53 protein-coding genes and 1 pseudogene (2 of these 54 running past the window's edge) are annotated in these 56,900 nt (G+C 69.9%); 25 read left to right on the top strand and 29 right to left on the bottom strand.

Annotation, left to right across the window (positions count from 1 at the left end; all coding sequences use genetic code 11):
* From GP2_RS06770 to GP2_RS06740, 7 genes are all read right to left on the bottom strand, one after another.
* Positions 1-900, bottom strand: partial view of a uroporphyrinogen-III synthase gene (locus GP2_RS06770; RefSeq protein WP_051997176.1) — the 5' portion only. 291 nt of this gene lie to the left of the window's left edge; 900 of the gene's 1,191 nt are visible here — the first part of the coding sequence; its start codon is at positions 898-900; the stop codon falls past the left edge of the window.
* A gap of 8 nt (positions 901-908) precedes the next feature.
* Positions 909-1,316: a nitrite reductase small subunit NirD gene (gene nirD, locus GP2_RS06765; protein ID WP_040526565.1), complete on the bottom strand. Its 408-nt coding sequence runs from the start codon at positions 1,314-1,316 to the stop codon at positions 909-911.
* Entirely contained in the window at positions 1,313-3,910 is a 2,598-nt protein-coding gene (gene nirB, locus GP2_RS06760) for a nitrite reductase large subunit NirB (RefSeq protein WP_006899738.1), read from the bottom strand. Before nirB ends, nirD begins: the two co-directional genes overlap by 4 nt.
* A gap of 58 nt (positions 3,911-3,968) precedes the next feature.
* Positions 3,969-5,549 carry an MFS transporter gene (locus GP2_RS06755; RefSeq protein ID WP_006899737.1) on the bottom strand — a complete coding sequence of 527 codons (1,581 nt, stop codon included), beginning with the start codon at positions 5,547-5,549 and terminating at the stop codon, positions 3,969-3,971.
* A 244-nt stretch (positions 5,550-5,793) separates the two neighbouring features.
* The gene (locus GP2_RS06750) at positions 5,794-6,648 is read right to left on the bottom strand and encodes a TIGR02569 family protein (RefSeq protein ID WP_006899736.1); all 855 of its coding nucleotides are present in this window, start codon (positions 6,646-6,648) and stop codon (positions 5,794-5,796) included.
* A 65-nt stretch (positions 6,649-6,713) separates the two neighbouring features.
* The gene (gene moeZ / locus GP2_RS06745) at positions 6,714-7,892 is read right to left on the bottom strand and encodes an adenylyltransferase/sulfurtransferase MoeZ (protein ID WP_006899735.1); all 1,179 of its coding nucleotides are present in this window, start codon (positions 7,890-7,892) and stop codon (positions 6,714-6,716) included.
* A gap of 100 nt (positions 7,893-7,992) precedes the next feature.
* On the bottom strand, positions 7,993-9,036 hold the full coding sequence (locus GP2_RS06740) for a DUF3152 domain-containing protein (RefSeq protein WP_006899734.1): 1,044 nt from the start codon (positions 9,034-9,036) through the stop codon (positions 7,993-7,995).
* A 66-nt stretch (positions 9,037-9,102) separates the two neighbouring features.
* Between GP2_RS06740 and fasR the strand changes: the two genes are divergently transcribed.
* Positions 9,103-9,786, top strand: coding sequence for an HTH-type transcriptional activator FasR (fasR, locus tag GP2_RS06735; RefSeq protein ID WP_006899733.1), 684 nt, complete (start codon positions 9,103-9,105; stop codon positions 9,784-9,786).
* 120 nt (positions 9,787-9,906) lie between these two features.
* Here fasR and GP2_RS06730 read toward each other — a convergent pair whose 3' ends face one another.
* Together GP2_RS06730 and GP2_RS06725 are read right to left on the bottom strand one after the other, a co-directional pair.
* The gene (locus tag GP2_RS06730; protein WP_006899732.1) at positions 9,907-10,137 is read right to left on the bottom strand and encodes a DUF3107 domain-containing protein; all 231 of its coding nucleotides are present in this window, start codon (positions 10,135-10,137) and stop codon (positions 9,907-9,909) included.
* A 123-nt stretch (positions 10,138-10,260) separates the two neighbouring features.
* On the bottom strand, positions 10,261-10,953 hold the full coding sequence (locus GP2_RS06725) for a ferritin-like fold-containing protein (RefSeq protein WP_040526562.1): 693 nt from the start codon (positions 10,951-10,953) through the stop codon (positions 10,261-10,263).
* Between the two features lie 311 nt (positions 10,954-11,264).
* Between GP2_RS06725 and GP2_RS06720 the strand changes: the two genes are divergently transcribed.
* Both GP2_RS06720 and GP2_RS06715 read left to right on the top strand, forming a co-directional pair.
* Positions 11,265-12,923, top strand: coding sequence for a DEAD/DEAH box helicase (locus tag GP2_RS06720; RefSeq protein ID WP_040526560.1), 1,659 nt, complete (start codon positions 11,265-11,267; stop codon positions 12,921-12,923).
* A 12-nt stretch (positions 12,924-12,935) separates the two neighbouring features.
* Positions 12,936-14,210, top strand: a complete 1,275-nt coding sequence (locus tag GP2_RS06715; RefSeq protein ID WP_006899729.1) for an Rv3212 family protein — start codon at positions 12,936-12,938, stop codon at positions 14,208-14,210.
* Between the two features lie 63 nt (positions 14,211-14,273).
* Here GP2_RS06715 and GP2_RS06710 read toward each other — a convergent pair whose 3' ends face one another.
* Positions 14,274-15,077, bottom strand: a complete 804-nt coding sequence (locus GP2_RS06710; RefSeq protein ID WP_006899728.1) for a ParA family protein — start codon at positions 15,075-15,077, stop codon at positions 14,274-14,276.
* 83 nt (positions 15,078-15,160) lie between these two features.
* A complete protein-coding gene (locus GP2_RS06705; RefSeq protein ID WP_006899727.1) occupies positions 15,161-15,625 on the bottom strand; it encodes a hypothetical protein in 465 nt (154 codons plus the stop codon).
* Between the two features lie 129 nt (positions 15,626-15,754).
* On the opposite strand from GP2_RS06705, the gene GP2_RS06700 reads away from it, so the two are divergent.
* Entirely contained in the window at positions 15,755-16,690 is a 936-nt protein-coding gene (locus tag GP2_RS06700; RefSeq protein WP_006899726.1) for a diacylglycerol/lipid kinase family protein, read from the top strand.
* Here GP2_RS06700 and GP2_RS06695 read toward each other — a convergent pair.
* On the bottom strand, positions 16,609-17,811 hold the full coding sequence (locus GP2_RS06695; RefSeq protein ID WP_006899725.1) for an MFS transporter: 1,203 nt from the start codon (positions 17,809-17,811) through the stop codon (positions 16,609-16,611). The two genes, GP2_RS06700 and GP2_RS06695, sit on opposite strands and share 82 nt — an antisense overlap.
* A 510-nt stretch (positions 17,812-18,321) precedes the next feature.
* Between GP2_RS06695 and GP2_RS06690 the strand changes: the two genes are divergently transcribed.
* Positions 18,322-18,576 (top strand): WhiB family transcriptional regulator, encoded by a 255-nt coding sequence (locus tag GP2_RS06690; RefSeq protein WP_006899723.1) that lies wholly within the window; start codon positions 18,322-18,324, stop codon positions 18,574-18,576.
* Between the two features lie 144 nt (positions 18,577-18,720).
* Here GP2_RS06690 and GP2_RS06685 read toward each other — a convergent pair whose 3' ends face one another.
* Both GP2_RS06685 and GP2_RS06680 read right to left on the bottom strand, forming a co-directional pair.
* Positions 18,721-20,226, bottom strand: coding sequence for a sensor histidine kinase (locus GP2_RS06685; RefSeq protein ID WP_006899722.1), 1,506 nt, complete (start codon positions 20,224-20,226; stop codon positions 18,721-18,723).
* Positions 20,227-20,260: 34 nt separating this feature from the next.
* Positions 20,261-20,488: a biotin/lipoyl-binding carrier protein gene (locus tag GP2_RS06680; RefSeq protein WP_006899721.1), complete on the bottom strand. Its 228-nt coding sequence runs from the start codon at positions 20,486-20,488 to the stop codon at positions 20,261-20,263.
* Between the two features lie 154 nt (positions 20,489-20,642).
* On the opposite strand from GP2_RS06680, the gene GP2_RS22450 reads away from it, so the two are divergent.
* The gene (locus GP2_RS22450) at positions 20,643-20,717 is read left to right on the top strand and encodes a 50S ribosomal protein bL37 (RefSeq protein ID WP_109239415.1); all 75 of its coding nucleotides are present in this window, start codon (positions 20,643-20,645) and stop codon (positions 20,715-20,717) included.
* A 103-nt stretch (positions 20,718-20,820) separates the two neighbouring features.
* Here GP2_RS22450 and rsrA read toward each other — a convergent pair whose 3' ends face one another.
* Both rsrA and GP2_RS06670 read right to left on the bottom strand, forming a co-directional pair.
* Positions 20,821-21,117 (bottom strand): mycothiol system anti-sigma-R factor, encoded by a 297-nt coding sequence (gene rsrA, locus GP2_RS06675; protein ID WP_006899720.1) that lies wholly within the window; start codon positions 21,115-21,117, stop codon positions 20,821-20,823.
* Complete coding sequence (locus GP2_RS06670; protein WP_083900206.1) at positions 21,114-22,049, bottom strand: sigma-70 family RNA polymerase sigma factor; 936 nt, start codon at positions 22,047-22,049, stop codon at positions 21,114-21,116. Before GP2_RS06670 ends, rsrA begins: the two co-directional genes overlap by 4 nt.
* Before the next feature lie 202 nt (positions 22,050-22,251).
* On the opposite strand from GP2_RS06670, the gene ybaK reads away from it, so the two are divergent.
* Complete coding sequence (gene ybaK / locus GP2_RS06665) at positions 22,252-22,746, top strand: Cys-tRNA(Pro) deacylase (RefSeq protein ID WP_006899718.1); 495 nt, start codon at positions 22,252-22,254, stop codon at positions 22,744-22,746.
* A gap of 37 nt (positions 22,747-22,783) precedes the next feature.
* Entirely contained in the window at positions 22,784-23,539 is a 756-nt protein-coding gene (locus tag GP2_RS06660; protein WP_006899717.1) for an SOS response-associated peptidase, read from the top strand.
* Positions 23,540-23,628: 89 nt separating this feature from the next.
* Here GP2_RS06660 and GP2_RS06655 read toward each other — a convergent pair whose 3' ends face one another.
* On the bottom strand, positions 23,629-24,651 hold the full coding sequence (locus GP2_RS06655) for a zinc-binding alcohol dehydrogenase family protein (protein ID WP_006899716.1): 1,023 nt from the start codon (positions 24,649-24,651) through the stop codon (positions 23,629-23,631).
* Positions 24,652-24,788: 137 nt separating this feature from the next.
* On the opposite strand from GP2_RS06655, the gene GP2_RS06650 reads away from it, so the two are divergent.
* Genes GP2_RS06650 through GP2_RS06640 form a run of 3 tightly spaced genes read left to right on the top strand, consistent with a single transcriptional unit; the run spans position 24,789 to position 27,336 of the window.
* Positions 24,789-25,913, top strand: a complete 1,125-nt coding sequence (locus GP2_RS06650) for an ABC transporter permease (protein WP_006899715.1) — start codon at positions 24,789-24,791, stop codon at positions 25,911-25,913.
* Positions 25,910-26,581, top strand: coding sequence for an ABC transporter ATP-binding protein (locus tag GP2_RS06645; RefSeq protein WP_006899714.1), 672 nt, complete (start codon positions 25,910-25,912; stop codon positions 26,579-26,581). The genes GP2_RS06650 and GP2_RS06645 overlap by 4 nt, the downstream gene beginning before the upstream one ends.
* Positions 26,582-26,619: 38 nt before the next feature.
* Positions 26,620-27,336: a TetR/AcrR family transcriptional regulator gene (locus tag GP2_RS06640; RefSeq protein WP_006899713.1), complete on the top strand. Its 717-nt coding sequence runs from the start codon at positions 26,620-26,622 to the stop codon at positions 27,334-27,336.
* 25 nt (positions 27,337-27,361) lie between these two features.
* Here the strand turns inward: GP2_RS06640 and GP2_RS06635 are convergent, their stop codons facing one another.
* Both GP2_RS06635 and GP2_RS06630 read right to left on the bottom strand, forming a co-directional pair.
* Complete coding sequence (locus tag GP2_RS06635; RefSeq protein ID WP_006899712.1) at positions 27,362-28,897, bottom strand: flavin-containing monooxygenase; 1,536 nt, start codon at positions 28,895-28,897, stop codon at positions 27,362-27,364.
* 127 nt (positions 28,898-29,024) lie between these two features.
* Positions 29,025-30,215, bottom strand: coding sequence for an ATP-grasp domain-containing protein (locus GP2_RS06630; protein ID WP_040526580.1), 1,191 nt, complete (start codon positions 30,213-30,215; stop codon positions 29,025-29,027).
* Between the two features lie 130 nt (positions 30,216-30,345).
* Here GP2_RS06630 and GP2_RS06625 point away from each other — a divergent pair, with 130 nt between their 5' ends.
* Positions 30,346-31,560, top strand: a complete 1,215-nt coding sequence (locus GP2_RS06625; protein WP_006899710.1) for an MFS transporter — start codon at positions 30,346-30,348, stop codon at positions 31,558-31,560.
* Between the two features lie 4 nt (positions 31,561-31,564).
* Here GP2_RS06625 and malQ read toward each other — a convergent pair whose 3' ends face one another.
* From malQ to GP2_RS06580, 9 genes are all read right to left on the bottom strand, one after another.
* A complete protein-coding gene (gene malQ, locus GP2_RS06620; RefSeq protein WP_006899709.1) occupies positions 31,565-33,697 on the bottom strand; it encodes a 4-alpha-glucanotransferase in 2,133 nt (710 codons plus the stop codon).
* Between the two features lie 77 nt (positions 33,698-33,774).
* Positions 33,775-35,157, bottom strand: coding sequence for an FAD-binding oxidoreductase (locus GP2_RS06615; RefSeq protein WP_006899708.1), 1,383 nt, complete (start codon positions 35,155-35,157; stop codon positions 33,775-33,777).
* 4 nt (positions 35,158-35,161) lie between these two features.
* On the bottom strand, positions 35,162-35,815 hold the full coding sequence (locus GP2_RS06610) for an SDR family oxidoreductase (protein WP_006899707.1): 654 nt from the start codon (positions 35,813-35,815) through the stop codon (positions 35,162-35,164).
* Positions 35,816-35,973: 158 nt separating this feature from the next.
* Positions 35,974-36,246 (bottom strand): GlsB/YeaQ/YmgE family stress response membrane protein, encoded by a 273-nt coding sequence (locus GP2_RS06605; protein ID WP_006899706.1) that lies wholly within the window; start codon positions 36,244-36,246, stop codon positions 35,974-35,976.
* Positions 36,247-36,504: 258 nt separating this feature from the next.
* Positions 36,505-37,017: a lipoprotein LpqH gene (locus GP2_RS06600; protein WP_006899705.1), complete on the bottom strand. Its 513-nt coding sequence runs from the start codon at positions 37,015-37,017 to the stop codon at positions 36,505-36,507.
* 178 nt (positions 37,018-37,195) lie between these two features.
* Positions 37,196-38,062 carry a ParA family protein gene (locus GP2_RS06595; protein WP_006899704.1) on the bottom strand — a complete coding sequence of 289 codons (867 nt, stop codon included), beginning with the start codon at positions 38,060-38,062 and terminating at the stop codon, positions 37,196-37,198.
* A 160-nt stretch (positions 38,063-38,222) separates the two neighbouring features.
* Complete coding sequence (locus tag GP2_RS06590) at positions 38,223-39,596, bottom strand: oxygenase MpaB family protein (RefSeq protein ID WP_006899703.1); 1,374 nt, start codon at positions 39,594-39,596, stop codon at positions 38,223-38,225.
* Between the two features lie 101 nt (positions 39,597-39,697).
* Positions 39,698-39,898, bottom strand: a complete 201-nt coding sequence (locus GP2_RS06585; RefSeq protein ID WP_006899702.1) for a hypothetical protein — start codon at positions 39,896-39,898, stop codon at positions 39,698-39,700.
* Positions 39,899-39,986: 88 nt separating this feature from the next.
* Positions 39,987-40,460, bottom strand: a complete 474-nt coding sequence (locus GP2_RS06580) for an NUDIX hydrolase (RefSeq protein ID WP_040526551.1) — start codon at positions 40,458-40,460, stop codon at positions 39,987-39,989.
* 90 nt (positions 40,461-40,550) lie between these two features.
* On the opposite strand from GP2_RS06580, the gene GP2_RS06575 reads away from it, so the two are divergent.
* From GP2_RS06575 to GP2_RS06535, 9 genes and pseudogenes are all read left to right on the top strand, one after another.
* The gene (locus GP2_RS06575; RefSeq protein ID WP_040526549.1) at positions 40,551-41,744 is read left to right on the top strand and encodes a pyridoxal phosphate-dependent aminotransferase; all 1,194 of its coding nucleotides are present in this window, start codon (positions 40,551-40,553) and stop codon (positions 41,742-41,744) included.
* A gap of 70 nt (positions 41,745-41,814) precedes the next feature.
* On the top strand, positions 41,815-43,026 hold the full coding sequence (acmB, locus tag GP2_RS06570) for a methyl acetate hydrolase AcmB (RefSeq protein WP_006899699.1): 1,212 nt from the start codon (positions 41,815-41,817) through the stop codon (positions 43,024-43,026).
* Between the two features lie 142 nt (positions 43,027-43,168).
* Positions 43,169-44,539, top strand: a complete 1,371-nt coding sequence (locus GP2_RS06565; RefSeq protein WP_006899698.1) for an FAD-binding oxidoreductase — start codon at positions 43,169-43,171, stop codon at positions 44,537-44,539.
* Between the two features lie 51 nt (positions 44,540-44,590).
* A pseudogene (locus GP2_RS06560) lies at positions 44,591-45,743 on the top strand (helix-turn-helix transcriptional regulator).
* Between the two features lie 384 nt (positions 45,744-46,127).
* A complete protein-coding gene (locus GP2_RS06555; protein WP_006899696.1) occupies positions 46,128-47,903 on the top strand; it encodes an acyl-CoA dehydrogenase in 1,776 nt (591 codons plus the stop codon).
* Positions 47,904-47,966: 63 nt separating this feature from the next.
* Positions 47,967-48,728, top strand: coding sequence for an SDR family NAD(P)-dependent oxidoreductase (locus tag GP2_RS06550; RefSeq protein WP_006899695.1), 762 nt, complete (start codon positions 47,967-47,969; stop codon positions 48,726-48,728).
* 58 nt (positions 48,729-48,786) lie between these two features.
* A complete protein-coding gene (locus tag GP2_RS06545) occupies positions 48,787-49,320 on the top strand; it encodes a PH domain-containing protein (RefSeq protein WP_040526547.1) in 534 nt (177 codons plus the stop codon).
* Entirely contained in the window at positions 49,307-50,836 is a 1,530-nt protein-coding gene (locus GP2_RS06540) for a PH domain-containing protein (RefSeq protein WP_006899693.1), read from the top strand. Before GP2_RS06545 ends, GP2_RS06540 begins: the two co-directional genes overlap by 14 nt.
* 183 nt (positions 50,837-51,019) lie before the next feature.
* Positions 51,020-52,864 carry a hydroxysqualene dehydroxylase gene (locus GP2_RS06535; RefSeq protein ID WP_006899692.1) on the top strand — a complete coding sequence of 615 codons (1,845 nt, stop codon included), beginning with the start codon at positions 51,020-51,022 and terminating at the stop codon, positions 52,862-52,864.
* A 74-nt stretch (positions 52,865-52,938) separates the two neighbouring features.
* Here the strand turns inward: GP2_RS06535 and GP2_RS06530 are convergent, their stop codons facing one another.
* Positions 52,939-53,427: an NUDIX hydrolase gene (locus GP2_RS06530; protein WP_006899691.1), complete on the bottom strand. Its 489-nt coding sequence runs from the start codon at positions 53,425-53,427 to the stop codon at positions 52,939-52,941.
* 76 nt (positions 53,428-53,503) lie between these two features.
* Here GP2_RS06530 and GP2_RS06525 point away from each other — a divergent pair, with 76 nt between their 5' ends.
* The 4 genes from GP2_RS06525 to aroA all read left to right on the top strand — a co-directional run.
* Positions 53,504-55,201, top strand: a complete 1,698-nt coding sequence (locus GP2_RS06525) for a nucleobase:cation symporter-2 family protein (RefSeq protein WP_006899690.1) — start codon at positions 53,504-53,506, stop codon at positions 55,199-55,201.
* Between the two features lie 71 nt (positions 55,202-55,272).
* Complete coding sequence (locus GP2_RS06520; RefSeq protein WP_006899689.1) at positions 55,273-55,530, top strand: hypothetical protein; 258 nt, start codon at positions 55,273-55,275, stop codon at positions 55,528-55,530.
* Positions 55,530-55,913 (top strand): VOC family protein, encoded by a 384-nt coding sequence (locus GP2_RS06515; protein ID WP_006899688.1) that lies wholly within the window; start codon positions 55,530-55,532, stop codon positions 55,911-55,913. Before GP2_RS06520 ends, GP2_RS06515 begins: the two co-directional genes overlap by 1 nt.
* A gap of 52 nt (positions 55,914-55,965) precedes the next feature.
* Positions 55,966-56,900: the 5' portion of a 3-phosphoshikimate 1-carboxyvinyltransferase gene (gene aroA, locus GP2_RS06510; RefSeq protein WP_006899687.1), read on the top strand. The gene runs 331 nt beyond the window's last position; 935 of the gene's 1,266 nt are visible here — the first part of the coding sequence; the start codon lies at positions 55,966-55,968; its stop codon lies beyond the right edge, outside the window.

Below are 56,900 nucleotides of genomic sequence, written 5' to 3'. Positions count from 1 at the left end.
GGCCACCCGCAGCACGTGCGACCGGCGCGGCAGTTCGTCGGTGATCAGCCGCGCCAGTGCGCCGAGGCGGAAGCGGCGCGGGTACAGCGTCGGGATCTGCAGCGCCTCCAGGGGGCTCGCCGTCACCGAGCCGACACACATCACCGGGACCGTCGTGCGCAGCGCGTGGACGAACTGCTGCAACTTGCCCAGTTCCTTGGCGCGGGTCAGGATCGACGCCGCGGCCGGCGCGCTGGTGAACGTGATCGCGTCCAGGTCGCCGCGCAACACCGACGCGATCATCTTGTCGATCCGGGCGACGTCGGGATGCATGTTCCAGCGGTACACCGGGATCGGGACGACCTCGGCGCCGGCGGCGCGCAGGACCGTGCAGAAATCCGGCAGCGGCTCCCACTCGCTGGTGGCGCCGTGCAGCTGCACCGCGATCCGCACCCCCTCGACGCCCTCGGCGAGCAGGTGGTCGAGCACCTCCGAGGAGGACTCGCTCTCCGGCGACCACTCCTCGCGCAGGCCCGCCGCCCGGATCGCGCCCTTGGCCTTGGGCCCGCGGGCGATGAGCCGGCTCTGCGACAACGCCCCCAGGACGGCCTCGGCCCTGCCCCAGCCGTCCGCGGCCTCGATCCAGCCGCGGAAACCGATGCCGGTGGTGGCGACCATGATCTGCGGCGGCGACGCGATGATCTCCTCGGTGACCCGTTCGAGCTCGGTGTCGTCCACCAGCGGCAGGATGCGGATGGTCGGGGCGTGCACGACCGCCGCACCGCGTCGTTCGAGCAGCGCGGCGAACTCGTCCGCCCGCCGGGCCGCGGTCACGCCGATCGTGAACCCGGTGAGCGGAAGTGCGACGGGGGTGTCGGTGGCCTCGGAACCGGCGTCGGCGGGTTCGCCGGCCTGATCGATGTCGGTGTTCACGCGGGAACGAACACCTCGACGATCCGGTCGACGACGCGCACGCCGTAGCTCGGCACCGACACCGTCTCATCGTCGAGACAGACGCCGGTGCGCAGGGAGAACACCTGCTTGCCCAGCGGCGACGCCACGGTCGGTTCCCCGCCGTGGTCGCCGGCGAGGCCGCGGGAGAGGACCGCGGCCCGGCCGAACGGGTCGATGTTGCCGATCGCATACAGCCGACTGCGGCCGACCGCCTCCCGGTCGGTCTCGGCGGCGGGCATCCGGAACAGCGCGGCCTGCTCCCCGGCGGGCCCCAGGACCGCGACGCCGCGGCCGACGACGAGGTCGTCGAGCGGGCAGGCCCGCACCCAGGTGCCCGCGACCGGAGCCGGTGTCGGCATGGTCTCGTGTGGTGCGACCGTCATGTCGGCACTCCTTCCTTGACCGGCTCGTTCGCCGGACCGTCCGCCCCGGCCCGGGAGTCGCTCGGCGTCGACGCCCCCGGACGCACCTGCGGCAGGTCCAGCAGAACCGGGACCTTTCGTTCGTATTCGGCGAATCGGATCGTCGGGTCGACCACATCGGGTGCGTTCACGAACGACACGAACCGCTTGAGCTTCTCCTCGTCGTCGAGCACCGCCGCCCATTCGTCCTGGTAGCCGGCGACGTGGCGGTCCATCGCCTCCTCGAGATCGGCGGCGATGCCGAGGCTGTCCTCGCAGACGACCGCCTTCAGGTGATCCAACCCGCCGTCGAGGGACTCCAGCCACGGGGCCGTGCGCTGCAGTCGATCGGCGGTCCGGATGTAGAACATGAGATACCGATCAATGTAGGCGACCAGGGTTTCGTCATCCACCCCGCTGGCCAGCAGCTGCGCGTGCCTGGGGCTCTGACCTCCGTTGCCGCCGACGTACAGGTTCCAGCCGTGCTCGGTGGCGATGACGCCGACGTCCTTGCCGCGGGCCTCCGCGCACTCACGGGCACAGCCGGAGACGCCGAACTTCAGCTTGTGCGGCGAGCGCAGGCCGCGGTAGCGCTTCTCCAGGAAGACCGCCATGCCGACCGAGTCCTGCACGCCGTAACGGCACCACGTCGAGCCGACGCAGCTCTTCACCGTGCGCAGGCTCTTGCCGTACGCATGGCCCGACTCCATGCCCGCGTCGACGAGGCGGCGCCAGATCTCCGGCAGCTGGTCGACCCGGGCGCCGAACAGGTCGATGCGCTGGCCGCCGGTGATCTTGGTGTACAGGCCGAAGTCGCGGGCGATCTCGCCGATGACGATGAGCTGCTCGGGCGTGACCTCACCGCCGGGCATGCGCGGCACCACCGAATACGAGCCGTTCTTCTGCATGTTCGCCAGGAAGTGGTCGTTGGTGTCCTGCAGCGCCGCCTGCTCTCCGTCGAGGATGTGGTCGCTGGAGGTCGAGGCGAGGATCGACGCGACCGTGGGCTTGCAGATCTCGCAGCCGAGGCCGGTGCCGTAGCGCTCGATGAGCTCGGAGAAGGTGCGGATGCCGGTGGCCGCGACGATCTGGAAGAGCTCGGCGCGAGACTGGGCGAAGTGCTCGCACAGCGACTTGCTGAGCTCCACGCCGGAGGCCTCGAGCAGCTGCTTGATGCTCGGCACACAGCCACCGCAGGTGGTGCCGGCCGACGTGCAGCCCTTGATCGCGGCGATGTCGCAGGCGCCCTCGGCGATCGCCGAGCAGATGCTGCCCTTGGAGACGCCGTTGCACGAGCAGATCTCCGCGTCGTCGGGCAGCGCGTCCATGCCGACCCCGACGCCGCCCTCGGGTGCGATCAGCGCGGCCGGATCGCCCGGGATCTCCCGGCCGACCATCGGCTTGAGCATCGCGTAGGCCGACGCGTCGCCGACCAGGATGCCGCCGAGCAGCGTCTTGGCGTCGTCGCTGACGACGATCTTGGCGTATCTGCCGGCGACCGCGTCGTGGTAGGTGATCTCGAGCGCGTTCTCGGTGGTCGCGAAGGCGTCGCCGAAGCTGGCGACGTCGACGCCGAGGAGCTTGAGCTTGGTCGACAGGTCGGCGCCCGGGAAGGTCGACGATCCGCCGAGCAGGCGGTCTGCGACGACCTCGGCCGTCGAGTAGCCCGGGGCGACGAGTCCGTAGCAGCGGCCCTCGACCGCGGCCACCTCGCCGATGGCGTAAATGCTGTCGTCCTCGGTGACGCAGCTCGCGTCCACCAGCACACCGCCTCGCTCGGCGACCGGCAGGCCGGCGTCGCGGGCGAGCTGGTCGCGGGGCCGCACCCCCGCGGAGAACACGACCAGCGAGGCGTCGATGACCGATTCGTCCGACAGCGTGACCCGCAGGTTCCCGTTCTCGGCGTCGGCGATCTCGGACGTGCCGACGCCGGTGTGGACCTCGAGGCCGAGGTCGGTGACGAGGTTCTCGAGAATCGACCCGCCGCCGGAGTCGACCTGCATCGGCATCAGCCGCGGCGCGAACTCGACGACATGCGGCTTGAGGCCGAGCAGCTTGAGGGCGTTGGCGGCCTCGAGGCCGAGCAGACCGCCGCCGACCACGACACCCGAGGCCCCCGGTCCGGCGGCCTCGGCGGCCGCCCGGATCGCGTCGAGGTCGTCGAGCGTGCGGTAGACGAAGCACTTCTCGTTGTCGTGTCCGGGCACCGGCGGCACGAAGGCGTACGAACCGGTGGCGAGAACCAGTGCGTCGTAGGCGATCTCGCGGCCCGCCGAGGTGACGACCCGCTTGGCCGCGCGGTCGATGACGGTGACGGTCTCGCCCAGGTGGGTCACGACGAGCTCGTCACCGTCGTAGGTGTTGCCGTCCAGCGCCAGCGAATCCCGTTGCCACGAACCGACATAGGAGGACAGTCCCACCCGGTCGTAGGCCGGTTCGGCCTCCTCGCAGACGATCTCCACGCGCCAGGAGGCGTCGATGTCGCGCTTGCGCAACTCCTGGACGAAGCGGTGCCCGACCATGCCGTGGCCCACCACGACGACGGTGTTGCGGCCCGCGTTGGTTTCGTTGCTCACTTCTTCACTCCCTATGCCTTGCTGCGAGGGGTTTGTGCCCGGGTCCGTCCCCGGTCGGTCATGTGATCGCCGGTGCGGTCGTGCCGTCGACGATCGCGTCGCCCCCGACGGTGTTCACCGCGTCGCCCGCGACGGTGTTCACTGCGTCGCCCGCGACGGTGTTCACTGCGTCGCCCGCGACGGTGTTCACTGCGTCGCCCGCGACGGGGCTCGAGTCCGCCGCGTCCGCCAGGACCGGCAGGTCCGTGGTCTCCTTCTCGCCCAGGACGATCGGGCGTCGAGCGTAGAACCACCACGTGACCGCCGCGGCCACCACGTAGAAGACCAGGAAGACCCAGAAAGCCTGTGTCGCAGACTGATTCGACTTGTAGCTGCCCCGCAGGACCAGGTTGATACCGACACCGCCCAGGCCGCCGGCGGCACCCGCGATGCCGATCAGCGCGCCCGACATGCTGCGCGACCACGTGGACTTGCCGAAGGCGGTGAGACCGGTGCGCGACTGCGCCTTGTGCTCCCAGATGGTCGGGATGATCTTGTAGACCGAGCCGTTGGCGACACCCGAGAGCAGGAACAGCAGGATGAAGCCGGTGATGAAGGCGGCCAGCACGCCGCCGGTGATGACCTTGCCGTTGGAGTCCGCCGACATGCCCGCGACCACCAGGATCGACGCGGCCGCGGCCATCGCGACGAAGCAGTACAGGGTCACCTTGCCGCCGCCGATGCGGTCGGCGAGCTTGCCGCCGTAAGGGCGGGCGAGCGAGCCGAGCAACGGGCCGATCCAGGCGATCTGCGCGGCGGCCAGGGCGGGCTTGGACGCGCCGGCCGAGGTGAAGCTGATGTTGAGGACCTGGCTGAAAGCGAATCCGAAACCGATGAACGAACCGAAGGTGCCGACGTAGAGCAGGCAGATCAGCCAGGTGTCGCGGTACTTGAGACAGTCGACCATCGCCTTGCCGCTGGCCGTCTGGTGGTCGAGATTGTCCATGTAGAGCGCTGCGCCGACACCGGCGACGGCCAGTGCCACCAGGTAGATCGCGCACACGATCTCGGGCCGGTCGGCGAAGAGCCAGATCACCAGCAGGCCGATGACCTGGACCGCCGGGACGCCGATGTTGCCGCCGCCGGCATTGAGGCCGAGCGCCCAGCCCTTCAACCGCTGCGGGTAGAAGGCGTTGATATTGGTCATCGACGAGGCGAAGTTGCCGCCGCCGAACCCGGTGATCGCCGCGACCGCGAGGAACCAGCCGAAGCCGAACTCGCCGGGATTCATCATCAGCACCATCGTCATCACGGTCGGGACGACCAGCACGAAGGCGGAGAAGATGGCCCAGTTGCGCCCGCCGAACCGCGCGGTGGCCTGGGTGTAAGGGATGCGCAGGCACGAGCCGACGAGGGTCGCGGTCGCCGCGATGACGAATTTCTGGTCCTGGCTGATGCCGTATTGAGGGCCCATGAACAGGGCCATCACCGAGAACAGGGACCAGATCGAGAATCCGATGTGCTCGCAGATCACCGACCAGACGAGATTGCGCTTGGCGATCTCGGCGTTGCCGTCGTCCCAGGCGACGCGATCCTCGGGATCCCAGTCGGTGATGGTGTGGTCACGTGTGAACTGCGCTTTGAGGTCTGCGAAAACCATGCGTCCCCGTCTTCCGTGGCTTGGTGGTCACTGCACGCGCAGTGCGCCGGCGATGCGACTCGACGACCGGGTGCGGCCGTCGATGCGCCGCCGACACCGATGTCGTGCGACTCGCCACCAAGCATGTGGGGAGCGTGTTGCGGGCATTTGCGGTCACGTGACCTCGCAGTCACGTTGTCCTCACTTCGCCACGCGGGCCCTGTGAGAACTCACACGAACCCGAAATACCCGCTGTGAGCTGGGATTATACGAGTAGACGCACCAGCTCGACCACGCGCTGCAGACCGGGTAGCGCCCCCGAGGTCGAGCGCGGGTGCAGGGCGTGGACGGCCAGCCGGAACATGGTCGCCCGCAGCATCATCTGCGGCCACTCCGGCTGATCGGACCAGCGGTCGATGAGTTCGGCGTCGGCGCCGCCCCACGCGAGGGCGTCGACCACCGCGACCGCCGCCGCCCACGGGGCAGGCCGCCAGTACGGGACGATGTCGGTGATGCCCGGCGCCGCGGCACCGGCGAACAGCACGGTGCCGAACAGGTCTCCGTGGACCACCTGGGAGGGCAGGTCCACCGGCTTGCGCAGCTTCGCGAGCGTCTTGAGCATCTCGACGCTCTGCACGCCGTCCGGCGAGGTCGGTTCGGCCATCCCCGCCGCCCGCGCCGACCGCAACGGCACGTCCTCCCACGCGGCGCGGTCGGCGGCGGTGAAGACGTCGACATCGGTGTGCGGCGGGGCCGGCGGCTGCAGCAGGAATCGCGGGCGCTCGAGCGAGGCGAGGGCCTCGTGCAGGCGGTCGGCGACGAGGACGACCTCGTCGTGGCGGGGCTCGGGGTTGCCGGCGATGTAGGTGTCGGCCCGCCACCCGGACACGACGTAGCGGCCGTCGGTGGCGCGGAACGGGCGCGCGATGCGCAGGCCCTCGACGTACAGCGTCTCGCGCACCGAGGCCGACCAGGCGGCACGGGCGTGATCGGGCACCAGCGACAGCACGACCTCACCGACGCGCCACCCACCGATCCAGGAGTCGCCGAGGGCGACAGGTGGATGCGCGGTGAGCCCGAACGTGTTCAGCACATGTACGGGCGGCTCGACGGTATTCACCAGGCCAGATTAGCGAGCGCCCGGCGGCGAGTGGACGAGGCACGCGGTGTCGCGCGCGAATCGCCTCAGTAGACGGGAAGGGTCTTGTCCACCTGATTCGCCCAGGCCGTGACCCCGCCCTGCAAGTGGGTCGCGTCGGCGAAACCGGCGCGCTTGAGAGCCGCGAGCGCCTCCGCGGACCGCACCCCGGTCTTGCAGTACAGGACCGTCGGACGGTCGTGCGGGATCTTCGCCAGACCCTCGCCGGAGAGGATCTCGCCCTTGGGGACGAGTGTCGCGCCGTCGATGTGGACGATGTCCCACTCGACGGGTTCGCGCACGTCGATCAGGGCCAGCTTCTCCCCCGCGTCGATCTTCTCCTTGAGTTCGACGGCGGTGATCGTCGACCCCGCCGCGGCCTCGGCGGCCTCGTTGGAGACGACGCCGCAGAAATCGTCGTAGTCGATGAGCTCGGTGATGCGCTCGCGGTCGGGGTCCTTGCGGATCCGGATCGTCCGGTAGGTCATGTCGAGGGCGTCGTAGACCATCAGGCGGCCCAGCAGCGGCTCGCCGATGCCGCAGATGAGCTTGATGGCCTCGGTGCCCATGATCGAGCCGATCGACGCGCAGAGGATGCCGAGCACGCCGCCCTCCGCGCACGACGGCACCATGCCGGGCGGCGGCGCCTGCGGGTAGAGGTCGCGGTAGTTGATGCCGCGGCCGTCCGGCGCGTCCTCCCAGAACACCGACGCCTGCCCCTCGAAGCGGTAGATCGAGCCCCAGACGTAGGGCTTGTGCGCGAGCACCGCGGAGTCGTTGACGAGGTAGCGGGTCGCGAAGTTGTCGGTGCCGTCGAGGATCAGGTCGTACTGCGAGAACAGCTCGACCGCGCCTTCCGGTTCGAGGCGCTGGTCGTGGATGTTCACCGTGACGAACGGGTTGATCTCGAGGATGGAGTCCCGCGCGCTCTCTGCCTTCGGGCGTCCGATGTCGGACTGCCCGTGGATGACCTGGCGCTGCAGGTTCGACTCGTCGACGATGTCGAACTCGACGATGCCGATGGTGCCCACACCCGCCGCGGCGAGGTACAGCAGCGTCGGCGAGCCGAGTCCGCCGGCGCCGATGACCAGCACCTTGGCGTTCTTGAGCCGCTTCTGCCCGTCCATCCCGACGTCCGGGATGATCAGGTGACGGCTGTAGCGGGCCACCTCTTCATTGCTCAGCTCCGCCGCGGGCTCCACCAGCGGTGGCAGCGAACCGGTCACCGGACCTTGTGACACCTGACGCCTCCAGAAAATGGTTGTACACGTGACGACTGGGTCAACCACCCCGACGCGGCGCGCATTCCCGGACCGGCGCGCGTTCCTACTTGGTGGGGAACGGCCACGGGTTCGGTCGGCACACGAAGGATCGATTGGCCTCCATGTCCGGGTCCAGCGCCATGATCTCGGAGTTGGCGACGCCGAAGGACTGCTGCATCATCACCGGGGCCAGCGCCCCGTTCTCGCGGCACGGCTCGTGGTCGGCGTAGCCGATGCCGTGGCCGACCTCGTGGTTGACGAGGTACTGGCGGTAGGCGATGTCGTCGCCCTGGTACGACAGCGCGCCGCGGACCCACCGCGCCTCGTTGAGCGCGACCCGCGCCTGCGGCGGATAGAAGCACGACGTCTCGAGCTTGATCTGATATCCGCACAGCTCGCGCGTGGTGCCGGATGAGACGAGCGTGATCCGCAGGTCGGGTTCGCCGCGGTCGATGCGCCGGAAGCTGACGCGCCCGTCCCCTATCCAGCTACGCGGGTTGGCCAGCGTCGTGTCGACCATCTTCGCGAAGGTCGGGTCGCCGCCGTAGTCCTGCGGATTCAGTCCGTTCTCCACCTCGACGGTGTAGGTGTACTCCTGGCCGCCGGTGCCCACCTTCTCCCCGGCGCCGCGGAGCACGCGGAAGGTCTTGCGGCCCTGCTCGGTGAACGGTCCGCCCTGCGGGAGCGTGCCGGCGGGAAGCGCCGCGGCCTGGATGTCGCCGACCGGCGCGCCGATCGGCCGGGTCTCGGTGCTGATGTCGGTGTTGCGGGCCGCCGAGTCGGGGTTCACCGCCGCGGTGTCCGCGAGACCGTCGCCGCCTGCGTCGCGGACGGTCACCACGATGAGGGCGATGGTCAGGACGATGAGGACCGGGATGGCGTAGGCGCGCCAGCCGTAGGTCGAGACGAATCGGCCGAGCGCCGACTGCTTCTTGTACTCGGGTTGGGAGTCGCGATCGACGCGGGGGCGACCGCTGTCGTCGGTCGGGTCCCAGCGCGCGCGAAGCGGCTGGTCCGGCCTCGGCCGTCCCGACGGTCTCGGGCCGGCATCCTTGGTGCGAACCCGGCCCGTGTCCGGGGCGGGGCCACCCTCCTGAGTGCGGCTCACGGACCTACTTTCTCACAGCGCACCACCGATACTGCGGAGGAAGGTCTCCCGAGTAGTCTCTTGGGCATGTCGACCGCAACCAACGCGTCCGCCGTTCCCGGGCGCAGTACGCGCCTGCCCCGCAGCGCACGGCGCATGCAGTTGCTCGACGCGGCCAGCGAGATCTTCGTCGAGCGCGGCTACCACGCCGCCGGCATGGACGAGATCGCCGTGCACGCGGGAGTGAGCAAGCCCGTCCTCTACCAGCACTTCCCGTCCAAACTCGACCTCTACATCGCCGTCGTGGACTCCCACGCCGAGAAGCTGGTGAACGACGTCAACACCGCGTTGCGCACCACCACCGACAACCACCAGCGCGTGCGCGCGGCGGTGCAGGCGTTCTTCGACTTCATCGACCAGGACAACTCCGGCTACCGCCTGATCTTCTCCTCCGACGCCTCCGACCCGGCCGTGATCCGCCGTGTCGAGGGCGCCACCGAGGCCTGCGTCGACGCGGTGTACGGACTCGTCATGCACGACTCCGGCCTCGACCCGTACCGGTCGCGGATGCTGGCCTCGGGCCTCGTCGGCGCCAGCCAGGTCAATGCCCGCTATTGGCTCGAGGCGAAACGGCCGGTGGACAAGCAGTCCGCGGTGGAGACCACCGTCGCCCTGCTGTGGGGCGGCCTGTCCGGTTTCCCGCGGCAGAACCCCGCCCGGTCCGATGCCGAGCCGGGGTCGGATGCCGCCGACACCGGCGCCGAGGCCTGAACCGCACCCAGCCAAGCACACGACGAGGGCCCTGCACCCGATCGGTGATCGCTCACCGGATGGGTGCAGGGCCCTCGTCGTGTGTCGTCGGGCGGCGGCCGTCGGCGGGCCGCCGGCGCGTCAGGAACCGAATCCGACGCGGCGGTTCTCCGCGGCTCCGACCTCGACGTAGGCGATCTTGGTCACCGGGACGATGTAGCGGGCGCCCCGCTCGTCGACCAGGGTGAGCAGCTCCTTGCTGCCGGCGAGTGCGGCCTCGACCTCGTTGTAGGCCTCGTCGCTGGTCAGCGGCGTCGCGACAATCAGCTCCCGCGGGCTCTCGGTGATGCCGATCTTCACTTCCACGGCCATGTGCGGCCCTCCTCGAGTCTGGAACAACGCTTGCCGCACAAGGCTAGTCCAGCCGACCGGGTGGCACTCACCGGCTCCGCTGTCAGCGAAAAGCGCCGAGGGTCCTCGCGCGGGCGGAGCAGGTCAGGCGAGTCCGAGGTCGGCCATGCGCTCGGCGTGCTTGACGGCCACCGCGTCGAAGAAGGTCGCGATGCCCGACAGCGACGACGCCCCGGAGAAGAGCAGGTCGGTGACCTCCTCCTCGGCGGCGAGCACCCACTGTGCGTGGGTGATCGCCTCACCCAGCAGGCGCCGGCCCCAGAGCACCAGGGGCGACTTCAGCGACGGGTCCCGCTCGACGGCGGAACGGACCTGCTCGCGCGCGAACTGCGAGTTGGCGGTCTCGGCCATGACCTCGGCCACCACCGAGCGGGAGTCGGTGGGGAGGGTGTCGGCGAGTTCGACGTAGAAGTCGGCCGCGAGGCCGTCGCCGACATAGGCCTTGACGAGGGCCTCGTACCAGGTCTTGGGGGTGGTCGCGCGGTGGTACTGGTCGAACACGGAGCGGTAGCGCTCCACGGCCTCGGCCGCGGTGAGCCCGGTCATCGCCTCGACGCGTTCGGCGAGCCGGTCGAAGTGCTCGACCTCCGAGGCCGCCATGCGCGCGATGGCGATCTTGCTCGGCACGTCGGGGGCCATCGCGGACTCCTCGATGAGCCGGTGGAAGGCCGAGAACTCGCCGGCGAGCAGCACCGCGAACAGCTTCCCGACCGCTCGATCCTGGTTCTCGATCGCGACTACCGGGTTCTGTTCAGAGGGGTCGGATGCAGGCGCCATGAGGTGATGGTAGCGGCCGTTCTCGGCATACCAAGTACACTCGGTGTCGGTGCACTCCGACGGGACCCCCCGGCGCCTGCCCGCGTAGCCACGTGATCCCACGTGTTCGCCGGAGCGAGCGTGTGGATGCGGCCGTGTGGATGTGATGGAGACCACTCGCGAATGTCGCGGGAACAACGAGTCCGTGTCGCGACACCCCGGCCGAATCCCCGGTGCCACTACGACATTGCGCGCGCACTTTCGAGCTTTCCTCGTGCGCGCAGGAACCAACCGTGCGCGCAAGAGACTGGCCAGAAAGGCAACAACCGCACATGACCGATTCGTCCGTGCAGACGACCATCGTCGACGACACCCACACCGCCCCCACGTTCGCCGAGCTCGGCGTCGACGAGCGTATCGTCTCGGCCCTCGCCGACGACGGCAAGACCCAGACCTTCGCGATCCAGGAGCTCACCCTCCCCCTCGCCCTGCAGGGCGACGACCTCATCGGTCAGGCCCGCACCGGCATGGGCAAGACCTACGGCTTCGGCATCCCGCTGCTCCACCGCCTGGCCAACGCCGAGGCGTCGGGCATCCGCCCGCTGGACAACACCCCGCGGGCGCTGGTCATCGTCCCCACCCGCGAGCTGTGCATCCAGGTCACCAGCGATCTCGAGATCGCCGCCCGCAAGACCGACGTCACCCTGGCCGACGGCACCAACCGCATGCTGAAGATCACCTCGATCTACGGCGGGCGCCCCTACGAGTCGCAGATCGCCGAGCTGCAGTCCGGCGTCGACGTCGTCGTCGGCACCCCGGGCCGCCTCCTCGACCTCGCCCAGCAGGGCCACCTGGTCCTCGGCAAGGTGGCGATCCTCGTGCTCGACGAGGCCGACGAGATGCTCGACCTCGGCTTCCTGCCGGACATCGAGCGGATCATGGCCGCCCTGCCGACGCCGCGCCAGACGATGCTGTTCTCGGCGACCATGCCGGGCCCGATCGTCACGCTGGCCCGCACGTTCCTGCACCGCCCGACCCACATCCGGGCGGAGAACGCCAACGACTCGGCGGTGCACGACCGCACCACCCAGTTCGCCTACCGCGCGCACGCCCTCGACAAGGCCGAGCTCGTGGCCCGCATCCTGCAGGCCGAGGGCCGCGGCGCGACGATGATCTTCACGCGCACCAAGCGCACCGCGCAGAAGGTCGCCGACGACCTCGCCGAGCGCGGGTTCAAGGTGGGCGCGGTCCACGGCGACCTCGGCCAGGTCGCGCGTGAGAAGGCCCTCAAGAAGTTCCGCGACGGCAGCATCGACGTGCTGGTCGCCACCGACGTCGCGGCGCGCGGCATCGACATCGACGACGTCACCCACGTCATCAACTACCAGTGCCCGGAGGACGAGAAGACCTACGTGCACCGGATCGGCCGTACCGGTCGCGCCGGGCGCACCGGCATCGCGGTCACGCTCGTCGACTGGGACGAGCTGCACCGCTGGGAGCTGATCGACAAGGCCCTCGGCCTGGGCATGCCCGAGCCGGTGGAGACCTACTCGACCTCCGAGCACCTGCGCGCGGACCTGAACATCCCCGAGTCGGCCACCGGCCGAGTCGTGGCCCCCAAGCCCGAGCGCGACCCGAGCGAGGTGCGCGAGTCCCGCGAGGAGCGCGCTCCCCGCAAGCGCTCCAACCGCACGCGGCGTCGCACCCGCGGCGGCCGGCCGGTCGACGCCGACGCCAGGTCCGGCGAGTCCGCCGGCACCGAGGCCGCCCACGGCACCGACAAGCCCGAGAAGGCGGAGAAGACGGAGAAGGCGGAGAAGGCCGGTGCGAAGAGCGAGGCCGACGGCGCCGAGTCCGGTGGCGAGGGCGGCACCAAGCCGCGCCGTCGTCGCCGTCGTCGCGGCGGCCGCAAGCCGGCGGGCGAGCAGGGCGGCTCCGGCGGCGACGCGACCCCGGTGGCCGCACAGTCCGCCTCGGCAGCCGCCGAGTAGCCCAGCCCGCGCGTGGCACGCGTCCGACCCGAGCGGCGACGGCCCATCGACCTGGTGATCACCGCGATCATCGTCGTGGCCGTCGCCGTGCTCTGTCTGATCGCCTGGATCGTCAGCCCGGTTCGCGCCACCCAGAGCACCCAGGCCGCCTCCGAGCCGCCTCCGGTCGTCTCGGCCACCGCGGTCCCCGAGCGCTTCGCGGCCCGGTGGAGCGCCGGGTCGGACGCGACCGTCGCACCGGCGGTCGGAAAGGCGCTCGTGGTCACCGGTGACCGCGGCACGGTCGTCGGGCGCGATCCGCGCACCGGGGACGAGGTCTGGTCGTACTCGCGGGATCTGGATCTCTGCGCGGTGGACACCGCCTGGACGTCGAGCGCCGACACCGTGCTCGCGGTGTACCGCAACTCGCGGGGCTGCTCGGAGGTCACCGCGCTCGACGCGGCCACCGGCGCGCGCCGAGGCGCCCGCACGAGCGACGCCGACGAGGAACTGCGTCTCGTCAGCGACCACGGCTACGTCGTGGCCCGCGGTCCGCAGCGCCTGGAGACCTGGGGATCGAACCTCGTGCGCGGCATCGAATACGGGCGCGTCGTGGCACGGGTGCGCCCCGAGGACGATCCGCGGCGGCAGGACTGCCGGTTGTTCTCGGCCGCGATCAGCGGTGATCGCCTGGCGGTCGTCGAGCACTGCGCGGGCGACCCCGGTTACCGGCTGACCGTCCTCGGCGCCGTCCTCGACGACGAGGAACGGGTCCGCGAGTACGGCTCCTCACTCATCACCGGCGACGTGAACGGCCCGCCCCCGGTGCTGATCGCGATGTCGTCGTCGGGCATCGCCGTCTACGACGGCGGGGTGAACCCGGCCGAACCCCCGTCGTTCGGTGACGACAGCGGCCCGGCGATCCGCCGCTTCGACACCGACGCGGTGGCGGTGGGCACCAACACGGTGGCCGGCGACGCCTCCCCACCGGCGAACAGCGTGCCCATCGAGAGCGACGGCGTCGTGACGTACTGGACCGGCAAGGCGACGGTCGTGCTCGACGCACAGAGCCTGCGGCCGATCTACCAGGTCCCCGGCGCGCTCGGGCCGGGTCAGGTGATGGCCGGGCAACTCCTGCTCCCCAGCGTGGCGGGCATCAGCGTGCGCGACGTGGCCACCGGCCGCGAGGTGCGGTCGATCCCCCTGCAGCGCAGTTCTCCCCCGGACGGCGTCGTGAGCCTGAAGGTCGTCGGCGACACCGTCGTCGAGCAGCGTGGACGGACCGTCGAGGCGTTCGGGCCGGCCTGAGCGCCGGCGCTCCTCGGGGCCGCGGCACCGGACGGGTCTCGCGGCGTCGGCACCGCCGACCGGTCAGGACTGCTGGGCCGTCAGATCGTAGGTGCGCACATCCTCGCCCGCGTCCCAGTGCTTCCAGAGGTTCTCGGCGAGCGCACGGTAGGCGGTGGCGCCCTTGTTCTTGCGGCCGCGCATCACCGACGATCCGGATGCGGAGGCCTCCGCGAACCGCACCGTGCGCGGGATCGGCGGATCGAGGACCGGCAGGTCGTACCGGTCGGAGACGTCGGAGAGCACGTCGCGGCTGTGCGTGGTGCGGGCGTCGAAGAGCGTCGCCACCGCGCCGAGCATCTTCAGGTTCGGGTTGGTGATCTGCTGGACCTCGCGCACCGTGCGCAGCAACTGGCCGACACCGCGGTGTGCGAGGGTCTCACACTGCAAGGGCACGATCACCTCGTCGGCCGCGGTCAGCCCGTTGAGCGTGAGCACGCCCAGCGACGGCGGGCAGTCGACGAGGATGACGTCGAAGTCCTCCGCGACCTCGGCGAGGGCCCGCTTGAGCGCGTATTCGCGGCCGGGTCGCATGAGGAGCAGGGCCTCCGCCCCGGCGAGGTCGATCGTCGCCGGCAGCAGGGTCACCTTGTCCTCGGTGTCGAGCAGGACGTCGGTGATCTCCTCGTCGCCCAGCAGCACGTCGTGGACCGAGGTCTCCAGCTGGTCTGGATCGTGCCCCAGCGAGAAGGTGAGACACCCCTGCGGGTCCAGATCGACGACGAGCACCGACACGTCGAGGTCGGCGAGCGCTGCTCCGAGGGACTCCACCGTGGTGGTCTTGGCGACCCCACCCTTCTGGTTGGCAATCGCGAGGATGCGCGTCATGCGCCCTACTGTACGGGTGACCGCTCCACGATCGCCCCTCGACAGACGACCGTGTCCGTTACGAGCGGGTCAACTCGGACGCGTCAGAGATCCGGGTCGGAATCACCGGCGAGCCAGCGGACGGACGGGCCACTGAAGAGCATGACGAGCACCGTAGCGGAGACGAGCGCCATCGGCACCGCGACGACGGTGATCCCGCTGGTGTAGAGGTAGTACGCGACCGGCAGCAGCAGGATCTGCGCCACCAGCGCGATCGAGCGCCCCCAGCGCCGCCCGGCCCACAGCGCGATGCCGCCGACGAGCACGCCGCCGAAGATGATGCCGAACCAGGCCGCCGTGCCGTATCCGCTGATGGCGGTCTCCTCGTGGCCGGCGAGTGCGCGGATCACCAGGACGATCGCCACGATGACGCCGATGAGGCCCTGGACGGAGGTCACCGCGCCGGCGATCTTGATCTGCCTCGGCGGGGCCGGATCCACGGACGACGCCACCGGGGAATGTTCCGGGGCGGTCTCGTCCTTCTTCCGGCGATCCTTCTCCGTGCTCACCCGACCCAGGGTATTGGGTGCCGGTCCGGCCGCGATCGGCACTCCCCGCGGCGCACGCCCGCCCGGACTCGCGGTGGGCGGGTGACACCGGCGTTTTGTCAACCCATATCCTCGGGAGTCGTGCGCGTCATGCTCATCGTCAACCCGTTCGCCACCGCGACCAGTCCGGCGGGGCGTGACGCCCTCGTCCACACCCTCGGCGCGCACTTCGACCTCGACGTCGAGCTCACCACGCACCGCGGCCACGCCTTCGAGCTCGCGGCCCGGGCAGCGGCCGAGGGATTCGACGCGGTGGTCGTCCACGGCGGCGACGGGTCGGTGAACGAGGCGACCAACGGGTTGCTCGATCCCCCGGGGACGTCGGACCCGTCCACCGCCCGCCCCGCGCTCGGGGTGATCCCGGGCGGGAGCGCCAACGTGTTCGCGCGAACCCTCGGCATCGACCCCGACCCCCTCTTGGCGACGCAGCAGATCATCGACCTCCTCGACGCCGGCCATACCCGCCGGATCGGGCTCGGCCACACCGACGACCGATGGTTCCTCTTCAACGCCGGCATGGGCATCGACGCGGTCGTGGTGCACGCGATGGAGGACAAGCGCCACGCCGGCAAGGCGGCCACCCCCGCCCGGTATCTCTGGACGACGGTCAGCAGCTTCCTCCGCCACGCCGGGAGTGCGGCGACGTTCGACGTCGAGATCCCCGGCCACGACCGGATCACCGGCGCGCGCTTCGGCTTCGTCTCCAACACGAGTCCGTGGACCTACCTGGGGCCGCGCGAGATCCGCACCAACCCGAGCACCGGCTTCGACACCGGCCTCGGCGTCTTCGTGTCCACCTCGACCGGCGTGCTCCGCAATCTCCCGCTGGCGACTCGCCTTCTGGCACAAGCAGATCCGAAGGCCGGCCACCTCTACCGCGAGGACGACGTCGACGAGGTCCGGTTCGTCGCGGAGACGCCCATCGACGTCCAGATGGACGGCGACTACATCGGCGCCTTCCGCGACATCCGCTTCCGCCACCGACGCGACGCGCTCACTGTCATCGCTCCCGCCGACGCCAGGTAGGGCACCAGGAGATACGGGACGGCGGCGAGCGCGAACAGCACCGGCGGGTCGAACCGGACCGAGCCGGCCGCCCAGGCGGCGAACGCCAGGAGTGCGACGAGTTCCTCGCCCATCCCGGCGAGGGAGGTGACCGTCGCGCGCGACTCCGAGTCCAAGCGGTCCTGCAGCGCGGCCTCGGCGACCACCAGCGCCCACCCGAACACGCCGAATGCGACGGCCACGCCGACGACGCCGGCCGGATGCCCCCACAACGACACGACGACGAGGATCGCGGCCGCGAGCGCCACCGCCGGACCGATCGCCGCCGGACGGCGGAAACGCCCGGCCGCGAGCGCCCCGCAGATGTCACCGACCGAGACGACCACCATCAGCAGGGCCACCGTCTGCGGCGCGGCGACGCCCTCATCGCCCCCGGCGGAGGCGGCGCCGGCGGTTCCCGTGACGAAGGAACCGACGAGCAGCGGCAGGTACTCGTCGAGCGCCCCGACCCAGGTCAGCACGACAACGAGCAGCAGGAGCCGACGGGCGACGGGCCGGCCCCGTAGGCTCCGGACACCGCTGCCGATGACGGCGCGGACGCCCGGGTCCGGGTCGGGGTCCCCGTATTCCGCGGATTCCTCCGGGCCGCGTCCATCGGGCTCGGACCGTCGGCGCCGCGACTCGGGCAGGGCCGCCGAGGCGAGGGCGCAGAGGACGCAGGAGACGATGCCGGCCACCCCGGCGGCCGTGTAGCCGCCCCACTCGAAGAGCGGCGCCGCGAGCGCCGTGCCTGCGATGACGCCGACCGCGGAGGCCGCGCGCATCGCCCCCGCAAAGCGGGCGTAGTCGCCCGCCCGCCCCTCGGCATCGAGTTCGTCATAGACGAGCGCCTGCGCCGTCCCGGACCGCAACGCGCCGCCGATGGCCCAGAGGACGAACCCCGCGGCGAAGGAGGCGAAGGACGGGACGAAGACCCACAGCGCGAAGCCCGTGCCGGTGACGCAGGGACCGAGGACCATCGGCCACCGACGCGAGAATCGGTCGGCGAGCACCCCGGTCGGCACCTCGACGACGACGGTCGACGCGGACCAGAGAGCGAACAACGCGGAGATCTGCGCACCGGACAGGCCGGCGCCGGGCACTGTCGGATCGGCGAACAGGAGTGCGTACAGCGGATAAAGAGGGATCAGGTCCTCGAAAAGCGCTGCACCCGTCGCGGCCGGCCAGAGGCGCCGCGAGCGGGCCCCGAACCCTGCCTCGAGGTGTGGCCTGGATCAACACCGTCGGAACATGTGACCCACTATACGCACACGATCCGGCCTGGTCACCAGCCGATTTCCGAGACAGAAGGGCTCTACCTGCAGAAACCCATCGACACCGCCGTTGCGGGACGCGTAGGCTACTACACGGGCAGCAACCCCGCTGTCCATACCCCCTCGGGGTTCCTGCGAGCCGAAGTGGTAGGCGCTCGACGTGATGTTGCCCACGTGTTAACCAAGAACCATTGACTTCGGCTGAATTCGTGAAAGCATTCACAAGCAACAGCGCGGAAACATACGGTGCGCCCGCGTGAATTGTGAGTAACAGCCAACAAGCAGCAAGCAACCAACTGACGATGTGGTGCGCTCAGCCGCGCCTGAAGGAGTAGTGGAATGGACTGGCGTCACAAGGCCATCTGTCGCGACGAGGATCCGGAGCTGTTCTTCCCCGTGGGAACCAGCGGTCCGGCCATCGCGCAGGTCGCCGACGCAAAGCTCGTCTGCGCCCGGTGCCCCGTCACCGCCGAGTGCCTGTCCTGGGCCCTCGAGACCGGCCAGGACGCGGGCGTCTGGGGCGGCATGAGCGAGGACGAGCGCCGCGCGCTGAAGCGTCGCACCGCTCGCACGCGCACCCGGAGCAGCGTCTAGGCTCATCGAGCCGGTCACGACCGGACTTCGAAGAAACCCGGCTCCGGCCGGGTTTTTTCGTGCCCTCGTCCCCGGCCCCTCGGCCGGCGTGCAACCGCGCGCGACACCACTTCCGCGAACCACCGTGATTCGCAGGAGTATTCGTCACCCGCGAAGCGGGATGTCCACGGCCACTTCGGTTCCCGGACCCTCGGGATTGGGGCGGATGTCGAGTTCGCCGCCGAGCTCGATCGAGACCAGAGTCTTCACGATCTGCAGCCCGAGGTGATCCGAGGTGCCTAGGTCGAAATCCTCGGCGAGACCGGAGCCGTTGTCGCGCACCATGATTCGCAGGTGCCGGACATCTCGCTCGGCGATCACCGCGATCTCGGCGTCCGGCCTCGGCTCGCCCGGGAAGCCGTGCTCCATGGCGTTCTGGATCACCTCGGTGAGGACCATCACCAGCGGCATCGCCAGTTCTGCGGTGAGCACCCCGAGGCGATCCTGGTGGCGCACCCGCACCGGCGACTCGCTGGAGGCCACGTCGACGAGGATCGGCACGAGTCGGTCGACCACCTCGTCGAGGTCCACCTCCTCGTCGACGCTCCCGGACAGCAATTCGTGCACCAGGGCGATCGAGGCGACACGACGCACGGCCTCGTTGAGCGCCTCGCGGGCATCGGAGTTGGAGGTGCGTCGGGCCTGCAGGCGCAGCAGCGCCGACACCGACTGCAGGTTGTTCTTCACCCGGTGGTGGATCTCCCGGATGGTCGCGTCCTTGCTGATCAGCGCCCGGTCACGCCGCTTGACCTCGGTGACGTCGCGGATGAGCACCACCGAGCCGGACACCTCGCCACGCGGCCGCAGGGGGACCGCGCGGATCAGCACCGTCGCCCGTCGCGCGTCGGCCTCCACACGCATGCCCACGTCGCGGTAGGGCCCGGCGGGAACCTCGATCGCCCCGGCGGCGATGTCGAGCATCATGGCGACGTCGTCGGCCTCGAAGGGCTCGGTGATCAGCTGCTTGACGACGTGGGACAGCCGCGTGTTGCTGAGTTCGGCCGTCCACCCCATGCGATGGAACGCCGACAGCGCGTTGGGGCTGGTGTAGGTGACGACCCCGTTGCGGTCGAGCCGGATGAATCCGTCACCGGCGCGCGGCGTCGACAACCCGCGCGGATTGCCCTCCTCTTCGGGAAAGGTCCCGTCGGCCACCATCTGGCACAGGTCGTCGGCGGAGTCCTGGTAGGCGAGCTCCAACGGCGACGGCAGTCGCGGGTGGGTGAGGTCGACGGCGCGGGTCAACACCCCGATCACGCCGCCGTCGAAGCCCACCGGAACGGACTCCCGCCGCATCGCGGTCGCGCCGAACCAGGTGGGGTCCTCGTCGCGCAGCACGCGGTCGGACTCGAAGGCGCGCAACACCTGCGGATGCGCCGTCGTGTCGATGACGCGACCCACCTCGTCGGTGGGGAACACGGTCGACGCCGTGTTCGGGCGACACTGGGCGACGGTGACGACCGCTCCCTCGTCGGTCCGCACGGACAGCAGCAGGTCCGCGAAGGACAGGTCGGCGAGCAGCTGCCACTCGGCGACGAGGCGCTGCAGGTGGGCCGCCGCCGCGTCGGAGAGGGTCGTGTGCTCGGCGAGGAGGTCGGCAAGGGTCGACATGGTGAGGCTCCGGTTCCGCGGGTCTGCGCGGCGGCTAGGCCGTGGGATCGTCGAAGGTCGCGATGACGTCGCCGGCCTGGATCACGTCCCCGACGTTCACGCGCACGTCGGCGATGGTGCCCGCCTCCTCGGCGAGCACGGGGATCTCCATCTTCATCGACTCGAGCAGGACGACGGTGTCCCCGGCCTCGACCTCCTGCCCCGGGGTGACGAGCACCTCGAGGACGCTCGCGACGATCTCTGCGACCACGTCTTCTGCCATGGACCCAAGTTAGCCCACCGTCCGCACGCCCACGACGGCTCGGGTGGTCGGCGACCGGCGCGCGCACCGGGGCCGTGGCCGGGGCGTTTTTGGCACGTGGGAGAATACCTGAGACACTGTGATGTCACCATTCGGCAACAAAGGAGAATGCGTCATGGGAAAGCGCGGACGCAAGAAGCGCGCTCGTAAGAAGAGCGCAGCCAACCACGGCAAGCGCCCCAACGCCTGATCTCCGCCTCACGGCGGGTTCGGCTAGCGAGCACCAAGCGAAAAACGCCCGGGTACGGCCTCTCGGCCGCCCGGGCTTTTTCGTGTTCGACGCCGTTCCCGCGTCAGCGGGGATCGGTGTTCTGCTCGCCGTACTCGTGGACGATGACGGTCTTGCGGATCTCGATGCGCAGACGGTCCTTGAGACCCTGTGGTGCCTGGTCGCCGCCGCACTTGCGGTTGACGAGGGCCTTGAGCTGCCGCTCGATCCCGTAGTGGGCCAGGCACGACGGGCAGTTGTCGAGGTGGCCCTGGAGGCGCTTGCGGGCGTTCTCGTCGCACTCGTTGTCGAGCAGGAGCCAGACGTCGGCGATGACCGCCGAGCAGTCGAGCTGGGTGACCTCCGGATCGATGTCGCTCATCGCGCCACCTCCGCACCCGTGGTCTTCGAACGGTTGAACCCACGATCCCGGGCGACGTCGGCCAGCAGCTCGCGGAGCTGGCGGCGTCCTCGGTGGAGTCTGGACATGACGGTGCCGATGGGGGTGTCCATGATCTCGGCGATCTCCTTGTACGGCAGGCCTTCGACGTCGGCGTAGTACACGGCCATCCGGAAGTCCTCCGGCAGCGCCTGCAGCGCGGCCTTGATCTCGTCATCCGGAAGGGCGTCGAGCGCTTCGATCTCCGCCGATCGCAACCCCTGGGAGCTGTGCTCGGCGGTGGCCGCGATCTGCCAGTCGGTGATCTCGTCGGTCGGGTACTGGGCCGGCTGACGCTGTTTCTTGCGGTAGCCGTTGATGTAGGTGTTGGTCAGAATCCGGTAGAGCCACGCCTTGAGGTTGGTGCCCTCCCGGAACGACGCGAAGGCCGTGAACGCCTTGATGTAGGTCTCCTGCACCAGGTCTTCGGCGTCGGAGGGATTGCGGGTCATCCGAAGCGCCGCACCGTACATCTGGTCGAGGAGCGGCAGCGCATCACGTTCGAAACGCTCGGTCAGCTCCTCGGCGCTCTCGGACGGGTCGGCGCGCCGCGGCGCCCCCTTCCCGTCGGACACGTCGTCGGTCGTCGCGTCGGGGCTCGCGGATTCCGCGGGGCCGGCGGCGTCCGGACCGGCCGGCGCGGTGTCCGGTCGGGTGTCGGCCGAGTCGGCGTCGGATGGAGCTCCGTCGGCGGGGGCTCCGTCGGCGGGGGCTCCGTCAGATGGGGCTCCGTCAGCTGGGGCTTGGGCCACTACGATCCCTTCGATCAGAGGCGTCACTGGGACGTTGCCGATCCAGCTTACCGACCCCGCCCACTCACCGAGAGAGGTCGCGCCGGCCAGCGGCCCGCGCTCGAGTACGGCCGTGTCGCTCACGTCGGTCCCACCTCTCTCGGTTGCTCACGATCATCACGTCGCAAACGTTCACAACAGGACCCGACCGGCGGTTTGTTCCCGACGTGACCGGAACCTCGCGGGCCGCGCCCGATCGACTCGCGCGAAGCCGTGCGGCGGCCGACCGCCGTGCTCGCATACCCTTCGGAGCAGTCCCGACCCGCGACCAGCGAGGAGACCGGCCATGGCGGCAACCCCGGCGATCGCAGCCCTCGAACGCGCGAAGATCGTCCACACCGTGCATCGCTACGACCACGACCCGCGGTCGGAGTCCTATGGCACCGAGGCCGTCGACCACCTGGCCGTCGAACTCGGGATCGTCGCCGAACAGGTCTTCAAGACACTTGTCGTCGAGCTGTCCGGCAGCCGACGACCCGGGCTGGCGGTGGCGGTGGTCCCGGTTCCCCGCAAGCTGTCGCTGAAGGCCGCCGCGGCCGCCCTCGGCGCCTCGAAGGCGAAGATGGCCGAGGCCAAGGCCGTCACCCGCAGCACCGGTTATGTGCTCGGCGGGGTCTCGCCGGTCGGCCAGCGGACCCCGCTCCCGACGGTCGTCGACTCCTCGGCGCTCGGTTTCGACCGTGTCCTGTGCAGCGCGGGCAAGCGGGGCCTCGAGATCGCGCTGGCACCCGCCGACCTGATCGCGGTGACCGACGCCGTGGTCGCCGACATCGCGGTCTGACCTGCCGGGTGTCGGACGCCTGGGGCAGCATGGAGGCATGTGCGGACGCTATGCGGTGACCACCGACCCGGCGAAGCTCGCGGCCGAGATCGACGCGGTCGACGAGGTACCCGAACCCGAGGACTCCACCGACCTCGACTCCCCCACCCCGCGCGCGCCCGGCCCGAACTACAACGTCGCGCCGACCACGACCGTGATGACCGTGGTGAAGCGGCATTCCCCCGACGACCCCGACGACGATCCGCTCCTGCGCATCCGGGCGATGCGATGGGGTCTCGTGCCGCCCTGGGCCAAGGAGGTCGGCAAGGGGCCGCTGCTGTTCAACGCCCGCGCCGAGACCGCCGCGGAGAAGAGTTCGTTCCGCGCGTCGGTGAGGTCCAAGCGATGCCTGGTGCCGATGGACGGCTGGTACGAGTGGAAGAAGGGACCCCTCGACCCCAAGGGCAAGCCGACGAAGATCCCCTTCTACATGACCCCCGAGGACGGCACGCGGCTGTTCATGGCGGGTCTCTGGTCGGTGTGGCACCCGAAGGGGACCGATGCGCCCCCGCTGCTCAGCTGCACGATCCTCACCACCGACGCGGTCGGCAGGCTGCGCGAGGTCCACGACCGGATGCCGCTGATCATGCCGTACGACAACTGGGACGACTGGCTCGATCCGGACCACCCGGCGCCCGGCGAACTGTTCGCCCCGCCGCCGCAACCGCTGGCCGAGGCGATCGAGATCCGCGAGGTCGCACCGCTGGTCAACCGGGTCTCCAACAACGGCCCGGAGCTGATCGAGCCGGTGTAGACCCGGCGCCATGAAGCCGGTGGCATCGAGCTCGGAGGGACCCGTGCCGTCCGGGACACCGAGCAATGTGGACCTCGAGGTCGTGGGCCTCAGCGCGGGGCGACGAGCACCGCGGCGCCGTCGAATCGCCCCGCCTCGAGGTCGGCGAGTGCCGCGTCGGCCTCCGACATCGGGTACTCGTGCGTCGTCGCCCGCACGCCGTGGCGGGCGGCAAGCTCCAGGAACTCGCGCCCGTCCTCCCGCGTGTTGGCGGTGACGGAGCGGATCTCCTTCTCGTAGAACAGTTCCCGCTCGTAGTTGATCGTCGGGATGTCGCTGAGGTGGATGCCGGCGATCGACAGGACGCCGCCGCGGTCGAGGGCGCGCATCGCGACCGGGACCAACTCGCCGACGGGTGCGAAGGTGATCGCGGCGTCCAGCAGTACCGGCGGGGCGTCGTAGGCGCCGCCCACCGACGCCGCCCCCAGTTCGGCGGCGAGCCGGCGGGACTGCTCGCCGCGCGTCATCACGTGGACCTCCATGCCCAGCGCGATCGCCACCTGGGCGCACAGGTGCGCGCTACCGCCGAAGCCGTAGAGACCCAGCCGACGCGGGCGCCCCGACTCGGGGGCATCGAGCAGGCCGGTCCGCCGCAGCGCGCGGTAGCCGATGATGCCCGCGCAGAGCAGCGGCGCGATCGACACGTCGTCGACGTCGTCGGGCAGGGAGTAGGCGAACGCGCCGGGCACGGTGACGAACTCGGCGTACCCGCCGTCGACGTCCCACCCGGTGTACACCGATGCGGCGCACAGGTTCTCGGCGCCGCGGCGGCAGCGGTCGCAGGTGCCGTCGGTCCGGTGCAGCCAGGCGACGCCGACGCGGTCGCCGGGCGCGAACCCCTGCGCACCCGGGCCGAGTTCGACAACCTCCCCGACCACCTCGTGTCCGGGCGTCACACCCTCGCGATGGACCGGCAGGTCGCCCTCGGCGACGTGCAGGTCCGTTCGGCAGACCCCGCAGGCCCGCACCCGGACCAGCAGCTCCCCCGGACCGGGCCGCGGATCGGGTTTGTCGACGAGTTGCAACGGCCGGGAGGCGATCGGTCCCGGCTCTGTCACCGACCACGCGCGCATACCCCGAGGTTATCGCCGATCGGGCGGGCTCGACGCGAGTGAAGTGCGACCGGTCTCACCATTGACGAACTCGTTTTTCCGACATCGCGTCGGTAAACTTTCCGACATGTTGTCGGCAAATCAGCGAGGGCAGTGACGTGTTCCTCGCACTCCGTGAACTGTCCTTCGCCCGCGGGCGCTTCGCCCTGATGGGATCGGTGGTCGCGCTCATCGCGATCCTGATGGTCCTGCTCAGCGGCCTGTCCGTGGGCCTCGTCAACGACGGCGTCTCCGGCCTCAAGAAGCTGCCGGTGACCTCCTTCGCCTTCCAGAAGGACGTCGCCACCGATTCTGCCTTCTCCCGCTCGCTGGTCCCGATCTCCGATGTGGAGACCTGGAAGGAGCAGCCGGGCGTCGAGGCCGCGGCCCCGTTCGGCAACACCCTCGTCAACGGCCGCACCGAGAAGGGCCTCGAGATCGACCTCGCCCTCTTCGGCGTCGAGCCGGGATCGTTCGTCGACCCGAAGGCGGCCAAGGGCGAGTCCCTCTCGGGCGCTCCCGGCGAGATCGTGATCAGCGAGACCGCCGAGGAGAACGGGCTGAAGATCGGCGACGTCGTGACGGTCGAACCGCTCGGCACGCAGCTGCGCGTCGTCGGCGTCCTCGACGGCCAGAGCACCTTCGGTCACGTCGACGTCGCCTACGTGCCGCTGAAGACGTGGCAGGAGATCCGCGCCGGCGCGCGTCCGGGCGAGCCGGTCCCCCCGCGCGTCTACGAGGACATCACCGCGGTCGCGGTGAAGGGCAAGGACGTGAACCTCGCGGCCGGTGACGCCGCCGCCGACACCACCTCGCTCACGCTCGACGAGTCCTTCGGCGCCTCGCCCGGTTACACCGCCGAGACGTCGACCCTGTCGCTCATCCAGGCGTTCCTGTACGCGATCTCGGCCCTCGTCGTCGGCGCCTTCTTCACCGTCTGGACGATCCAGCGCCGTCAGGAGATCGCGGTGATGCGCGCCATGGGCGCCTCCACCGGCTACCTGCTGCGCGACTCCCTCGCCCAGTCCTTCATCCTGCTGCTCGTCTCGGCCCTGGTCGGCATCGGCATCGGCGTGGGCATCGGCGCCGCCATCGGCTCGACCCCCATGCCGTTCGCACTCGAGGCCGGATCGGTCGCCGTCGCCGGCACCCTGCTGGTCCTGTTCGGAATGATCGGCGCCGCCGTCGCGGTTCTCCGCATCACCCGCGTCGACCCCCTGACCGCGCTGGGAGGCAACCGATGAGCGCTCTGTCCCTGAAGAACGTCACTCTCGTCCACGGCGACGGCGAGGACGTCGTCACCGCACTCGACGACGTCAGCATCGACGTCACCCCCGGCGAGTTCGTCGCCATCGTCGGCCCGTCCGGCTCCGGCAAGTCGAGCCTGCTCGCCGTCGCCGGCGCACTCACCACCCCGACGTCGGGCACCGTCACCGTCGGCGGCGTCGACCTGGGCACCGCGTCGAAGAAGGAGCTGACCCGGATCCGCCGTGAGCACATCGGTTTCGTGTTCCAGAGCGGCAACCTGCTCGGCGCCCTCACCGTGGAGGACCAGCTGCGGCTGCCGCTGACGTTCGGCAAGGTCGAGAACCCTCGGTCGCCCGCCGACCTGTTGGCCAGCGTGGGCATGAGCCACAAGGCCAAGCGTCGTCCCCATCAGCTCTCGGGCGGCGAGCGGCAGCGCGTGGGCATCGCCCGGGCGCTCGTGACCAGCCCCGACGTCCTGCTCGTCGACGAGCCCACCGCCGCGCTGGACCGCCGGCGCAGCCACGAGATCGTCGAGCTCCTCGCCCGCGAGGCGCACGAGCACGGCGTCGCCACGATCATGGTGACCCACGACCAGGACGTGCTCGTACACTGTGACAAGGTGTACGAGATGATCGACGGAACACTGAAAGCGGTGTCGTCCTAGCAGTTTTGACCGATCGAATGAGCTGAGGAGGTGGGCGTTTGCCTCGCATCCAGGCGCCCACCCTCGCCGAGCACCGCCGCCAACAGACGCAGGCGATCCTCGACGGCGCCAAGGCCATCCTCGCCGAGACCGGAAAGGCCCCGAGCCTCGCCGCGGTCGGAGCGCGGGTGGGCCTGGCGCGGTCGAGCGTCTACCAGTACTTCTCCTCGAGCGACGAGTTGCTCGAGGCCGTGGTGGCCGATCTGTTCCCGAGCTGGGGGCGCTTCGTCGGCGACCGCGTGTCCGCGGAGTCCGAGCCGGGACACCGCATCTGGGCGTACATCTGCGCGAACGTCGACCTGTTCGTCGGCTCCGAGCAGGCGGTCGCCAACGCGCTCGCACGCGTCGTCGACCCGAGCGTCCTGCTGGAGCCGATGCAGCGATTCCACGCCGAGTTGCAGGAGCCCCTGGTCGAGGCCCTTGTCGCGCACGGCGAGTCGCACCCGCGGGAGGTCGCCGGGATCATCGACTCGGTGATCCTGCAGGCCTGCCGGTCACTCGGCGCCGAGCACTCCGACGACGAGCACTCTGACGACGAGGAGCCCCGGGAGACCGGCACCGACTCCGCCCCAGCCCCCGCCGCGGACCCGAAGATCGCCGCGGTCCGCGAGGAGATCCTCGCGATGATCCGCCGCCTGCTCGGCGGCTACCTCGGACTCGTCCCCGGCTCGGCGCCGGACCCGGGCAATTCGTGGTCGCCCCAGCGGGATCGGTGATCGACCCGGTGGAATTCGCAGTGGCTCACCGGAATTCGTAATCGCTCAACGGGAACGAGTCCATCTCACGCAGCGTGCGCAGGGTCGACGACGGTCGGAGCAGCGTCGCCTCCCCGTGCTGGTTGAAGTAATAGCTGCGCGAGGTGGCGCAGTTCCCGTTGTAGAACACCGAGGACTGCAGGCGATCGGTCATCTCGTCGAGGAAGGCGTCGTTGGCCGCCTCGGTGACCTCGAAGGTGTCGCGCCCGCGCCGGCGAAGTTCGCCGAAGAGTCGCGTGATGTGCTTCATCTGCCCCTCGATGGTGGTGAAGTACGACAGCCCGCTGTAGGAGTACGGACTGTTCAGGGAGACGAAGTTCGGGAACCTCGGCACCGTCACGCCCTCGTATGCCTGGAAGCGGTTCTCCCGCCAGAACTTCCCGAGCTCACGGCCCTCCCGTCCGGTGATCTCGAAGGCCGGGAAGTTCACGTCCCAGAGGTTGAACCCGGTGGCCAGGACGAGGGTGTCGATCTCGATGCGCGTGCCGTCGGCGGCGAGGATCGCGTCGGGTTCCAGCCGCGCGATGCCGCTGGTCTGGAGGGTGACGTGGGGCTTGGCGAAACTGGCGAAGTAGGTGTTGGAGAAGGTCGGCCGCTTGCACCCGAAGTCGTAGTCCGGGGTCAGCTTGCGCCGTAGCTCCCGGTCGCGGACCTGCACGCGAAGATGTGCCTTGGCCAGCAACTCGGCGAGCTTGTTGCCCGGCTTGAGCTGCTTGTGGTGCAGGACCCCGGCCACCATGAGCAGCTCCAGCATCGAGGTGTTGACCACCCGGGCCGCCTTCTGGGTGAGCGGCACACGCCGGAACATGCGCTGCACCGGCGGCGGGATCGGGAAGTCGACCTTGGGCACCACCCAGATCGGCGTGCGTTGGAAGACGGTGAGCGACTCGGCCGCCTTCGCCGCCTCCGGGATGAGCTGCACCGCCGTCGCGCCGGTGCCGATGACCGCCACCTTCTTGCCGGTGAGGTCGAAGTCGTCCTCCCAGTCCGCGGTGTGCAGGATCTTTCCCCGGAAGTTCTTGAGCCCCGGGAAATCCGGCACGTGCGGCTGGGACAGGAAACCGGTCGCGGTCACCAGGTACCGGGCCGTGCGCTCGGCGCCGTCGGCGGTACGGACCCGCCAGATCCGGGCGTCGTCGTCCCACGCCGCCGAGTCGACCCGGGCGCCGAACTCCATGTGGCGCTTGAGGTCGTACTTGTCGGCGACGTGGTGGGCGTAGCGCTTGAGCTCGGGGCCCGGGGCGAACAGCCGCGACCAGTTCGGGTTGGGCTCGAAGGAGTACGAGTAGGTCACCGACGCGATGTCGACGGCCAGTCCGGGGTAGTGGTTGACGTGCCAGGTCCCGCCGAGGTCGTCCTCACGTTCGAGAATGGCGATGTCGTCGATGCCGAGGCGTTTGAACGCGATGGCCGCACCCATCCCGCCGAAGCCGGCACCGACGATCAGCACCTCGTGTTCCGGGACCTCGCGACCGGGACCATCGGGACCGGGAAGACCGGGACCTGGGCGTGCGGGTTGCATGACTGACCCCCAATAACTGTTACCAGCAGTTACTGTAATCTAGCACACACCCGCCGCCCATCGCCCATCGCCCATCGGGCCAGGTCACCGGACGTGCTCCCGGCCACCGCCCCGGCGTCAAACGCGATCAGGCGATGGCGGTCCCGTCCCACAGCACGTCGAAGAACTGGGTCGCCATCAGCTCCTCGGCCTTGTTGCGGTCGAGTCCGAGCTCGCGCCGGTAGGCCAGGACATGCTGCAGCGACAGCGCCGAGTAGAGCAGGGGCAGGTGGTCGTGCTTCTGGTCGTAGACACCCGTGGCGCCCTTGGCCGCCTCCAGGTTCTTCCGCAGATGCGACGGATGCTTGATGATGTCGCGGAGCACCGCCGCCTTGATCATCTTCTTGCGTCCGGCGGGCACGACCACCAGCTCGCCCGGATCGAACAGGGCCTTGTCGAACTCCTCCGCGGTGGCGACGGTGCACCCGGCGGTGGGACGCGGGTTGCATTCGACCATGTGGTGCTCGCCGTCCTCGGTGACCAGGTAGTCGAAGCTGATCTGCCCGTGCCAGTTCAGCTCCCGGGCGATCTTCTGGGCGGCCTCGAGCGACTCGGGCGAGTCCACCGACTGGAAGACGATGCCGCCGCGGTCGTCGATCGCCAGCGGGTGCTCGTAGCAGGAGTGCAGCACGATCTCGCCGTGATGGGCGACGCTCCAGCTGCAGCGGTCGACGCCCTTCAGGAACTCCTGCACCAGCCACGGGTCCTCGGCGGTGGGGGTCACGTCGTCGACGGAGGACTCCCCGGCCAGCGGGCCGGTGTTGGTGAGGATGTCGAGGCCGCCACGACCGTATGCGGCGCGAGCGAACCAGTGCGGCCAGCGCCCGGTGGCCTCGCGCAGTTCGTCTCGGCTGGTGACGGTCACCGATTCCGCGGCGGGCAGCCCGAGTTCGCGGCACAGCTCGGTGAAGGTGACCTTGTCGTGCACGCGGGCGAGGGTGTCGAAGTCGGGGAAGAACAGCTCCGTAGCGGGGTGCGCGGCGGCGATCCGGTCCCGGTGCCGTGCGAGATAGAAGACCTCCTCGAACATCGGCAGCAGCCAGTTGACGTCGTACTCGCCGATGGCCTCGATCACCGCGTCGATGAACGCCTCGGTCTGCTGGGTGGGCGCCGGCACCACGATGTGGCGAGTCGCGCCGCGCGAGTGGCTGCCCGGCGCCGAGGCGAACGTGTCGGCGGCCGTGACGTCTCGGCCCATCTGCCCGAGCTTGTGGATCTCGTCGACGGCGAAGGGCATCCGGGAGGTGGTGACCAGGATTCGGGGGTCGGCAATCGTCATGAGACGAAAGTAGAACATGTGTCCGCGTCGAATCGGACGACGCCGCCGTGACAGCACGGATCCGCGCCCGCAGGCACAAATACGGCCCGGAACGGCCGCGCACAGGGCCCCGGAGTAGTTTGGCCTTCTCATGAATTCCCGAACCGCCGGACCGACCACGCCCTCGGCCACCACGTCGACGACCCGGTCCTTCGTCGCCGCCGTGTACGCCTTCGCGGTCGTCATGCTCGGTACCACCATGCCGACACCGCTGTACGCGATCTACGGCGAGCAGCTCGGTTTCGGGGTCGCGACGACGACGGTGATCTACGCCGTCTACGCGGCCGGTGTCATCGCGGCGCTGATCCTCTTCGGCCGCTGGTCCGACGTCGTCGGGCGTCGGCGCCTGCTCATCGCAGGGGCGGCGTTGTCGGCGGTCAGCGCCGTCGTCTTCCTGACCGCGGGCCCGGTGTGGCAGATGCTGATCGGCCGGGTCATCTCGGGGATGTCCGCCGGCATCTACGCCGGCGCGGCGACCACCGCCATCATCGAACTGGCCCCGCCGTCGTGGCGCGGACGGGCACCGGCGGTCGCCACCGCGGCCAACATCGGCGGACTCGGCCTGGGTCCCCTCATCGCCGGTGTGCTCGCCCAGTACGCCCCCGCCCCGCTGCACACCCCGTTCGCCGTCGACCTCGCGCTGCTGGCGCTCGCCTTCGCCGGGATCTGGCGCCTGACCGAGACCGTCGCCGTGAAACCGGGTGCACGACTGGGCATCCAGCGGCTCTCGGTGCCCGCCGACATGCGCGCCGTGTTCACCCGTGCCTCGATCGCGGCGTTCGCCGGGTTCGCGGTCACCGGGACGTTCACCGGGGTGGCGCCGACGTTCCTGTCGTCGATCCTCGGCATCGACAACCTCGCCTTCGCCGGGGTGGTGGTGTTCGCGGTGTTCGCGTCGAGTGCCGTCACGCAGATCGTGGTGCGCCGCATGCCGACCGACACGGCGCTGGTCGCGGGGTGCGCGATCCTGATCGGCGGCACGTGCCTGTCCACCGCGGGCCTCGTCACCGCATCGGCGGCGCTGGTCGTCGCCGGGGCCATGGTCTCCGGCATCGGGCAGGGCATGTCGTTCTCCAAGGGCCTGGCCTCGGTGGTGGCGGCCGCCCCGCACGACCGCCGCGCGGAGGTCACCTCCACCTTCTTCGTCGTCGCCTACGTGGGCATCTCGATCCCCATCGTCGGCGAAGGGCTCACCGCCCGCGCCTGGGGGCTGCAGGAGGCGGGCATCGTGTTCAACGCCGGCGCCGCGGTGCTCGCGCTGCTGTCGCTGATCCTGACGGTCGCCGCCGTCCGGCGCGCCGGCTGACGCCTCAGGTCCGCGGCACCCCTGCGGCGGCGAGGGTTTCCGCCAGCGCGCGGAACCGGGCGCTGCTGACCAGGTCCTCGACGAGGACCACCTCACCGTCGGCGTCGGCCAGCGGGATGCACCAGTTCGGGTACTGCCTCGCGTTCGTGCCCGGTTGGTTCTGAATCCGCCGCTCGCCCACCGCATCCACGAGGGCGACGCTCAGCAGCACCGACGGGCTGCGGGCGATGAGCGCGTACAGCGCGTCGACGACCTCCGGCGCGGCGAGCGGGGTGTCCCGCGGGAGCAGTCCGCGCTCGTGGGCGAGGTCGAGCACGGCATCGCGCTCGCGCTCGACGCGTTCGCGTTCGGCCTCCTCGCTCGTCTCGAGGATGCCGAGCCGGGCACGCAGGGCGACGTGGTCGCCGGCGAGGTAACCGACGGTCGGCGGGAGATCGTGGGTCGTCACCGAGGTCAGGCAGAGTTCGCGGTAGCGCTCGGGCGGGACGGCTCCGTCGCGGTCCTGCTCGAACCAGAGGATCGAGGTTCCGAGGATTCCGCGCTCGCGCAACGTGTCCTGCACCGTCGGTTCGAAGACGCCGAGGTCCTCGCCGACGACGACCGCGTCGGCCCGTTGTGCCTCGAGCGCGAGGATCCCGATGAGCGCCTCGCTGTCGTAGTCGACGTAGGCGCCCTGCGCGGCGCTCATCCCGTCGGGTATCCACCAGAGTCGGAACAGGCCGAGGATGTGGTCGACCCGCACCCCGCCGGCGTGCCGCAGCACGGTGCGGAGCATGTCGCGGTAGGGCGTGTAACCCGCCTCGGCGAGCCTGCGCGGATGCCAGGGCGGCTGGTCCCAGTTCTGACCCTGCTGGTTGAAGCCGTCGGGCGGCGCGCCGACCGACACCCCGGTGGCGAGGACGTCGCCGAGCGCCCAGGCGTCGGCGCTGTGCCGGCCGACGCCGACGGCGAGGTCGACCATGACGCCGATCGACATCCCCGACGACGAGGCCGCGTGCGCGGCGGCGGCGAGTTGCTGATCGCAGATCCACTGCAGCCAGATGTAGAAGTCGATCCGGCGGGAGAGCTTGCGCCGCTTCTTCTTCACGTATGCCGGGTCGAGGAACTTGCCCTGCCAGCGCGGGTCGTCGGCGTCGTACCGCTCGGCGAGCGCGCACCAGGTCGCGAACCTCTTGAGGCCCTTGCCCTCTCGTTGCCGGAATGCGCGCAACGCGGCCTTGCGTTCGCGGCTGAGGGGCACCCCGTAGATCAGTTCCAGGGCCTCCATCTTCGCGCGGTAGGCCTTGTTGCGCCGGATTCTGTCGGCGGCGGTGTTCTCCGCCAGGAAGCCGCGCGCGACCTTCCGCGCCCACTTGCGCTGCGACTTGGTCAGTCCCTCGTACTCGGGGATGTCGGTCACGCGGATGTAGAGCGGGTTGAGGAAGCGCCGGGTGACCGGCAGGTACGGCGAGGCCTCGATCGGCGGCTGCGGTTGCGCCGCGTGCAGGGGGTTGACCTGGACGAAGTCGGCCCCGAACGTGGCACCGGCCGCCTCGCAGATCCCCGTCAGGTCCGCGAGATCGCCGACTCCCCACGAGTCCGCCGACCGGATCGAGTACAGCTGCACCGCCAGCCCCCACCGCTGCCCGCCGAGGAGCCGGTCGGCGGTGTGCAGCCGGCGCGGGGTGACGATCAGCGGCGCCTCGCCCGATGCCGAGGCGGCGAGATCGACGGCGTGGATGCGGTGGTAGCCGGGTTCGAGGGAGTCCGGAACCGCGAAGGTCGCGCGACCGACGAGTCGCCCGTCGACCTCCCGCGGGTCGACCCACACGTCGAGCTGTTCGGGCGCGATGATGCGCCCGTCCTCGGCGACGATCGTCACCGTCACCGGATTCCCGTGCGGGACGTGGACGCAGAAGGTGTTGCCCGTCCCCTCGGTCACGACGGTGACGGCGGGAACGAACTCGCGCCAGGGTCGTTCGTCGATCTGCCGGATCGACTCCTCGATCGCCTCGGGCGAATCCGCCGCGACACCGAGCGCGTCGAGGACGGCCACCAGCGTCTCCGGGCTCGCCTCGTGCCGCTCCTCGTCCCAGCCCACGTGATCGGTGGCCACACCGCAACGACGTGCCAGGTCGGTCAAGCGGTCGGGGTTCACGTCAGCCACCTCGCCATGGTCTCAGGATTCGGCCGGGTCCGCCGTGCATGTGTCCGCCCGGCCGCACCCGACGACCCCTACCCGAAGATGACCCCCGGGTTCAGCAGCCACTGCGGGTCGAGCGCCGACTTGATCGCCCGCATCGCGTCCAGGTCGACGTCGGACCGACCGAGATGGGTCCATCGCGCCTTCGCCCGTCCGATGCCGTGCTCGGCGCTGATGGAACCGCCGTGCGCCGAGACGATCCCGAACACCGTGTCGGTGACGTCGCCGGCGCGTTCGACGGGGACGTCGAGGAGATTGACGTGGATGTTGCCGTCGCCGACATGTCCGAAGAGAACCGGACGGCAGTCGAAGTCTCCGGAGTCCCCCACCCCGGCGAGATCCGCGAACGCCTCGGGCAGGGCGCGGATCGGGACCGAGATGTCGAGCTTGACCACCGGTGTCGCCGACGACCGCGCGATGGACTCGGTGTGGCTCTCGCGGGCGCCCCACAGCGCCCGGGCCGGCGCCGGCTCGAGCACGGCATCGGCGAGTCCGTCGGTGCCGGAGAGCAGTTCCGCGGTGGCGGCCTCGATGTCGCCCGGCCCGCAGACCTCGAGCAGGACGTAGAAGGGCGCCCGACTCGCGGTGGGGTGCCGCTGCCCGTGCTCGTGGACGAGCGCGATCCCGGCCTCGGTCATGAGTTCGGCGGCCTCGACGGTGAGTCCCTGCGACGACGCGGCGCCGATCAGGTCGATCGCGGTCTGCACGTGGTCGACCGCGGCCACGGCGACCACCGCCGACGCAGGCGGCACCACCAGCCGGAAGAGCACGCGCGTCACCACGGCGAGAGTGCCCTCGCTGCCCGCGAGCAGGCCCGGGAGGTCATACCCGACGTTGTCCTTGATCAGCGACGTCCATCGGCGCAGGACCCGGCCGTCGGCGAGGACGGCCTCGATGCCGAGGACCTGTGAGCGGGTGTTGCCGCGCCGGATCATGCGCGTCCCCCCGGCGTTGGTCGAGACCACCCCGCCGGCGGTGGCCGACTCGCGCGATGCGAGATCGATCGGGAACGCCAGACCGGCCTGCGCGGCGCGCGCGTCGATCGCGGCGACGGTCGCGCCCGCCTGGGCTCCGACGCAGCGGCCGATCACGTCGACCTCGTCGATGTCGGTCATGCGGGACGTCGACAGCAGGATCGTCGGGCGTTCCGGATCACGCCGCGCCGGCGGCACCGACCCGCCGACCAGTCCGGTGTTGCCGCCCTGCACGCAGATCCGCGCCCCGGCGCCGGAGCAGATGCGGACGACCGCGGACACCTCGTCGGTGGTCCGGGGTCGCACGACGGCGTCCGCCTCGCCCCGGTATGCGCCGGTCCAGTCGACGAGGAAGCCCGCCATCGCATCGGGATCGGTCAGGACGTTCGCGTCCCCGACGACCTCGCGCAGGGACGCCTGCAGGGTGTCGGCCGCCCTCATCGCGTCAGGCCCGGGCGACCGCATCGGGGATCGGGGTGTCTCCGTCGTTGAACTCGATGACCTTGTGCACGGTCTCGGGCCTGGCCAGGACCTCCGCGGCGACGGCGGCCACGTTGTCGCGGCTCACCTCGTCACCCGCGGTCCGCGAGCCGCCCACGGAGATCCTGCCGGAGCCGGGTTCGTCGGTGAGCCGACTCGGGCCGAGGATCGTCCAGTCGAGATCGCTCGCCTTGAGGTGGGAGTCGGCCGCCGCCTTGGCCTCCGCATAGGCGTAGAACGAGTTGTCCTCGGGGACTCCGTGATCGGGTCCCGCACCGAAGTACGACACCATGACGTAGCGGCGGACGCCGACCTTCGCCGCGGCGTCGATGGAGCGGATGGCGGCGTCCCGGTCGACCGCGTAGGTCCGCGTCGGGTTCCCGCCTCCCGCGCCGGCCGACCAGACCACTGCGTCGTGGTCGGCGATCGCGGTGGCGATCCCTGCGACGTCGAGGGTCTCCACGTCGGCGACGACCGGTTCCGCGCCCGTCTCCGCGACATCGCGCACATGCTCGGGGTTGCGGATGATCGAGGTCACCTGATCCCCCCGATCGGTCAGGATCCTCGCCAGCTTCAACGCGATCTTGCCGTGTCCTCCGATGATGGCCACTCGGGTCATTGACTGCTCACTTTCGGTTGCTCGCTTGTGGACTCGTGGGCGCCTGTCCCAACGTACTCACGCCGAGGCCACGTCGCCCCGGTTCGTCGACGCCTTGGCACGACAACGCCCCGGCACGAACGCGGTGCGCGAACGTGCCGGGGCGGGGCGTCGGGGTGTCAGACGCGAGTGCGACGTCCGGTGACGGCCTTGACGATGGCCAGCAGGATGCAGGCTCCCACCAGGCAGGTGATGAAGCTGAAGATCCAGCCGGCGCCCTCCACGTCGACGCCGAAGACTTTCAGCAGGAAGCCGCCGATCACGCCGCCGATCACGCCGACGACGATGTTGAGCAGAATTCCCTGCTGCGCATCGGTCTTCATGATCTTGGAGGCGATCCAGCCTGCGAGTCCGCCGATGATGATCCATGCGATGATGCCGATTCCCAGCATTGTGTGCCTCCTAGTGCCTTGAGTCTGAAGCGTGCGAATCGCCCGGGTCGGACAGATGGTGCGATTCGCGACATGACCGGAGTTACCCACGCGCCGTGGAGCCAAACATGCGCATGGAGATCCGTGTCCGCTTCGAGACCTCTGCGGAGGCCGTACCGAGACCTCCGGCCGCGGGACGCGTCCGGAGCAGATCACCGGTGAGCTGCAACAAACCCGCGATGGCGGCCGCTCAGGAGGCGGCCGGGTCCCGGGACGGATCTACGGACAGGTCACCTTGATCTCGTAGCTCTTCTTGACCATCTTCGTCGGGTCGGACATGTTGACGCCCGTGGCCTCTCCCTTGATCGTGTAGGTCTTGCCGTCCTTGTCGACCTCGGCGCTGCCCTCGCCGACGCCTCGCTGGTATCCGAGGGTCACCCCGTCCACGGAACCGAGTCCGACGGATTCGACCTGCGGGTCGTCACCGGTGGACACGACGGCACCCACGCCCGACGTCCCGGCGCCGACCCCGATGTTCACCTTGCCCGCGACCTCGGCACATGCGACGGTCTTGTCGCCGAGATCGACCTCCTTGTCGTCGACCTTCACCGTCGCCTCGCTCGACGACCCGGAGTCGTCGGACTTCGCCGTCGCGGTCAACGACCCGGACTCGACCGTCACCGCCGCCCCGCTCGACGATCCGGAGTCACCCGAATCGTCTGAGCCACAGGCGGGAAGGGTCGCGGCCAGCGCCGCCGCGCCGAGAATCGAGGCGATCTGCACCTTGTTCATGAGGGACTCCCTGGGAGATGTGAACGCCCGCCGGGCGGCGAACTAGGTCGAAAATAGCCCGTTGAGCACGCACTTTGACCCAGATTCGAAGGGAGCCCCCGCTGCCGACGGGCCGAGTACCCGCGAAACGGCCGGTTCGGAATCGCGACTTGAGTTCCGGTTCGGCCGGATCCGCGTCTCAACCGGCCGGCGCCAACTTGGCGTCCGCCTCGATCATCACCGCCCGGGTCAGGTCCCGGAACTGTTCGTAGTGGCCGTGATAGCCGTATTTCGCACGCAGACTCGGCCGGCAACCGTACTCTGCGGCGGCGCCGACGGCATTGGACTCGTGGATGTAGGCAGGCAGGATGTTCTGGATCGTCGGGTCGCGGCGGAGCCGGTGCACGGTGTCCCGGTGCAGCGTCGACGACGCCCGGTACTTGGTGATCACGACGCCGAGTTCGACGATGCGACGACCGATCTCGTCGGAGAAGTCGGCGACCTGCCGCTGAACGTGCGGGATCGCATAGGTGGACAGCACGTCCGGGATCGTCGGGATGAGATATCCGTCCGCCATGGCCAGCCCATTGAGGCTGAACGGCCCGACGTTCGGCGGGCAGTCGATGAGCACGTAGTCGTAGCGGGACAGGATCGGTGCCAACGCCCGACGCAGCACCTCCACCGCCGCCAGATGGTCGTCGAGCGCCACCCGGCGGGCGCTCAGCTCCTCCTGCAGGTCGATGAGATCCAGCGACGAGGGGACGAGGTCGATTCCCGTGAGCCCGTCCGTCGCGGAGACGTCACGGCAGACCGTGCGCTCGAGGTCGAACCGCCGTGTGCCGTCGAGCACGTCGGCGAAGAGCGGGGCGACGGTGTGTCCCCGCCGGTTGAGCGCCTCCCAGCGCTGCTCCCCGATCATCATCGTGGTGAGGCTGGTCTGCGCGTCGAGGTCGATCAGCAACACCTTCTTGCCGAAGACCCCGGCCAGGAAGTCGGCGAGGCCTGCGGTGAGCGTGGTCTTGCCGACACCGCCCTTGAGGCTGATGGTCGCGATCACCGTCGGCATGTGCGTCCTCGGCTCTGGTCTCCTCGTGCCACTCGGCGATCAGGTTAACCGAGGTCAGGTGCCCTCACCTGCGATGTCGCCCAATGCCGGGCACCGCGTGCGGCGCGAGCCGGTATCCGACGACGACCCGCGCCTGCGCGCGCACGAGCCGGACGACCGGTCAGCCGGCCCTGCCCAGCGCCTCGACGCGACGGTCGTGACCGGCGAACGTGGGGCCGCGTCCGCCGTCCTTCTCCGCGGCCAGGCGGGTGAACGCGGCGTGCATGACGGCCCAGTAGGTGTCGCCCCGGGCACGGCGTCGGTCGGCCCGCTTCCAGTAGCCGGGGACGCGCCGGTCGAGGTTGGCGAGGTGCACCTGCGCGGTGACGAGCTTCGGGGCCAGGCGGCCGATCCACGTCGGCTCGGGCGTTCCGGTGATGCGCCGGCCGAGGACCTGACCTCCGATGAAGAAGTACAGCCCGTGCAGGGCCTGGTGGATCGCCGATTTCACCCGGGCATCGACGACCGGGACGTGCACCTTGTCCATCAGCGTCTCGAGCATCATCTCCGAGAGGTCGTTGAGCGCATCGGCGTACTCTGACGGCGGTTCCATCACCGCGTAGCCGTAGTCGAGCAGCTCGACGGCCTCACCGAAGGTGCGCGGGATCATCGCCTCGCGGATACCCAGGAGGTGGCCGATGTACGACCAGAAGATGTTGAGGTCCTCGAGGTCCCGATACTCGTAGCGACGACCGTAGTTGATGTCGTACATGAGGTTGGCGACACCGAATGACGGTATGCCGCCGGACATCTCGGCATTGGAGATCGGCACTCCGTGTTCGGCCACCCACTCCTCGCCCCACTTCTTGCGGAGCATGACCCGCGCGTGTGCGTGCATGAGCCGGACGCGGACGGCGTTCTTGAACGCGACCCCGAAGCGGTTCAGCGCGCCGGGGGCCGGCAGGTGCACCCAGAACTCCGCCGACTCCAGCGACCGGTTGATCATGTCGCGCTGCATGCGGCCCATGGTGCCGACGGCGGACCCCACCGACCCGCCCTGGACCGTCGCCAGGGTGTTGAGGAAGATCAGCGACGCCTTGCCCGCCGGGGTGACGCTGTTCGCCACGATCGCACCGCGGTCGACGCGGTCCTTGGTGATCCATGCCGGCGGGGTGTCGATGTGCCCGAAGAGCGCCACGAGCTCGTGGGGCGGATCCTCGATGGTGTCCAGGCCGAAGTTCAGTGCGCGCTCGAACATCTCGCGCCCCTTCCGCGGCGGCAGTCGTCGGAACATCTGCACGACCGCGTCCATCTCCGGGTCCCCGACCCACACGTGGTCCTTGGCTCGCGCGACGATCCCACCCGTCTCGGGCAGCCGGTCCTGCACGTCGACCCAGCCGTCGAGCAGTCGGCGTCTCGCCGGGGTCCACTCCGGGTTGAACCTCGGCCGCCCGGGAGGGGCCGGCCGGAGCGGTCGCCCGAGGACCGGGTCGACCGGGGCGCCCGGATCGGCCGGCGGAGCGAGCGGATCGAGTTCGTCGATGACGGTCGTCACGACAACTCCCCTGCGGTCGATGAGATAACCAGGTGATCTAGGTTACCTATTTCGCCTCCGTTTGGGACGCGATTTGGCAGTTCCCGCCCGAGTTCGACCGATCACTGGAGCGGAGTCGGATGGTTGTCCTTCGACTTGGAACGGAACAGCAGCACCCAGCCGCCGTAGAGCGCCAGGCCGATCAGAGCGATCCAGAAGAGCCCCTTGAGCAACGGGCCGACAACCGCGAGAGCGATCAGCACGACGGCGACGACGCCGAGGATCTTCCAGAAGGTGTTCGATGAGTTCGTCGTTGTGTTCATGACACCGAGTCTCCGCCGCCGGAAACCGGAAATCCACAGGTCAGCACGAATATGAGGCGAAGTTCAGGGGCTTCCCTGACCTCGACCCCTAGCGTCGGAACCAGGCCTGCGGACCACCCTCGAGGGCCTTGGAGATCCGAAGCCGGGAGGTGTCGGTGAGCTCGTCGGGCAGGGAGTCCGGGGCGAACCAGGCGACGTCGGAGTTCTCGTCGTCGGCGGCGCGGGGGTCTCCGGCGACGTGGTGGGCCAGGAAGCACACGTCGAGATATCGCGCCCGGTCCCCGTTCGGATAGGTGATCACCGGGGTCACGTCGACGCTGGTCAACCGCACGATGTCGACGGTCACCGCGGTCTCCTCGGCCACCTCGCGCACCGCGGCCCGGGCCGGTTCCTCGCCGGGTTCGAGCACCCCCGACACCACGGCCCACCGGCCGTTGTCGACGCGCCGGGTCAGCAGGACGCGACCGCCTGCGTCGAGGACGACAACGCTGACACCGGACAGCCAGAGCTCACGATGACCGACCTGGGCACGCAACTCGCGGATGAATTCGGGAACGGGCACCCCCACATCCTCCCCGCCGCCTTCCCCGGCAGCACCGGAAGCGGCGATGCGGACGCCGTGTCCGGCGGCCCGACGCGCAGAATGTCCTCCATGAGGATCTCCCGCCGAGCCGAGCAGATCGCGCCGTTCTACGCGATGGAATTCGCCAGGGACGCCGCCGAGCTGGAGGCGCAGGGCCATCACATCGTCAAGCTCAACATCGGCGAACCCGACTTCGGGGCGCCGCCGGAGGTCCTCGCTGCCGCACGCCAGGTGAGCGACGGCCGGCCGCTCGCCTACACCGGCGCGCTGGGCCTTCCCGAACTGCGTTCGGCCATCGCCGGGTTCTACCGCGACCACTTCGGCGCCGACGTGGACCCGAGGCGGGTCGCGGTCACGTCCGGGGCGTCGGCCGCGCTGCTGCTGTCGTGCGCGGCCCTCGTCGATCCCGGCGACGGCGTGCTGATCGGCGATCCGTCGTACCCGTGCAATCGGCAGTTCGCCCACGCCTTCGGCGCCGACGTCACGTTGCTGCCGACAACCGCCGCGACCCGCTTCCAGCTGACCACCGAGGCCGTCGCCGCGGCGTGGACCGAGACCACCCGCGGCGTCATCGTCGCGACGCCGTCGAACCCCACGGGCACGTCGGTGCCCTACGACGAGCTGGTCGCGATGACCGACCTCGTCGCCGCGCGCGGCGGCTGGTCCATCGTCGACGAGATCTATCTCGGGTTGTCCGATCCCGGTCCCGACGGGCGGCCTCCGCGCAGCATCCTGGCGACCGACTCCCCCGGCGCCGCCGAGACGGTCGTGATCAACAGCTTCTCGAAGTACTTCGGCATGACCGGCTGGCGTCTGGGTTGGTGCATCGTGCCCGACGAGCTCGTGGGCGTCCTCGAGCGACTGGCGCAGAACTTCTACGTCTGCCCGCCCACCCCGTCGCAGTACGCGGCGCTGGCCTGTTTCACCCCCGAGTCCCTGGCCGTCGCCGAGGGCAACCGGCGCGAGTTCGCACGGCGGCGCGGGTTGGTCATCGACGGGCTCGCGCGCATCGGGCTCGACGTGCCGGTGGTGCCCGACGGCGCGTTCTACGTCTACATCGACGTCGGCTCCACCGGGTTGACCGCGTCGGAGTTCTGCGAGCGGGCCCTGCACGAGGCCCACGTGGCGCTGACACCGGGCAAGGACTTCGGCGTGGCCGGGGCGGAGCGGTTCGTGCGGCTGTCCTACGCGGCCTCGACCGAGGACCTGGCCACCGCCGTCGACCGCCTCGGCGGGTTCGTGGAGTCGCTCCGCCCCGCCTGAACGGCCGGTGACCTCGCCATCCGGCCGATACAGTGTGGTGCGGAACACTCCTCGGACGCGGGAGACGCGCATGAGCACGGCAGATCTCGACACCGTCGACCCCGAGCGCATCGAGCAGGAGGCGGGCCGGGCCCTGCGCGGTCTCCTCGGCCGCACGCCGCGCATCCCCGGCGTGGTCGCCGGCGTCACGACCGACCGCCGCACCGTCCACCTCGACGCCGTGGGGGTGCGGTCGACCGACGACGGCTCCCCGATGACCACCGACTCCGTGTTCGCCCTGTTCTCCACCTCCAAGGCCATCACCGCGACCGTCGCGCTGCAACTCGTCGAGAGAGGGGAACTCGACCTGCACGCGCCGGCGAGCGAGTACGCCCCGGCGATCGGGGACCTGCAGGTGATCACCGGCTTCGACGCCGACGGCACCCCCTGTTCCCGCCCGCCCGCGTCGCCGATCACCACCCACCATCTGCTCACTCACACAGCGGGTTTCGGTTACTCGTTCTTCAACGAGACCTACCGTCGGCTCGAGACCGAGCACCGACAGCCGTCGATCTCCACCGCGACCATGGCCGCCCTGCGGACGCCCCTGCTGTTCGATCCGGGCACGCGGTGGGAGTACGGCTCGAACATCGACTGGGTCGGCCAGGTGATCGAGGGCGTCACCGGCCGGCGACTCGGCGAGGAGATGCACGACCGGGTGTTCGCCCCACTCGGCATGTCCGACACCGGTTTCCATCACACGGAGTCCACCCGCCACCGGCACGTGACCATGCACCACCGCCGGGGCGACGACCTCGTCGCCGAACCCTGGCGGGAACCGCCCGCCGCCCCGGAGGTCCAGATGGGCGGGCAGGGCCTGCACTCGACCGTCGGAGACTACCTGCGGTTCATACGGATGTGGTTGGCCGACGGCCGATCCGATTCCGGCGAGCGCATCCTCTCCCCCGAGACGGTCGCGATGGCGATGCGCAACCATCTCGGCGACCTGAGGATCCACCGGCTCCCCGGACTCGATCCCCGCCTGACCAACGACGCCGAGTTCTTCCCCGGCATGACGAAGTCGTGGTCGTACGCCTTCATGATCAACGACTCCGACGCCCCCACCGGACGCCCGGCCGGTTCCCAGTCGTGGGCCGGTCTCGCGAACCTCTACTACTGGCTCGACCCGCTGAACAAGATCGGCGGGTTCTGGGCGACCCAGGTCCTCCCCTTCTTCGACCCGGCCTCGGTGGAGGGCTATCTGGATTTCGAGTCCGCGGTGTACCGCGCGCTGAGCGTCTGACGCCGCACCCGGCGCACGGAATCCCCACGGCCGTGTGACATCCCAGACTTCTGGGGAACCCCTGATCCCAGAACCGCCGCCGGGATTCTCCCCGCCGTCGCGGGATGGTCGAAAGGCATGGACCCCACGGATTCTGGGGGACATGAACACAACGATCACATCCCAACCCACCGACCACATCTCCCTCGGCACGCTCATGTCCGAGGTCTCCGGCCCCGTCCTCACCCCGACCGATGAGGGGTACGCCACGGAGCTGGGCGGCTTCAACCTGATCGCCGCACCGGCGGCCGACCTGGTCGTCGGCGCGACGAACGCCCACGATGTCGCCCTCGCCGTGCGATATGCCCGCGCGAACGGATTCCGCGTGGGGGCCCGGGCCACCGGACACGGCCTGCCGATCGAGGGCAGGGGCACCGTCGTCGTCACCACCTCGCGGTTGAACTCGATCACCGTCGACCCGGTCGCGCGGACCGCGCGTGTCGGTGCCGGCGTGCGCTGGCGCGACGTCGTCGCCGCGACGACGCCGCACGGGCTGACCGGGGTCGTCGGCTCGTCCTCGTCGGTCGGCGTCGTCGGCTACACGCTCGGCGGCGGGCTGAGCCCGCTCGGGCGCCGGTTCGGTTGGGCCGCAGACCATGTCCGCTCCATCGAGCTGGTGACCGCGGACGGCGTCGTCCGCAGCGTCGACGCGTCGGCCGGCTCGGACCTGTTCTGGGCGATCCTCGGAGGGCGCGACGGTTTCGGGATCGTCACCGCCATCGAGTTCGAGCTGTTCGACCACCCACCGTCTACGGCGGCGGCATCTTCTTCGCCGGTTCGGCGGCACGGGACGTGCTGCACGCGTGGCGCGAGTGGGCGCCGACCCTTCCGGAGGAGGCGGGCACCTCGGTCTCCGCCCTCCGCCTCCCACCGGATCCCGATCTGCCCGCGCCCCTGCAGGGACAGCTCGCCGTCCACGTCCGGTACACGCACACCGGAGACCCCGCCGCGGCGGCCGCCCTTCTCGCGCCGATGCGTTCGGCCGGGCCGATCCTGCTGGAGAACGTCGACATCCTGCCGACCGCCGCCCTGGACGCGGTGCACATGGACCCGGCCGGCCCGATGCCCAGCGTCGAACGCGGCGTCCTGCTCGGCGAGTTCCCGGCCGCGGCCGTCGAGGCGCTGCTCGAGGTGGCCGGACCGCAGGTGCCGAGCCCGCCGGCCATCGTCGAGGTGCGGTTGCTGGGGGGGACGTCTGCGACGGCCGCAGCGCGTGCCGAACGCGGTCGCCGGACGCCACGGCGCCTATTCCGTGATCGCGATCGGAGTGCCGGCCCGACCGCTCGCCGACCAGGTGGGTCCGCGCCTGCAGGCGGTCCTCGACGCACTGGCGCCGTGGCGGTGCGGCGCGCTGCTGAACTTCTGCGGGCTCCGCGCCGCCGACCGCGCCGGCCTGTGGGGACCCGACGAGCGGCTGCGACTGGAGACGATCCGCCGCCGGCACGACCCGGCGGGGGTACTGGCGAGTAGATGACCCCAACATTATGGGATAGACATCGGCGCAGCTCAGGACCATGATTGGGCAATGGTGTCGAGTCTGACGACCGAGCGCGTGCGCCGCGACGTGGAAGTCGTGGCGCACGCGGGTCTCGGTCTCGACGAGTTCTTCGCCCAGACGGTCGAGTCGCTGCGACGGGCGGTCCCCGTCGACGCGGCGTGTGTGGCGACCTTCGACGCGAAGACGCAGATGCTCCTCTGCGCGCAAGTACGGCGACCTGCTCGGCCAGGACGAGCGAGACCCGGACTTCGGGCTCCTCGAGTACGGCGGCTGCGAACCGTCGAGCTATCGGGAGCTGGCGTCGCGCAAGTGCGACGCGGTCGGCATGAACCTCCTCACCCGAGGACAGGTCAAGCGGTCGGAACGCATGTCGCAGTTGATGATTCCGGAGTACTGCTTCCACGACGAGGCCCGCCTGTCGATCCGCGACGGCGATCGGCTGTGGGCCGGGATCGCGATGTTCCGCAGCGGCGCGGGCTGCCGCCCGTTCGACGAGGACGAGATCGGCTTCCTGGCCTCCCTGTCCCGCACGCTCGCGCACGGGGTCCGGATCGGCCTGCTCAGCTCCGTCGTCACCGAGCCCGTCGTCACCGAACCCGGAACCTCGGTCATGCACGGCCCCGCGGTCCTCATCATCGACCGGGACAACGAGATCGTGCAGATGTCGGCGGGCAGCGAGGAACGGATCGACGACCTCGCGGCCGGCCCCAACAGCGCCTCGGCAGTCAATCCCGTCTTCGGGCTGATCGGCGCCGCCCGACGCTACGGCGCCGGCGAGACCGATGTCCCGCCCCGCCTACGGGTACGCGGAAAGTCCGGGATGTGGCTGGTGATCAACGCCTCCCCGCTGTCGTCTGCCGACGGACGGGTGGGCGAGGTGGTGGTGACCATCGAGGAGGCGCGACCGCCCGAGATCATCCCTCTGGTGGTCGAGGCCTTCGGACTCACCACGCGAGAGCGGGACGTGACCCAGATGGTGTTGCAGAACGTCGCGACGAAGGACATCGCCGCCGCACTGCACGTTTCGGCCTACACCGTGCAGGACCACCTCAAGTCGATTTTCGACAAGGCCGGTGTGCGGAGTCGCCGGGAGCTCATCGCGCGCGTGTACTTCGACCAGTACGCGAACCGCCTCGGGGACACGTTGACGCCGTCGGGCTGGTTCGCGTCGGAAGAGTGACACCTCGACGATCCGGGACCCGGGGTTCGACGACCAGAGGCCGGAAAGGCCGGGCTCAGCAGACCGGGACTCGAAATCGGGGCGGGCTCGGGACGATGCCACCCCCGCCGCATGGCACCGTTCCCGATCCTCCCGTGGGTATTCACGACATAACCGAAGTTATTCACGATCGTGAATCGTCAGTAGTCCAACACATCCCCGCGCACCTCTACAAGGAAACGTGGCAAGGTGTGATGGAGGTAACGTGTGTTGTCAGATTGCGGAGCGCAACCCTCCGCCCGCCCACGATGACCGGACTCACCACCGAGCGAACGATCGGTATAGCATCGTGGGAGTGCCGTACCGGGCACACGGCAAGCGTCGGTCCGATCACGAGGAAGTGCGATGGCCACACCCATGTCCCGCCGGGACCTCGAGTTCCTGCTGTATGAATGGCTCGATGTCGAATCGCTGACCTCGCGTGAGCGGTTCGCCTCCCACTCGCGCGACACCTTCGACGCCGTCCTCGAGCTGAGCGCCGACCTCGCCATGAAATGCTTCGCCCCGGCCAACAAGATCGGCGACGCCCACGAGCCCTACATCGGCGACGACGGCAAGGTCGTCCTGCCCGACGAGGTCGTCGCCGGACTCGAGGAGTTCCGCAAGGCCGGCCTGATCGCCGCGTCGTTCGACGAAGAGCTCGGCGGGATGGCGCTCCCCACGGTGATCCGACAGGCCTCGTCGGTGTGGTTCCAGGCCGCCAACGCCGCGATGTCGTCGTACGGCTTCCTCACCGTCGGCAACGCGAACCTCCTCGCCGAGTACGGCACCCCCGAGCAGATCGACACCTGGGTGCGGCCGCTGGTCGAGGGCCGCTACTCGGGCACGATGTGCCTGTCGGAGCCCCAGGCCGGGTCGTCGCTGGCCGACATCACCACCAAGGCCGTCAAGGCCGGCGACGGCACGTACCGGATCACCGGGACCAAGATGTGGATCTCGGCGGGCGATCACGAACTGACCGAGAACATCGTGCACCTGGTGCTGGCGAAGACCCCCGGCGGAGGCCCCGGAGTCAAGGGCATCTCGCTGTTCATCGTGCCCAAGTTCCTGCCCGACGGCACCCGCAACGACGTCGCGCTCGTCGGCCTCAACCACAAGATGGGCAACCGGGCCACCACCAACTGCCTGCTGAACTTCGGCGACGGCACCTTCTCCCCCGCGGCGGAACCGGGCGCGGTCGGCTTCCTCGTCGGCGAGGAGCACCGGGGCCTGTCCTACATGTTCCACATGATGAACGAGTCCCGCATCGGCGTCGGGTTCCTCGCCACCGCACTCGGATACGCCGGGTACCAGGCATCGCTGGAATACGCGAAGGTGCGCACCCAGGGGCGCCCCGTCGACCAGAAGGACCCGTCCACGAAGCCGGTCCCGATCATCGAGCACGCCGACGTGCGCCGGATGTTGCTGGCGCAGAAGGCCTACGTGGAAGGCGCACTCGCCTTCGGGCTGTACTGCAGCAAGCTCGTCGACGAGGCCGCGACCGCCTCCGACGAGGAGCGCGACCGCATCAACCTGCTGCTCGAGCTGCTCACGCCGATCGCCAAGAGCTGGCCGTCGCAGTGGTGCCTGGAGGCCAACAGCCTCGCCATCCAGGTGCACGGCGGCTACGGCTACACCCGCGAGTTCGACGTCGAGCAGTACTACCGCGACAACCGCCTCAACCCGATCCACGAAGGGGCACACGGCATCCACGGCCTCGACCTGCTGGGCCGCAAGGTCACCATGCAGGGCGGGGCCGCGCTGACGCTGCTCGCCGAGAGAATCGGCGCGACCGTCGACCGGGCACGCGAGGTGCCCGAGGCCGCCGGGTACGCCGAGGCCCTGCAGTCCGCCGTCGACCGGCTCGGCAAGGTGACCGCGCACATCTGGTCGTGCGATGACCCGAAGCTCGCCCTGGCCAACGCCACGATCTACCTCGAGACCGCCGGCCACATCGTCATCGCCTGGATCTGGCTGGAACAGGTGCTGGCCGCCCACGGCCGGTCCGGAGACTTCTACGACGGCAAACGCGCTGCGGCGCAGTACTTCTTCCGGTACGAGCTACCGAAGACCGGCCCACAGCTCGACCTGCTCGCCGCACTGGACCGCACCACCCTCGACGTCGAACCGTCCTGGTTCTGACACCCCCGACCCCGGCGCGGCCCACGGTGGGCCGCGCCCGAACACGCTGTAAGGGAGACGATGATGTCCGTGATGGATCTGTTCGACACGACCGGCAAGGTGGTCATCGTGACCGGCGCCTCGTCGGGACTCGGTGTCTCGTTCGCGAAGGGCTTCGCCGAGGCCGGCGCCGACGTGGTGCTCGCCGCGCGCCGCGTGGAGAAGCTCGCCGACACCGCCGCCGCCGTCGAGGCGTTGGGGCGCAAGGCACTCGCCGTACCGGCCGACGTCGCCGATCCCGAGCAGTGCCGGCGCGTGGTCGATTCGGCGATGGAGACCTTCGGCAAGGTCGACGTGCTGATCAACAACGCCGGCATCGGCACCGCCTACCCCGCGACGAAGGAGACGCCCGAACAGTTCCGGGAGGTCATCGACATCAACCTCAACGGCTCGTACTGGATGGCACAGGCGTGCGGCCGGGTGATGCAGCCCGGATCGGCGATCGTCAACATCTCCTCGATCCTCGGCATCACCACCGCCGGGCTCCCGCAGGCCGCGTACGCCGCCAGCAAGGCCGGCGTCATCGGCCTGACCCGCGACCTCGCCCAGCAGTGGGGCGCGCGCAAGGGCATCCGCGTCAACGCGATCGCGCCGGGCTTCTTCGAGACCGAGATGACCGACCACTACAAGCCCGGATACCTCGACTCGCAGATGCCGCGAGTGGTGCTCGGGCGCACCGGCCACGGCGAGGAGCTCGCCGCCACCGCGATCTGGCTTTCGTCGGCCGCCTCCGGATACGTCACCGGCCAGACGATCGCCGTCGACGGCGGCGTGACCCTGACCTGACGCCGACTCCGTTCGCAAAACGAACGATGCGTGGGTCGTGCACCCTAGACTGACCGCAATGGACCCCGCATCTGCCCCACATCACACCGACCCGGCGAACGCGGTGCACCCGACCCTCCGGGAACCGGTCAACCAGGTCGACCCTCGGGCCAGGACGCTCTGGCGGCTGCCGCCGCTGATCTTCGGCATCCCGGCGACCATCGCGGCCATCGCGGTCGCGGTGGTCGCCCCCGAGGCCCGCGCGGTCGCCACCTCCGCCACGGTCGTGCTCGCGCTGCTCACCGCCTTCTACGCCACGGTTGTCCCGTTGTGGCGGTACCGGTTCCACCGCTGGGAGGTGAGCGACGACGCGGTGTACTCGCAGACCGGTTGGTTCGTCCGGCACCGGGTGATCATCCCGATCGCCCGCATCCAGGTCGTCGACACCGAGGCGGGTCCGCTCGAACAACTGCTGGGTCTGGCGAAGCTCACCGTGACGACCGCATCGTCGGCCGGCACGATCCACATCGCCGGCCTCGACGCCGAGCTGGCGCGCACCACCGCCTCCGACCTGACCATCCGCACCCAGGCGTTCACCGATGACGCGACCTGACCCGGTCCCGCCTGCGCCGCCGCCTCCCGCTCGGCTGCACATCGACGCGCCCGACGAGTGGCATCGGCTGTCGCCGTGGATGATGGCGGTGGGCCTCGTCGAGGCGCTCCCGTCGCTGGTCCCGGTGCTCATCGCAGTGGTCTTCGCCGGCCGGTCCGCGCCGCTGCTCATCCTGATCGCCACCGTCCTCATCGTGCCGCCGGCAGCGGCGATCCCCTGGCTGACGACCTTCTACCAGGTGACCGACGAACACGTCCGAGTCCGCAGCGGACTCCTGAACAAGAAGGTCGCCACCGCCCGGCGCGACCGCATCCGCAGCGTCGACCTGACCGCCTCCCTGGTGCACCGGATCCTCAACCTGCAGAAGGTCACGATCGGCACCGGCGGCGACGACCAGTCGTCGCAGGTGAAATTGCGCGCCGTGACGCTCGCCGAGGCCCGGGCGCTGCACGACGAACTCATGCCGACCGCGACCTCCGGCGCGGCGGCCGCCGCGGATGCCACGGACGGCTCGCCGGCACACCCGGTCGCGCACCCGGAGATGCTGACGCGGTTCCAGATGAGTTGGCTGCGCTTCTCGCCGTTCTCGGTTGGAGGCCTCGCGGTCGCGGCGGCGATCGGCGGCGCCGCCGCACAGATCGCCAACGAGGCAGGATTGTTCGACCGGACCGCGGGTGTCGTCCACGACGCGTACGACACCGTGCGCGAGATGCCGCTCGCGCTCGTCGCCACCGTCGGCGTGGTCGCCGTGATCGTCGTCGGCGCGGTGCTGTCGGCCATCGGTTACCTGTTGAGCTACTGGGATTTCCGGCTCACGCGACATCCCGACGGCACGTTGCGCACCGAGCGCGGACTCCTCACCACCAATGCCATCAGCTTCGACGAGAACCGGATTCGCGGATCCGATCTCTCCGAGCCGATCCTGATGCGACCGCTGCGAGGTGCCCGCCTGCGCGCGATCGCCATCGGCGCGCACAAGCACCCGTTGCTGCTCCCGCCCGCCCCGCGCGACGAGGCGATGCGCGTGGCCGGACTGGTCACGCACGAGCAGGCCGAACTGACCGCCCCGCTCACCGCCCACGGCCGTGCGGCGTTCGTCCGACGACTCAATCGCGGATTCCTCTCCGGCCTCGTCGTGTTCGCAGCGATCGCTGTCCCGGCCGTCGCCGGCGCCATTCCCCTCGGCTGGATCGCGGCGGGTGCACTCGCGCTTGCCGCGTCGACGACTCTCGGCGTCGTCCGCGCCCGGCACCTCGGGCACCGCGTGACCGCGCGGTCGGTGGTCATCGCCCCGCCCACCGTCGCGCGCCGGCGGATCGTCGTCGACCGCGACGGCGTGGTCGGCTGGGCGAGCAGGTCCTCGCTGTTCCAGCGTCGCGCAGGGGTGTGCACGCTGATCGTCGCGACGGCCGCCGGCGCCGAGCACTACTCGATCGTCGACGTGGACGAGACCACGGCCGCGGCGATCCCCGCCGAGGTCACGCCGGAGTGGGTGGCCCCGTTCCTGGCGCGCTGAGTCCTGCCGGCCACCCGGCCTGCGCCACCGACGAGCACTCCCCGTGAGGAGCGGCCGGCACTGTCGAGCACCTGGACGACCGACCGAGACGTTCGCCGAATTCCGTCCCACGCCGTCCGCGGCTGTGTTAGACCTCGAGGAGTCGGTACTGACTGCTCTGGGGTCGACGAAGGGGTCGGAGGCATGTCGGAAGACCAGCACACCACCGTGGGACCGAACACGCCTCTTCGCAGAGGCATTCCGAGACGCGCGGTCCTGACCGGACCGGCCGCAGCCGCCGTGATCGCCGGGACCGCGGTGGCACTCCCCCACGCGACGGTGCCGTCGGCGAGGGCGGTACCCCGCACCGGAGTCGGCCGCGGACGCGACGTCGCGATCTTCGGCGGGGGCATGGCCGGGCTCGCCGCAGCACACGAACTCAGCGAACGCGGCTTCTCGGCGACCGCCTACGAACCCGCCTATCTCGGCGGCAAGGCCCGCAGCTTCGACGTTCCCGGCACCGCTCGAGGTGGCCGTCGCGGCCTCCCCGGCGAGCACGGCTTCCGCTTCTATCCCAGCTGCTACCAGCACGTCCCGGAGATGATGCAGCGAATCCCGGTGGGCCGCAGCAATGTTCGCGACCGGCATCTCACCAGCGTCGAGTCGGCCATGATCGCCTTCGACGAATCGGGGTACGCACCGACCACCGTCCCGGCCTCACTGATCGGTTTCGTCGATCACGCACCGCAGATCGCCACACTCGAGAATCTCCGCAACTCGCTGATCACCGGGCTCAAGTTCGTCGTCGACGTCCCGGCCACCGAGCTCACCTACTTCGTGTCGCGCCTGCTGGTGATGGCCACCAGTTGCACCGAGCGCCGGATCGCCCAGTGGGAGAACCGGTCCTGGATGGAGTTCGTCAAGGCCAAGGGCAAGTCCCGTTCCTACCAGCGCTATCTCGTGGGGGCACTCACCCGGTCGCTGGTCGCGGCCAAGCCGGAGACCGCGTCTGCCCGGACGATCGGGCAGATCGGCCTGGCCCTCGCCACCGCCGCGAGCGGGCTGATCCCGCAGTACCGCTCCGACCTCGTCCGCGGCGACGTCGACCGAATCCTCGACCGGCCCACCAACCAGGCGTGGATCGACCCGTGGGTCGCCCATCTCCGCACCCGCGGGGTCCGCTTCGTGATGGGGGCCGGTCTCGGACGGTTGGACGTCGGCGGCGGACGCATCACCGGAGCCCGCCTGACCACCGGCCAGATCGTCGAGGCCGACTGGTACGTCGCGGCGATGCCGATCGACCGCCTCAAGCCGCTGCTGACCCCCGAGCTGCTCGACGCCGCGCCATCACTCGCGGGAGTGCCTGCGCTGCAGGACGACTGGATGGTCGGCATCCAGTACTACCTCCGCCGCCGGTCGGATCTGCCGCCGGGCCACATCGCCGCGCTGGGCACCCCGTGGGCGCTCACCGGCCTGTTCCAGGCCGCACCGTGGAACGTCGACTTCTCCCGCACCTACGGCGACGGGACGGTGAAGGACTGCCTGTCCATCGACATCTCGGAGTGGGAGAAGCCGGGCATCCTGTACGACAAGCCCGCCAAGCAGTGCACCAGGCAGGAGATCGCGCGTGAGGTGTGGGCGCAGATGAGCCGGGCGCTGAACGCCGGCGGCCGCGAGACCCTGCGCGCCGACGACATCGTCACCTGGTCCCTCGATCCGGGTATCACCTGGTCAGGGGGCCGCACCCACAACGCGACCCCGCTCATGGTCAACACGAAGGGTTCCTACGGCAACCGACCAGACGCGCACACCGAGATCCCGAACCTGTTCATCGGCGGCGACCACGTGCGCAGCAACATCGACCTCGCGACCATGGAGGGCGCCAACGAATCCGGGCGTCGGGTCACCAATGCCATCATCGCCGCGGCCGACAGTCCCGCCGCGGAGGCGACGCTCTTCCCGCTGTGGGAGCTGCCCGTCCTCGAGCCGCTGAAGCAACTCGACCGAGATCGCCACCGGAGCGGGCTTCCGCACATCCTCGACGTCTGACCGGTCGCCGCCGGGCCGGCGTCCCGGACGCCTTCACACGCCGCTCGAGCGCGCGCGCGATCTCTCGCCACCGCTCAGCCGAGCATCTCCAGCAACCGGTCCACGAACGCGACCTGCGCGGGGTTCAGCTTCGCCCGCGCGGTCTCGGGATCGAACCACTCGGCGCGGTCGACCTCGGGGAACTCCTGCACGCGTCCCGATCGGGGTGGCCACTGCATCTCGAAGGTGTTGCTGACGACCTCCGAGACGTCGAGGTCACCTTCCAGGGCGAAGGCGACGACCCGCTTGCCGCTCTTGAGACGCACCTCGCCGAGATCGGCGTGCGGTCGGGCGGGCGGCGGGGAGCCGATCTCCTCGGTGAACTCCCGCCGCGCGGCGTCCCACTCGGACTCGCCCGCGTCGACGAGGCCCTTCGGCACCGACCACGCACCCTCGTCCTTGCGCGCCCACAGCGGGCCGCCCGGATGGACGAGGAGGACCTCCACACCGTCGGGGTTCGCGCCGGTGCGGCGGTAGAGCAGGAGTCCGGCGCTGCGGGGAGCGTTCGATGGGCGCGGGGGCACGGATATATCTTCGCGGAAACGTCGAGGACACACGAACGCGCCTTCCCGGAAATACCGGGTCCGTAGAAAACGTGGCATGTCCGTCATCGATGTGCTCAAGAACGGGAAGCCCGGCGCTCGTCGGGTCGACGAGATCCCGCCCTTCGTCAGACTGTTCCCGCTCGGACTGCAGCACGTGCTCGCCATGTACGCCGGCGCGGTCGCAGTCCCGCTGATCGTCGGCGGTGCGATGGTCGGCGCCGGGCAGCTCGAGTCCGGCGACATCGTGCACCTGATCATGGCCGACCTGTTCGTCGCCGGTATCGCGACGATCCTGCAGGCCGTCGGGTTCTGGCGCTTCGGCGTCCGGCTGCCGCTGATGCAGGGCGTGACCTTCGCCGCCGTCGGCCCGATGATCACCATCGGCACCAATTACGGCATCACCGCCATCTACGGCTCGGTGATCGCCTGCGGCCTCTTCATGATCGCCGTCGCACCCGTCGTCGGACGCCTCATCAGATTCTTCCCGCCGCTGGTCACCGGCACCATCATCCTCATCATCGGCGTCTCGCTGATGCGCGTGGCCGCGGGATGGTTCGGCGGCGGCACCGCCGCCGGACCGGACTTCGGCGACCCCAAGGACATCGGTTTCGGCTTCCTGACACTGGCGATCATCGTCGCGATCGAACGGTTCGCCCCCGACGCCCTGCGACGGGTCTCGATCCTGCTCGGCCTCGTGATCGGAACCCTCGTCTCGATCCCGTTCGGCATGACCAACTGGGACAAGCTGGGCGAGTACCCGTGGGTGGGCGTGCCGCAGCCGTTCCAGTTCGGGATGCCGACCTTCGAGGTCAGCGCGATCATCTCGCTCCTCATCGTGGGCCTGGTTATCATGACCGAGACCACCGGCGACATCGTCGCGGTCGGCGAGATCGTCGACGAGAAGATCACGCCGCGCCGCCTGGCCGACGGCATGCGCGCCGACGGCATGGGCACGCTGCTCGGCGGCATCTTCAACACGTTCCCCTACACCGCCTTCGCTCAGAACGTCGGGCTCGTCGCCATCACCGGCGTGCGCACCCGCCACGTCGCGACCTGCGCCGGCATCATCCTCGTCGTCCTGGGCCTGCTGCCGAAGATGGCGGCCGTCGTCGAGGGCATCCCGCTCGCCGTGCTCGGCGGGGCCGGCGTCGCCCTGTTCGGCATGGTCGCGGCCAGCGGCATCCGGACCCTCGCCAAGGTGAAGTTCAACAACGTCAACGTGCTCGTCGTCGCGATCTCGGTCGGCGTCGCCATGCTCACCGAGGCGAAGATCTACTACACCGACCGCAGCGGCGACGCCCCGGTCGACGTCGTCCTCGACATCTACGCCGAGTTCCCGGACTGGTTCCAGACCATCTTCCACTCGGGCATCTCCGCCGGCGCGATCACCGCGATCCTGCTGAACCTGCTGCTCAACACCCGCAGCGTGTCGTCGGACCCGGTCGACTATCACAACACCGGCGACATCGCCGTCGTCGGCACGCCGCCCGGCCTGTCGGCCTCCGACGGCGTCCGCGCCCCGGCCTTCGACCCGCGTGACGCACTGGCCGCCGCCGATCCCGACACCCCGCCGGAGACCCTGCGCTACCTGGCCGACCACGACCCGTCGCTGCACCAGTTCATCGTCACGAACCCGTCGGCCCCGAAAGACCTCTGCGACGAGATCAGGGAGCTCGGCGACCCGAAGGTCATGCGCGTGTTCGAGGCATGGGACGGCAAGACGGAGGGGAAGTTCTCGCAGCGGGGATCCTGACCGACGCGCCCGGTCGGGCCTGTTCGTCGTGGCGACCCTCCCGAGCACCGAAAACGGCATATCGTGGGGTCATGTCCTCCACTATCGAACCCGGTCCCGTCGGAGAAGATCCCGACGGTCCGGACGCCCTCGACGACGGCCTGATCACCGACCCGGATCTGCCGCACGAATACCCGCACGAGTCGGCCTTCGCCTTCGGTGACTCCACACCGATCGGCGTCACCGAACGCCTGGCGCGCGAGAGCGCCGCCTACGAGGCGGCCGGCCGCGCCGATCGCAATCCGGGCCACGCCGTCGGCGGCTCGGCGGGAAGCACCGAGGGGCGTTGATGGAGGTCCTGTCCAGCCGGGTGCTGTTGCTCTCGGCCGATCCCGAACGTCTGCAAGCCTTCTACCGTGACCGCATCGGGCTGCCGATCCATCGCGAATACCCCGGCGGAATCGTGTTCTTCGCGGGCAACGGCCTCATCGAGATCTCCTCGCACCTGAAGACCGACGCCCCGAGTCCGGCGAGCGACGCGGCACTCTGGCTGCAGGTCCGCGACGCCGAGGCCACCGAGAAACAGTTCCGCGACCGCGGGGTCACCGTGCTGCGCGAGCCGCGCCAGGAGCCCTGGGGCCTGATCGAGATGCATGCCGAGGATCCCGACGGACGCCGGATCATCGTCGTGGAGATCCCCGCCGACCACCCGCTGCGCAAGGACACCCGGTAGTCCCCCGGCGGCGTGCCCCGACGCCGGAGGGCGGCATGACAAACTGGACCGCATGAGTTCCTGGAGCGCGCCGACCTGCACGAGCGGCCTGAATGCCACCGTCGAGCTGCCTGGTTCCAAGTCCATCACCAACCGTGCTCTCGTCCTGGCCGCGCTCGCCGACGGACCGTCGACGGTCCGCGGAACGCTGCGCAGCCGCGACACCAACCTCATGCTGGGCGCGCTCGAGGCGCTCGGCGTCGAGGTACGGGTCGACCCCGCCTCCGACACCACCGTCTCGCTGGCCCCCGGCCCGCTGCACGGCGCCGAGATCGACTGCGGTCTCGCCGGCACCGTGATGCGGTTCCTCCCGCCGCTGGCCGCACTCGCCGAGGGCCGGGTCCGGTTCGACGGAGACCCGCAGGCCCGGGTCCGCCCGCAGACCACCATCCTCGACGCCCTGCGCGCCCTCGGGGTCGCGGTCACCGGCGACCGGCTGCCGTTCGTCATCGACGGCACCGGCAACGTGCGCGGCGGCGAGGTCACCATCGACGCCTCCGGGTCGTCGCAGTTCGTCTCCGGCCTGCTGTTGTCGGCGGCACGGTTCGACGAGGGGCTCGTGGTCCGGCACGAGGGACCGCCCGTTCCGTCGACGCCGCACATCGACATGACCGTGGAGATGCTCGCCACCGCGGGCGTCGCGGTCGACACCTCCGAGCCGAACGTGTGGAACGTGGCACCCGGACCGATCCGCGCGGTCGACTGGACCGTCGAACCCGACCTGTCGAACGCCGCGGCGTTCCTGGCCGCGGCCGCGGTCACCGGCGGCGTGGTCCGCGTCCCGTACTGGCCGGCGGTCACCACCCAGCCCGGCGCGCGCATGGCCGACGTCCTCGCCGCGATGGGCTGCACGGTCGAACACCTCGACGGCACGCTGAGCGTCCACGGGCCCGAGGTCCTCAAGGCGGTGAACCTCGACCTGCGCGACATCGGCGAGCTCACCCCCAC

The organism is Gordonia paraffinivorans NBRC 108238, from assembly GCF_000344155.1.
Classification (GTDB): Bacteria; Actinomycetota; Actinomycetes; order Mycobacteriales; family Mycobacteriaceae; genus Gordonia; species Gordonia paraffinivorans.
Note: the sequence above shows the minus strand (reverse complement) of the source record. Positions and strands in the feature narration are given on the sequence as shown.

What these genes read in the sequence shown, in the direction of transcription:
- nirD (WP_040526565.1), bottom strand. Translation starts at nt 1,316, where the DNA reads ATGACGGTCGCACCACACGAGACCATGCCGACACCGGCTCCGGTCGCG.
- GP2_RS06755 (WP_006899737.1), bottom strand. Translation starts at nt 5,549, where the DNA reads ATGGTTTTCGCAGACCTCAAAGCGCAGTTCACACGTGACCACACCATC.
- fasR (WP_006899733.1), top strand. Translation starts at nt 9,103, where the DNA reads ATGTCGACCGCAACCAACGCGTCCGCCGTTCCCGGGCGCAGTACGCGC.
- GP2_RS06730 (WP_006899732.1), bottom strand. Translation starts at nt 10,137, where the DNA reads ATGGCCGTGGAAGTGAAGATCGGCATCACCGAGAGCCCGCGGGAGCTG.
- GP2_RS06725 (WP_040526562.1), bottom strand. Translation starts at nt 10,953, where the DNA reads ATGGCGCCTGCATCCGACCCCTCTGAACAGAACCCGGTAGTCGCGATC.
- GP2_RS06720 (WP_040526560.1), top strand. Translation starts at nt 11,265, where the DNA reads ATGACCGATTCGTCCGTGCAGACGACCATCGTCGACGACACCCACACC.
- GP2_RS06710 (WP_006899728.1), bottom strand. Translation starts at nt 15,077, where the DNA reads ATGACGCGCATCCTCGCGATTGCCAACCAGAAGGGTGGGGTCGCCAAG.
- GP2_RS06700 (WP_006899726.1), top strand. Translation starts at nt 15,755, where the DNA reads ATGCTCATCGTCAACCCGTTCGCCACCGCGACCAGTCCGGCGGGGCGT.
- GP2_RS06690 (WP_006899723.1), top strand. Translation starts at nt 18,322, where the DNA reads ATGGACTGGCGTCACAAGGCCATCTGTCGCGACGAGGATCCGGAGCTG.
- GP2_RS06685 (WP_006899722.1), bottom strand. Translation starts at nt 20,226, where the DNA reads ATGTCGACCCTTGCCGACCTCCTCGCCGAGCACACGACCCTCTCCGAC.
- GP2_RS06680 (WP_006899721.1), bottom strand. Translation starts at nt 20,488, where the DNA reads ATGGCAGAAGACGTGGTCGCAGAGATCGTCGCGAGCGTCCTCGAGGTG.
- rsrA (WP_006899720.1), bottom strand. Translation starts at nt 21,117, where the DNA reads ATGAGCGACATCGATCCGGAGGTCACCCAGCTCGACTGCTCGGCGGTC.
- ybaK (WP_006899718.1), top strand. Translation starts at nt 22,252, where the DNA reads ATGGCGGCAACCCCGGCGATCGCAGCCCTCGAACGCGCGAAGATCGTC.
- GP2_RS06660 (WP_006899717.1), top strand. Translation starts at nt 22,784, where the DNA reads ATGTGCGGACGCTATGCGGTGACCACCGACCCGGCGAAGCTCGCGGCC.
- GP2_RS06655 (WP_006899716.1), bottom strand. Translation starts at nt 24,651, where the DNA reads ATGCGCGCGTGGTCGGTGACAGAGCCGGGACCGATCGCCTCCCGGCCG.
- GP2_RS06645 (WP_006899714.1), top strand. Translation starts at nt 25,910, where the DNA reads ATGAGCGCTCTGTCCCTGAAGAACGTCACTCTCGTCCACGGCGACGGC.
- GP2_RS06635 (WP_006899712.1), bottom strand. Translation starts at nt 28,897, where the DNA reads ATGCAACCCGCACGCCCAGGTCCCGGTCTTCCCGGTCCCGATGGTCCC.
- GP2_RS06630 (WP_040526580.1), bottom strand. Translation starts at nt 30,215, where the DNA reads ATGACGATTGCCGACCCCCGAATCCTGGTCACCACCTCCCGGATGCCC.
- GP2_RS06625 (WP_006899710.1), top strand. Translation starts at nt 30,346, where the DNA reads ATGAATTCCCGAACCGCCGGACCGACCACGCCCTCGGCCACCACGTCG.
- GP2_RS06615 (WP_006899708.1), bottom strand. Translation starts at nt 35,157, where the DNA reads ATGAGGGCGGCCGACACCCTGCAGGCGTCCCTGCGCGAGGTCGTCGGG.
- GP2_RS06610 (WP_006899707.1), bottom strand. Translation starts at nt 35,815, where the DNA reads ATGACCCGAGTGGCCATCATCGGAGGACACGGCAAGATCGCGTTGAAG.
- GP2_RS06605 (WP_006899706.1), bottom strand. Translation starts at nt 36,246, where the DNA reads ATGCTGGGAATCGGCATCATCGCATGGATCATCATCGGCGGACTCGCA.
- GP2_RS06600 (WP_006899705.1), bottom strand. Translation starts at nt 37,017, where the DNA reads ATGAACAAGGTGCAGATCGCCTCGATTCTCGGCGCGGCGGCGCTGGCC.
- GP2_RS06595 (WP_006899704.1), bottom strand. Translation starts at nt 38,062, where the DNA reads ATGCCGACGGTGATCGCGACCATCAGCCTCAAGGGCGGTGTCGGCAAG.
- GP2_RS06585 (WP_006899702.1), bottom strand. Translation starts at nt 39,898, where the DNA reads ATGAACACAACGACGAACTCATCGAACACCTTCTGGAAGATCCTCGGC.
- GP2_RS06575 (WP_040526549.1), top strand. Translation starts at nt 40,551, where the DNA reads ATGAGGATCTCCCGCCGAGCCGAGCAGATCGCGCCGTTCTACGCGATG.
- acmB (WP_006899699.1), top strand. Translation starts at nt 41,815, where the DNA reads ATGAGCACGGCAGATCTCGACACCGTCGACCCCGAGCGCATCGAGCAG.
- GP2_RS06565 (WP_006899698.1), top strand. Translation starts at nt 43,169, where the DNA reads ATGAACACAACGATCACATCCCAACCCACCGACCACATCTCCCTCGGC.
- GP2_RS06555 (WP_006899696.1), top strand. Translation starts at nt 46,128, where the DNA reads ATGGCCACACCCATGTCCCGCCGGGACCTCGAGTTCCTGCTGTATGAA.
- GP2_RS06550 (WP_006899695.1), top strand. Translation starts at nt 47,967, where the DNA reads ATGTCCGTGATGGATCTGTTCGACACGACCGGCAAGGTGGTCATCGTG.
- GP2_RS06545 (WP_040526547.1), top strand. Translation starts at nt 48,787, where the DNA reads ATGGACCCCGCATCTGCCCCACATCACACCGACCCGGCGAACGCGGTG.
- GP2_RS06540 (WP_006899693.1), top strand. Translation starts at nt 49,307, where the DNA reads ATGACGCGACCTGACCCGGTCCCGCCTGCGCCGCCGCCTCCCGCTCGG.
- GP2_RS06535 (WP_006899692.1), top strand. Translation starts at nt 51,020, where the DNA reads ATGTCGGAAGACCAGCACACCACCGTGGGACCGAACACGCCTCTTCGC.
- GP2_RS06525 (WP_006899690.1), top strand. Translation starts at nt 53,504, where the DNA reads ATGTCCGTCATCGATGTGCTCAAGAACGGGAAGCCCGGCGCTCGTCGG.
- GP2_RS06520 (WP_006899689.1), top strand. Translation starts at nt 55,273, where the DNA reads ATGTCCTCCACTATCGAACCCGGTCCCGTCGGAGAAGATCCCGACGGT.
- GP2_RS06515 (WP_006899688.1), top strand. Translation starts at nt 55,530, where the DNA reads ATGGAGGTCCTGTCCAGCCGGGTGCTGTTGCTCTCGGCCGATCCCGAA.